The sequence below is a fragment of the Teichococcus wenyumeiae genome (assembly GCF_003696345.1).
GTDB classification, from domain to species: Bacteria; Pseudomonadota; Alphaproteobacteria; order Acetobacterales; family Acetobacteraceae; genus Pseudoroseomonas; species Pseudoroseomonas wenyumeiae.
On record NZ_RFLX01000024.1, the window covers coordinates 1 to 57363 of the forward strand.

The 57363-nt window shown below is 68.0% G+C and carries 45 protein-coding genes; 18 read left to right on the plus strand and 27 right to left on the minus strand.

Annotated elements, in window-relative coordinates; translation table 11 throughout:
- Positions 1 to 119: 119 nt before the first annotated feature.
- Positions 120 to 1094 (minus strand): Bug family tripartite tricarboxylate transporter substrate binding protein, encoded by a 975-nt coding sequence (locus EBE87_RS21595; RefSeq protein WP_120641160.1) that lies wholly within the window; start codon positions 1092 to 1094, stop codon positions 120 to 122.
- 194 nt (positions 1095 to 1288) lie between these two features.
- Here EBE87_RS21595 and EBE87_RS21600 point away from each other — a divergent pair, with 194 nt between their 5' ends.
- Positions 1289 to 2185, plus strand: a complete 897-nt coding sequence (locus EBE87_RS21600; protein WP_120641161.1) for a DMT family transporter — start codon at positions 1289 to 1291, stop codon at positions 2183 to 2185.
- A 15-nt stretch (positions 2186 to 2200) separates the two neighbouring features.
- On the opposite strand, the gene EBE87_RS21605 is transcribed toward EBE87_RS21600, so the two are convergent.
- From EBE87_RS21605 to EBE87_RS21690, 18 genes are all read right to left on the minus strand, one after another.
- Positions 2201 to 3586: an L-serine ammonia-lyase gene (locus EBE87_RS21605; protein WP_122140116.1), complete on the minus strand. Its 1386-nt coding sequence runs from the start codon at positions 3584 to 3586 to the stop codon at positions 2201 to 2203.
- Between the two features lie 98 nt (positions 3587 to 3684).
- Positions 3685 to 5082, minus strand: coding sequence for an FAD-dependent oxidoreductase (locus EBE87_RS21610; RefSeq protein ID WP_120637167.1), 1398 nt, complete (start codon positions 5080 to 5082; stop codon positions 3685 to 3687).
- Positions 5079 to 5693: a cysteine hydrolase gene (locus EBE87_RS21615; protein ID WP_120637166.1), complete on the minus strand. Its 615-nt coding sequence runs from the start codon at positions 5691 to 5693 to the stop codon at positions 5079 to 5081. The genes EBE87_RS21610 and EBE87_RS21615 overlap by 4 nt, the downstream gene beginning before the upstream one ends.
- Positions 5690 to 7747, minus strand: a complete 2058-nt coding sequence (locus EBE87_RS21620; protein ID WP_120637165.1) for a hydantoinase/oxoprolinase family protein — start codon at positions 7745 to 7747, stop codon at positions 5690 to 5692. Before EBE87_RS21620 ends, EBE87_RS21615 begins: the two co-directional genes overlap by 4 nt.
- A complete protein-coding gene (locus EBE87_RS21625) occupies positions 7744 to 9396 on the minus strand; it encodes a hydantoinase B/oxoprolinase family protein (protein ID WP_120637164.1) in 1653 nt (550 codons plus the stop codon). Before EBE87_RS21625 ends, EBE87_RS21620 begins: the two co-directional genes overlap by 4 nt.
- Positions 9393 to 10274, minus strand: a complete 882-nt coding sequence (locus EBE87_RS21630) for an isocitrate lyase/PEP mutase family protein (RefSeq protein ID WP_120637163.1) — start codon at positions 10272 to 10274, stop codon at positions 9393 to 9395. Before EBE87_RS21630 ends, EBE87_RS21625 begins: the two co-directional genes overlap by 4 nt.
- On the minus strand, positions 10271 to 11686 hold the full coding sequence (locus EBE87_RS21635) for an MmgE/PrpD family protein (protein ID WP_120637162.1): 1416 nt from the start codon (positions 11684 to 11686) through the stop codon (positions 10271 to 10273). The genes EBE87_RS21630 and EBE87_RS21635 overlap by 4 nt, the downstream gene beginning before the upstream one ends.
- A gap of 7 nt (positions 11687 to 11693) precedes the next feature.
- Positions 11694 to 12398 carry an ABC transporter ATP-binding protein gene (locus tag EBE87_RS29860; RefSeq protein WP_233553087.1) on the minus strand — a complete coding sequence of 235 codons (705 nt, stop codon included), beginning with the start codon at positions 12396 to 12398 and terminating at the stop codon, positions 11694 to 11696.
- Positions 12388 to 13134, minus strand: a complete 747-nt coding sequence (locus EBE87_RS29865) for an ABC transporter ATP-binding protein (protein WP_120637161.1) — start codon at positions 13132 to 13134, stop codon at positions 12388 to 12390. The genes EBE87_RS29860 and EBE87_RS29865 overlap by 11 nt, the downstream gene beginning before the upstream one ends.
- Positions 13131 to 14081: a branched-chain amino acid ABC transporter permease gene (locus EBE87_RS21650; protein WP_120637160.1), complete on the minus strand. Its 951-nt coding sequence runs from the start codon at positions 14079 to 14081 to the stop codon at positions 13131 to 13133. Before EBE87_RS21650 ends, EBE87_RS29865 begins: the two co-directional genes overlap by 4 nt.
- Entirely contained in the window at positions 14078 to 14950 is an 873-nt protein-coding gene (locus EBE87_RS21655; protein ID WP_120637159.1) for a branched-chain amino acid ABC transporter permease, read from the minus strand. The genes EBE87_RS21650 and EBE87_RS21655 overlap by 4 nt, the downstream gene beginning before the upstream one ends.
- A gap of 33 nt (positions 14951 to 14983) precedes the next feature.
- Positions 14984 to 16192, minus strand: coding sequence for an ABC transporter substrate-binding protein (locus tag EBE87_RS21660; protein ID WP_120637158.1), 1209 nt, complete (start codon positions 16190 to 16192; stop codon positions 14984 to 14986).
- On the minus strand, positions 16189 to 17031 hold the full coding sequence (locus tag EBE87_RS21665; RefSeq protein WP_120637157.1) for a GntR family transcriptional regulator: 843 nt from the start codon (positions 17029 to 17031) through the stop codon (positions 16189 to 16191). Before EBE87_RS21665 ends, EBE87_RS21660 begins: the two co-directional genes overlap by 4 nt.
- A gap of 361 nt (positions 17032 to 17392) precedes the next feature.
- Positions 17393 to 18397 carry a Bug family tripartite tricarboxylate transporter substrate binding protein gene (locus tag EBE87_RS21670; protein WP_120637156.1) on the minus strand — a complete coding sequence of 335 codons (1005 nt, stop codon included), beginning with the start codon at positions 18395 to 18397 and terminating at the stop codon, positions 17393 to 17395.
- 209 nt (positions 18398 to 18606) lie between these two features.
- Positions 18607 to 19569: a Bug family tripartite tricarboxylate transporter substrate binding protein gene (locus tag EBE87_RS21675; protein WP_120637155.1), complete on the minus strand. Its 963-nt coding sequence runs from the start codon at positions 19567 to 19569 to the stop codon at positions 18607 to 18609.
- 29 nt (positions 19570 to 19598) lie between these two features.
- Positions 19599 to 20318: a class II aldolase/adducin family protein gene (locus tag EBE87_RS21680; RefSeq protein ID WP_120637154.1), complete on the minus strand. Its 720-nt coding sequence runs from the start codon at positions 20316 to 20318 to the stop codon at positions 19599 to 19601.
- 184 nt (positions 20319 to 20502) lie between these two features.
- Positions 20503 to 22431 (minus strand): FAD-binding monooxygenase, encoded by a 1929-nt coding sequence (locus EBE87_RS21685; RefSeq protein WP_120637153.1) that lies wholly within the window; start codon positions 22429 to 22431, stop codon positions 20503 to 20505.
- A 137-nt stretch (positions 22432 to 22568) separates the two neighbouring features.
- Positions 22569 to 22982, minus strand: a complete 414-nt coding sequence (locus EBE87_RS21690) for a MarR family winged helix-turn-helix transcriptional regulator (RefSeq protein WP_233553086.1) — start codon at positions 22980 to 22982, stop codon at positions 22569 to 22571.
- A 1310-nt stretch (positions 22983 to 24292) separates the two neighbouring features.
- Between EBE87_RS21690 and EBE87_RS21695 the strand changes: the two genes are divergently transcribed.
- The 6 genes from EBE87_RS21695 (at position 24293) to EBE87_RS21720 (ending at position 31607) form a co-directional block, all read left to right on the plus strand.
- Positions 24293 to 25660, plus strand: a complete 1368-nt coding sequence (locus EBE87_RS21695) for a right-handed parallel beta-helix repeat-containing protein (protein WP_120637151.1) — start codon at positions 24293 to 24295, stop codon at positions 25658 to 25660.
- Between the two features lie 576 nt (positions 25661 to 26236).
- On the plus strand, positions 26237 to 27091 hold the full coding sequence (locus EBE87_RS21700) for a WecB/TagA/CpsF family glycosyltransferase (RefSeq protein ID WP_233553085.1): 855 nt from the start codon (positions 26237 to 26239) through the stop codon (positions 27089 to 27091).
- A gap of 542 nt (positions 27092 to 27633) precedes the next feature.
- Positions 27634 to 28665 (plus strand): response regulator transcription factor, encoded by a 1032-nt coding sequence (locus EBE87_RS21705; protein WP_233560148.1) that lies wholly within the window; start codon positions 27634 to 27636, stop codon positions 28663 to 28665.
- Positions 28666 to 28765: 100 nt separating this feature from the next.
- Entirely contained in the window at positions 28766 to 30004 is a 1239-nt protein-coding gene (locus EBE87_RS21710) for an outer membrane beta-barrel protein (RefSeq protein WP_158600824.1), read from the plus strand.
- A 125-nt stretch (positions 30005 to 30129) separates the two neighbouring features.
- Positions 30130 to 30744: a polysaccharide biosynthesis/export family protein gene (locus EBE87_RS21715; protein WP_120637147.1), complete on the plus strand. Its 615-nt coding sequence runs from the start codon at positions 30130 to 30132 to the stop codon at positions 30742 to 30744.
- Positions 30745 to 30800: 56 nt separating this feature from the next.
- The gene (locus tag EBE87_RS21720; RefSeq protein WP_158600823.1) at positions 30801 to 31607 is read left to right on the plus strand and encodes a lytic transglycosylase domain-containing protein; all 807 of its coding nucleotides are present in this window, start codon (positions 30801 to 30803) and stop codon (positions 31605 to 31607) included.
- Between the two features lie 113 nt (positions 31608 to 31720).
- Here the strand turns inward: EBE87_RS21720 and EBE87_RS21725 are convergent, their stop codons facing one another.
- From EBE87_RS21725 to EBE87_RS29870, 5 genes are all read right to left on the minus strand, one after another.
- The gene (locus EBE87_RS21725; RefSeq protein ID WP_120637145.1) at positions 31721 to 33061 is read right to left on the minus strand and encodes a UDP-glucose dehydrogenase family protein; all 1341 of its coding nucleotides are present in this window, start codon (positions 33059 to 33061) and stop codon (positions 31721 to 31723) included.
- Between the two features lie 206 nt (positions 33062 to 33267).
- Entirely contained in the window at positions 33268 to 34365 is a 1098-nt protein-coding gene (locus EBE87_RS21730; RefSeq protein ID WP_120637144.1) for an NAD-dependent epimerase/dehydratase family protein, read from the minus strand.
- 35 nt (positions 34366 to 34400) lie between these two features.
- Positions 34401 to 35543, minus strand: coding sequence for a UDP-glucuronic acid decarboxylase family protein (locus EBE87_RS21735; protein ID WP_120637143.1), 1143 nt, complete (start codon positions 35541 to 35543; stop codon positions 34401 to 34403).
- Positions 35544 to 35596: 53 nt separating this feature from the next.
- Positions 35597 to 37063, minus strand: coding sequence for an exopolysaccharide biosynthesis polyprenyl glycosylphosphotransferase (locus tag EBE87_RS21740; protein ID WP_120637142.1), 1467 nt, complete (start codon positions 37061 to 37063; stop codon positions 35597 to 35599).
- Positions 37064 to 37425: 362 nt separating this feature from the next.
- On the minus strand, positions 37426 to 37608 hold the full coding sequence (locus tag EBE87_RS29870; protein ID WP_158611662.1) for a hypothetical protein: 183 nt from the start codon (positions 37606 to 37608) through the stop codon (positions 37426 to 37428).
- 258 nt (positions 37609 to 37866) lie between these two features.
- Between EBE87_RS29870 and EBE87_RS21745 the strand changes: the two genes are divergently transcribed.
- The 4 genes from EBE87_RS21745 to EBE87_RS21760 are packed head-to-tail and all read left to right on the plus strand — an operon-like array spanning position 37867 to position 43629.
- Positions 37867 to 40122, plus strand: a complete 2256-nt coding sequence (locus EBE87_RS21745; RefSeq protein ID WP_158600822.1) for a GumC family protein — start codon at positions 37867 to 37869, stop codon at positions 40120 to 40122.
- 3 nt (positions 40123 to 40125) lie between these two features.
- The gene (locus tag EBE87_RS21750) at positions 40126 to 41103 is read left to right on the plus strand and encodes an NAD-dependent epimerase/dehydratase family protein (protein ID WP_120637140.1); all 978 of its coding nucleotides are present in this window, start codon (positions 40126 to 40128) and stop codon (positions 41101 to 41103) included.
- The gene (locus EBE87_RS21755; RefSeq protein WP_120637139.1) at positions 41100 to 42359 is read left to right on the plus strand and encodes a glycosyltransferase family 4 protein; all 1260 of its coding nucleotides are present in this window, start codon (positions 41100 to 41102) and stop codon (positions 42357 to 42359) included. Before EBE87_RS21750 ends, EBE87_RS21755 begins: the two co-directional genes overlap by 4 nt.
- Positions 42349 to 43629, plus strand: coding sequence for a lipopolysaccharide biosynthesis protein (locus EBE87_RS21760; RefSeq protein WP_120637138.1), 1281 nt, complete (start codon positions 42349 to 42351; stop codon positions 43627 to 43629). The genes EBE87_RS21755 and EBE87_RS21760 overlap by 11 nt, the downstream gene beginning before the upstream one ends.
- 143 nt (positions 43630 to 43772) lie before the next feature.
- Here the strand turns inward: EBE87_RS21760 and EBE87_RS21765 are convergent, their stop codons facing one another.
- Both EBE87_RS21765 and EBE87_RS21770 read right to left on the minus strand, forming a co-directional pair.
- Positions 43773 to 45089 (minus strand): right-handed parallel beta-helix repeat-containing protein, encoded by a 1317-nt coding sequence (locus EBE87_RS21765; protein ID WP_158600821.1) that lies wholly within the window; start codon positions 45087 to 45089, stop codon positions 43773 to 43775.
- Positions 45090 to 45278: 189 nt separating this feature from the next.
- The gene (locus EBE87_RS21770) at positions 45279 to 46637 is read right to left on the minus strand and encodes an O-antigen ligase family protein (RefSeq protein WP_147425962.1); all 1359 of its coding nucleotides are present in this window, start codon (positions 46635 to 46637) and stop codon (positions 45279 to 45281) included.
- Between the two features lie 573 nt (positions 46638 to 47210).
- Here EBE87_RS21770 and galE point away from each other — a divergent pair.
- From galE to EBE87_RS21785, 3 genes are all read left to right on the plus strand, one after another.
- The gene (galE, locus tag EBE87_RS21775; RefSeq protein ID WP_120637135.1) at positions 47211 to 48296 is read left to right on the plus strand and encodes a UDP-glucose 4-epimerase GalE; all 1086 of its coding nucleotides are present in this window, start codon (positions 47211 to 47213) and stop codon (positions 48294 to 48296) included.
- A 178-nt stretch (positions 48297 to 48474) separates the two neighbouring features.
- Positions 48475 to 50694: an NAD-dependent epimerase/dehydratase family protein gene (locus EBE87_RS21780; protein ID WP_120637134.1), complete on the plus strand. Its 2220-nt coding sequence runs from the start codon at positions 48475 to 48477 to the stop codon at positions 50692 to 50694.
- Positions 50695 to 50734: 40 nt separating this feature from the next.
- The gene (locus tag EBE87_RS21785; protein WP_120637133.1) at positions 50735 to 51958 is read left to right on the plus strand and encodes a glycosyltransferase family 4 protein; all 1224 of its coding nucleotides are present in this window, start codon (positions 50735 to 50737) and stop codon (positions 51956 to 51958) included.
- 102 nt (positions 51959 to 52060) lie between these two features.
- Here EBE87_RS21785 and EBE87_RS21790 read toward each other — a convergent pair whose 3' ends face one another.
- Positions 52061 to 52858, minus strand: coding sequence for an HAD family hydrolase (locus EBE87_RS21790; RefSeq protein ID WP_120637132.1), 798 nt, complete (start codon positions 52856 to 52858; stop codon positions 52061 to 52063).
- A 212-nt stretch (positions 52859 to 53070) separates the two neighbouring features.
- Between EBE87_RS21790 and EBE87_RS21795 the strand changes: the two genes are divergently transcribed.
- The 4 genes from EBE87_RS21795 to EBE87_RS21810 are packed head-to-tail and all read left to right on the plus strand — an operon-like array spanning position 53071 to position 57067.
- Positions 53071 to 54117: a UbiA family prenyltransferase gene (locus tag EBE87_RS21795; RefSeq protein WP_120637131.1), complete on the plus strand. Its 1047-nt coding sequence runs from the start codon at positions 53071 to 53073 to the stop codon at positions 54115 to 54117.
- On the plus strand, positions 54114 to 54554 hold the full coding sequence (locus EBE87_RS21800) for a GtrA family protein (RefSeq protein WP_120637130.1): 441 nt from the start codon (positions 54114 to 54116) through the stop codon (positions 54552 to 54554). The genes EBE87_RS21795 and EBE87_RS21800 overlap by 4 nt, the downstream gene beginning before the upstream one ends.
- Before the next feature lie 32 nt (positions 54555 to 54586).
- Positions 54587 to 55810, plus strand: a complete 1224-nt coding sequence (locus EBE87_RS21805; RefSeq protein ID WP_147425960.1) for a hypothetical protein — start codon at positions 54587 to 54589, stop codon at positions 55808 to 55810.
- A gap of 42 nt (positions 55811 to 55852) precedes the next feature.
- Positions 55853 to 57067 (plus strand): acyltransferase family protein, encoded by a 1215-nt coding sequence (locus tag EBE87_RS21810; protein ID WP_158600820.1) that lies wholly within the window; start codon positions 55853 to 55855, stop codon positions 57065 to 57067.
- Positions 57068 to 57363: the final 296 nt, after the last annotated feature.

Sequence of the window (57363 nt, forward strand, 5' to 3'; positions counted from 1 at the left end):
GCCGACGACATCCTCGGTGCCATACAGCGCTTCTGCCAGCGCACCCAGCAGATCGGAGGAACTACAGAATCAGGACACTAGGCGGGGGCCAGCCCTGGCCCCCGCCGCGGCACGCGCGCTCAGTCCATGCGGGCGCCGGAGAGTTCCACCATCTCCTTCCACATCGGGCGCTCGCGGTCCATGCGCGCGCGCGCCCCGGCCGGCGTGGTCGCCAGAGCCTGGCCGCCGGCCTGGAGGAAACGCTGCTGGATCGTGGGATCGGCGGCGACGCTCTGCACCGCGGCGGACAGCCGCTCCTGGACAGGCTCCGGCAGGCCGGCCGGGCCGATCAGCGTGGACCAGGCGGTCAACACGAAGTCCGGCACTCCGGCCTCTTCCATGGTGGGCACCTGCGGCATGGTCGGCCAGCGTTCCGCCGTGGTCATGCCCAGCGCCGTCATCTGCCCCTGCTGAATGATCCCGGCATAGGAGGCCAGGTTGTCGATGGCGAAGTCCACGTCGCCCGAGAGCATCGCCGGGATCACCTGCGCCGCGCTGCGGAAGGGCACATGGGTGCAGGCCACGCCCGCGCGCTTGAACAGCAGTTCCGAGCAGAGATGCGCGGATGTGCCGACGCCCGAGGTGCCATAGACCACCCCGCCCTTCTTCGCCTTGGCCCAGGCCATGAAGTCCTTCAGCGTGCGCGCGGGGACGAATTTCTCCGACACCACCGCGACATTCGGCACCTCGAAGGCCAGGGACACCGGCGTCAGGTCGCGCACCGGGTCATAGGGCATGGAGGGATAGAGGAAGGGGTTGATGAGGAAGTTGCCCACCGGCGCCGTGCCCAGCACATAGCCATCGGGGGCGGATTTCGCGACGGCATCCACGCCGATATTGCCGCCGGCGCCGGAGCGGTTCTCCACCACCACCGGCTGGCCCAGCCGCTCCCGCATGCCATCCGCCAGGATTCGCGTCAGCACATCCGTCGCGCCGCCGGCGGGATAGGGGCAGATCAGCCGGATCGGGCGGTCCGGATAGGCCTGCTGGGCCCGGGCCGTGCCAGCGAGAAGGGTGGCACCGGCGGAACCAAGCAGCATGCGGCGTGAGAACATCAGAAATCCTGCATTCATGGACATTGAACTGTGTGGAGCATCGTCGAGGCTCCACGATCCCGCCAGCAGATTCCGTGCCACCGCCGTGATCCGCCACGGGGGCGGGCTTTGCAGCACGGTGTTGTCTGGCTACTGCTACGGCGTGGCTCCCCCCATCCCGGGCGAGAAGAGCCACGAAGGGATAGAGAATCGCTATGTCTGCGTTCCAGCGCCTGGGCACCGTGCCCGCTGGCGCCACCGGCGGCATTGCCATGATGCTGCTGGGCGTGTTGCTGTTTGCCGTCAATGACACGCTCGGCAAATGGCTGGTGGGTGCCTATGCCGTCGGGCAGCTGTTGGTGGTGCGCAGCATCGCCGGGCTCTGCGTCATGGCGCCCTTCATCCGCCGCACCAGTCCCTATGCCTTCCTCCAGCCGCCGCGCCCCGGCCTGCAACTGCTGCGCGTGGTCTTCTCCTCGCTGGAAACCGCGCTCTTCTTCTGGGCACTGACCGAGCTGCCGTTGGCGGAGGTCATGACCTACTACATGGCCGGCCCGATCTACGTCACCGCCATGTCCCCCTTCCTGCTGGGCGAGCGGGTGGGCTGGCGCCGCTGGACGGCCGTGGCGGTGGGCTTCGGCGGCGTGGTGCTGGCGCTGCATCCCTCGCCCGATTCCCTCTCCTTCGGCGCGGTCTGCGCCCTCGCGGGCAGCTTCAGCTATGCCTGCTTCATGGTGGCCACCCGCAAGCTGGCCGGCACGCCGGGAACGGTGCTGATGACGCTGCAACTGCTGGCCGCGCTGGCCTTCGGCGCCGCGCTGACGCTGTTCCAGGGTTGGGCGTCGCCCACGGCCTTCGACTTCCTGCTGATGCTCTTCCTCGGTGTCGGGTCGCTCACCGGGAATCTCTGCGTCAACCAGTCGCTGCGGATCGCGCCGGCCTCGGTGGTAGTGCCCTACCAATACACGCTGATCCTCTGGGGCATGCTTTTCGGCTATGTCTTCTTCGGCGAGGTGATGGGGCCGCTGACCCTGGCCGGGGCCGCCATCATCGTCGCCGCCGGCCTCTTCATCTTCCTGCGCGAGCAGCAGCTGCGCCAGGAAGGCGGCTGACCTGCGGCGGCCGGGTCAGCACTCCACCACATTGACCGCGAGGCCGCCCAGCGAGGTTTCCTTGTACTTGTGCGACATGTCGAGGCCGGTCTGCCGCATGGTGGCGATCACCTGGTCCAGGCTGACCAGGTGGGTGCCGTCGCCATGCAGCGCCAGCCGCGCCGCATTGATCGCCTTGACCGAGGCGATGGCGTTACGCTCGATGCAGGGCACCTGAACCAGCCCGGCCACGGGGTCGCAGGTCAGGCCGAGATTGTGCTCCAGCCCGATCTCGGCGGCATTCTCCACCTGGGCATTGGTGCCGCCAAGCGCCGCCGCCAGCCCCGCCGCCGCCATGGCGCAGGCCGAGCCCACCTCCCCCTGGCAGCCCACTTCCGCGCCGGAGATCGAGGCATTGCGCTTGATGATGGCACCGATCGCCGCCGCAGCGAGCAGAAAGACCCGCACCCCCTGGGCATCGGCGCCCCGTACGAAGCGCTCATAGTAATGCAGCACCGCCGGGATGATGCCGGCGGCGCCATTGGTGGGCGCCGTCACCACCCGGCCGCCGGCGGCATTCTCCTCATTCACCGCCAGCGCCCAGAGGTTCACCCAGTCCATGGCCAGCAGCGGGTCCGCCTCGTTCCGGAGCGCCTGCGCCTCCAGCTTCCGCCGCAGCGCCGGGGCGCGGCGGCGCACGCGCAGGCCGCCGGGCAGCTCGCCCTCGCCGCGCAACCCGCGCTCGGTGCAGGCCCGCATGGCGGCCCAGATGCGCTCGATGCCGGCGTCGACATCGGCGGGGCTGCGCTGGCTAATCTCGTTGGCGTGCATCAGCCCGGCGATCGAGAGCCCGGCCGCCTCGGCGCGCGCCAGCAGGTCGGCGGCATGGGTGAAGGGGTGCGGCACCGGCGTCTCCGCCATGGCGGCCGCGGCGGCGATGGGCGCGCCTTCCTCGTCCAGGACGAAGCCGCCGCCGATGGAATAATAGACGCGCGACAGCGCCTCCCCGCCCTCCGCGATGGCGGTGATGCGCAGCGCGTTCGGGTGCCGCGGCAGCATCTCGCGGGGCAGGAAGACGATGTCGCCCGCCGGGTCGAAGGGCACTTCCCGCCCATCGTGCAGGGGCAGCCTCTGCCGCCGCCGGATCCTTTCGACCAGGGCGATGCCTTCATCGGGGTCGAGCGTCTCGGGCTGGGCGCCGGTCAGGCCGAGGATGATGGCGACATCCGTCGCATGCCCCTTGCCCGTCAGTGCGAGGGAACCGAACAGCTCCACCCGCAGCCGCGCCACGGGGACGTCCTTCAGGGTGGCCGCGAAGCTCGCGGCGGCGATCATCGGCCCCACGGTATGGGAACTGGATGGGCCCACGCCGATGCGGAACAGATCGAACAGGCCGATCCATTGATGAGCGGCTTGACCCATGCGGCTGCGCCTCCAAACCCCAGTCTATCAGATGACGCATGCGTGCCGTGCGACGCAAGCCCCGTGCCGGCGCCCTGCCCGCGTCAAGCCGCAGGCCTTCAGGCCGGCGCCGGGCCTCCGGCGGCCAAGCCAGCGATGCGCCCCAGGGCCACAGCGGTCAGCAGGCCATTGCCCGAGAGATAGCCCTCCGGCCTGCTGCCCGAGACACCGCAGGCGGCGCCGCCGGCGGCGAAGAGGTTCGGCAGCACGGACCCGTCGGGCCGTGCCACGCGTGCCTCGTCGTTGACCACCAGGCCGCCCTGCGTGTGGAACAAGGCACCCGTGACGCGCACGGCCCGGAAGGGCGGCACCAGTTGCGCGGCGCCGGCGAAGTCGCGGCCGAACTCGTCCGGCCGGCCCAGCGCCTTCAGCTCGCCGACATGCTCCAGCGTGGCCTGCAAGGCCGGCAGGGGGAGATGCGTGGCCTCGGCCAGCTCGGCGATGCTGGAGGCGGTCAGCACCACGCCCGCCGCCTCGGCCTGCCGGAAATCCTCGAACTGGCGGGCGATGCCGGCGATGCGTTCGTCGAAGATGCTCCAGGCCACGCCCTCGGGCTGGCGCAGCACGGCGGCGGCCTGTTCCGAATAGCCGTGGCTTTCATCCGAGAAGCGGCGCCCTTCCAGGTTCACCTGGATGCCGCCCTGGGTGATGGTGGCCCAGGTGATGAGAATGCCGACGGGATGCGCCACGGAGCCATGGCCCTGGTGGCCTGAAAGATGGCGCGTCGCGGCCCCCAGTGCCTCGCCCCAGAGCAGGGCGTCGCCCTGGTTGCCGGGATGTCCGAAATACAGCGCGGTAGAGAGCGAGGGCACGTGGCGGGCCACCAGATCGGGGTTGCCGCCATAGCCGTTGCAGGCCAGCACCAGCGCACCGCAGCCGACGCGTTCCTCGCTGCCATCGGGGCGGCGCAGGGCGACGCCGTGGATGCGCCCGCCGCCATCGGCGAAGAGATCCGTCACATGCGCCTCGCAGAGCATGTCGATGCCGGCGCTCTCGGCCGCCTGGCGCAGCCGGTCCACCAGCTCCTCGCCGGAGCGGCTGGGCAGGCCGTGCATGCGGCAGGCGGAATGGCCGGGGTAGCGGAAATCCGTGATGACGGAGAAATCCAGCCCATGCCGGTCCGCCAGCCATTCCAGCGCCGGGCCAATGTGGCGGGTGACGAGGTCCACCAGCGCCGGCTCCGGCTCCTGGCCCGCCTTGGCCATGATGTCGGCGGCGAAGCGGGCGGGGTCGTCGGCTTCCCCGGCGGCCTGCTGCCAGCGGGTGCCGGGCGCCGGGATCAACCCGGCGGAGAGCGCGGTGGAGCCGCGCGGTACCGCATCCCGCTCCAGCACCAGCACCCCGGCGCCGGCTTCCTGCGCGGCCAGGGCGGCGGTCAGCCCGGCCGCCCCGGCGCCGATGATCAGCACCGGCACGGTGAACTCGAAGGCGACGCCCTCCGCCGGCAGGATGCTCATGCCGCCCGCAGCTCCGCCAGGGTCTCGGCCACGGTGGCGACATGGGCGACGGGGCGCAGCGCGTTGATGGCGGTCTCATGCACCTCGGTGCTGAAGGCGGCGCAGCCGTCGGACAGCACCGTCACCTCGAATTCCCGCACATGCGCGTCCCGCACGGTGGAAGAGACGCCGCCATTGGTGACGATGCCGCAGACCAGCAGGCGGCGGATATTCGCCTTGCGCAGTACCCATTCCAGCCGGCTCATGTAGAAGGCGGAATAGGCCACCTTCTCCACGCTGAAATCGGCCGGCTGCAATTCATCCACCAGCGCATGGCCCCAGGCGCCGGGCTGGAAGTCGCCCCGGCGCAGGAAGGGGCGGATGGCCAGCAGGTGCGGCGCGATCATTGGCTCCCCGCCCCGGCCCGGCACCAGGGTGAAATGGGTGGAGACGATCCAGCCGCCGCCCGCCCGCAGCGCATCGGCCAGCGGCTTCACCCGCGCCGGCAGGGCCGCGATCTCGGCATTGCCGTGTCCGCCACGGGCATAGGCGCCATCGGGGTGGATGAAATCATTCTGCAGGTCGGCGATCAGCAGCGCGGTTTCGGTCAGGGGGACGGGATCGTGGCTCATGCGGCGCGCTCCAGGATAACATTGCCCAGCGCGTCCACCCGCGCCACCAGTCCGGGGTCCACCACGGTGGTGGCGTCCGGCTGTTCCAGGATGGCGGGGCCGGGCACCACGGCGCCGACCGGCAGGGCCAGCCGGGCATAGATGGCGGTGTCGTGCCAGCCGCCGCCGAACCAGACCGGGCGGCTGCCCTGGCGGGCGGCCTCCAGGCTGCTGCCGGCCTCAGGCGCCAGGGCCCGCAGGTCGAAGCGCGGGCGGCGGCCGATGGCGGCGGTGCGCAGGCTGACGATGCGCGCCGGCACGCCCGGCAGCAGGCGGGAGAAGCTGGCCTGATAGGCCTGCTCGAAGGCGGCGCGGACCTTGGCCTCGTCGATGCCGGTGCCGCCCTCACGCGGCTCCACCGGCAGCGGCACGGCGACGGTATGCGTCTGGCCGAGGTAATGCATGTCCAGCTCGAAGAGGATATCGACCCGCTCCATGGCGAGGCCGGCATCCTCCACCACCGCGCGGGCGGCGGCGGCCTCGGCCATCATGCGGCGGTCCAGCGCGGCGGCGTCCAGCCCTTCCAGGGCAAGGTTCACCGTCTGCACCTGGTCATGCCGGATGTCGGCGATGACGCAGCCCAGCGCGGAGGTGACGCCGGGGAAGCGCGGCACCAGCGCCGCGCGCAGCCCGACATCGCGGATCAGGGCACCCGCATGCAGCGCGCCGCCGCCGCCGAAGGGCACCGCGGCGAAACGCTCCGGGTCATGCCCGCGCTCGATGGAGACGAGGCGGATGGCGCCGGCCATATGGCCATTGGCGACGCGCAGGATGGCCTCGGCCGCCGCCATGGTATCCAGGCCCAGGGGCCGGCCGACATGCTCGTCGATGGCGGCGCGCGCCGCCTCCACATCCAGCCGCGCCAGCTTGCCGCCGATCGGCCGCTCCGCATTGATGCGGCCCAGCACCACATTGGCATCCGTCAGCGTCGGGCGGGTATTGCCCTGGCCGTAGCAGGCCGGGCCGGGGCGGGAGCCGGCGCTTTCCGGCCCCACCTGCAAAAGCCCGCCGGCATCGACGCGGGCGATGGAACCGCCGCCGGCACCGATGGTGGAGATCTCGATCATCGGCGTGCGGATGACGAGGCCGAAGTCGATGGTGGTCTGCGCCGCGATGGCCGTCTTGCCGCCCACCACCAGCGAGACATCGAAGGAGGTGCCGCCGAGGTCGCCGGTGATCACATCCGGAAAGCCCGCGGCCTCGGCGATAGCGGCGGCGGCGATGACGCCGGCCGCGGGGCCGGAGAGCGCGGTGCGCACCGGCAACCGACGGGCCGCAACAGTCGACATGACGCCGCCATTGGACTGCACGATATGGAAGCGCCCGCCAAAGCCCTCGCTCCGCAACGCATCGTCGAGCTTGCCGAGATAGCTGCCCACCACCGGCTGGAGGTAGGCGTTCAGTGCGGTGGTGGAGGTGCGCTCGAACTCCCGGATCTCGGGCAGGATCTGGGTGGAGCAGGCAATGGATTCATTGGGCCAGATCTCGGCGGCGGCGGCCAGCGCCGCCTGTTCATTGGCCGGATTGGCATAGGCATTGACGAAGACGATGGCCAGCGCCTCGGCGCCCGCCGCCAGCAGGGCGCGGGCGGCGGCGCGCACCGCCTCGGGCTCCACCGCCTCACGGATGGTGCCATTGGCCAGGGTGCGCTCGCCCACCTCCAGCCGCATGTCACGCTCCACCACCGGCACGAAATCGCCCCAGAGGCCCCAGGTGCGCAGGCGGTCGCGGCGGCGCATCTCCAGCACGTCGCGGAAGCCGCGCGTGGTGATCAGGCCGACACGGGCGCCTTTGCGCTCCAGCAGCGCATTGGTGCCGACCGTGGTGCCATGCACCACCGAGCCAAGCTCCGCCACCGGCCCGAAGCCGCGCAGGCCATCCAGGAAGCCAACGGCCTCGTCGCCACGGTTGGAGGGCACCTTGGCGGTGCGGAAGCGTCCCTCGGCCTCGTCGAAGCAGAAGAGATCGGTGAAGGTGCCGCCGACATCGACGCCGACGATGCTGCCGCCGCTCACTGCGCCGCCTCCGGCGCCAGATAGCCCAGGCGGCGGTCACGCGCCGCGGCCTCCGGGTCACGTTGCGCCGGGTCGCCCCAGCCGCCGCCGCCGGGTGTTTCCAGCCGCAAGCGGCCGCCGGCACGGAGCTGAATATCGGTGATCTTGGAAACCATGGGCGGATTATGCTCGCCGTGTTCGTCGGCCCAGGTGAAGCGGTTCAGCGCCGCTGCCTCGCCGCCCGCGACGCCAAAGGGCGCCACCTTGCCGCGCTCACCCAGCAGGGAGACGCTGGCATCGGTCAGCACCTCGATGCCATAGACGGCGCCGAGGCCACCGCGATGCTGCCCGGCGCCGCCGGAGCCGGGGCGCAGCGCCCAGTCGGTGAACATCACGGGATAGGCGGCCTCCAGAATTTCCACCGGCGGAATGGTGGCGGTGGAGATGGGGTTGTTGGCGTGGTTCAGCCCATCCGATTCCGGATTGCCGCCGAGCCCGCCACCAAAGAAGGAAAACATCACCCAGCGCGAGCCATCCGCCCGGTGCCCGGCGATGGAGAGCGCGTTGATGGTGCCGAAGGGCGCCGCCGTGGCGCGGGCTGGATCGGCCTTGGCCAGCGCGCCGAAGATGACGCCGATCAGCCGCAGCACCGTCTCGGTATAGCCCGCGACCGGGCGCGGCGGCAGGGCGCCCAGCAGGCTGCCTTCCGTGATCCTGAAGCGGATCGGCCGCAGGCAGCCGGCATTGGCCGGCACCTCCGTGAAGACATGCTTCAGCGCCACGTAGCAGCCGGCGATGGTGGTGGCGCGGGAGATATTCACCGGCCCCTGCGCCGCGCCGGCGCTGCGGCTGAAATCCAGTTCCATGCTGTCGCCGGCGATGGTCAGGTCCAGCACGATACGCAGCGGCGTGTCGTCGATGCCGTCATTGTCCAGCACATCCTCGAAGGCATAGGTGCCATCGGGCAGGGCTGCGATGGCGGCGCGCATCAATGCCTCCGCCCGGTCGGAGAAGGAGGCGAAGGCAGCGGCGAGCACCGCCTCGCCATATTCGTCCACCAGCGCGTGGAAGCGCCGCTCGCCGAGGTCGAGCGCGTTGATCTGGCCGTTCAGGTCGCCCCAGTTGGAGGTGGGCACGCGGGAATTGGCCGCCAGCAGCGCCACCACGTCCGGATCGATGCGCCCCTCGCGCATCAGCCGCATCGGCGGGATACGGATGCCTTCCTGGAAGCTCTCCGTCGCGCGTGGATTGTAGCCACCGGGCACATTGCCGCCGACATCCAGCCAATGCCCGGCCGAGGCCATCCAGCAGAACAGCACGCCGTCGCGGAAGATCGGCCGCACCAGACGGATGTCGTTGAGATGCGTGCCGCCATCATAGGGATCGTTGAAGAGGAAGGTCTCGCCCGGGCGCACGCCGCCTTCCCGCGCCACCTTGTCGATCACCGCCTTCACCGCGAAGGCCATGGCACCAACAAAGATCGGCAGGCCATTGGTGCCCTGCACCAGCGTCTCGCCGGTCTCCGCATGATAGAGGCCATGGCAGGCGTCGCGCGCCTCGGCGATGATGGGGTTGAAGGCGGAACGGTAGAGCGTCGCGTCCATCTCGTCCGCGATCTGCTCCAGCCGGCCCTTCAGGATGGCGATGGTGACGGGGTCAGGCATGGTCATGCGGCGCCGTTCCGTTCCTCGAATTCGGCATAGGCCTGACCGCGCGCCAGCATCTCCGGTGTGCCGATCAGCGCGTTCAGCGTGTTGAAGTCATGCATGCGCCCGGCGAAAGGCGCGTTGCTGCCGTGTTGCAGCAGGGAGGCATAATAGTCCTGTGCCGTGCGGGCCAGGGCGCGGACGATGCCGCCGGGGAAGATGACGATGCGGAAGCCCAGCTCGCCCAGATCGGCGGCGGAGGAAATCGGCGTGTCGCCGCCTTCCACCATATTGGCCAGCAGCGGCCGCAGCCCACCCAGCGCCGAGACCACCGCCGCGAGCTGCTCGCGCGAGCGCGGCGCCTCGACGAAGAGCACATCGGCACCCGCCTCGGCATAAAGCCGCGCGCGGTCCAGCGCGGCATCGAAGCCTTCCACCGCGACCGCATCGGTGCGGGCGATGATCAGCGTCTCCTCGCTGGCGCGGGCATCCACGGCGGCCTTGATCTTGCCCGCCATCTCGCCCGCCGTGATCAGCGACTTGCCCTGCAGGTGACCGCAGCGCTTGGGCAGCGTCTGGTCCTCGATCTGCAAGGCCGTGGCGCCCGCGCGCTCGAACAGCCGCACCGTGCGCTGGGTGTTCAGCGCGCTGCCATGGCCGTTATCGGCATCGACGATCAGCGGCACCGATACTCGGTCGCGGATATTGGCCACCGTTTCCGCCACCTCGGTCATGGTCACCAGCCCGATATCGGGCCGGCCCAGCCGCGTATAGGCGATGGCGGCGCCGGAGACATAAAGAGCCTCCGCGCCCGCCTCGGTGGCGATGCTCGCTGTCAGGGCATCGTAGATTCCAGGCGTCAGCAGCGGGCGCGGCTCGTTCAGCCTTTGCCGGAGGGTCATGCGTATTCTCCCGCCGGCGCCTGGGCCAGCAACATGTGCAAGGGCGCCGCACTGGCGGCGCCATCCATGGTCGTGACCGCCTCGGCCAGGCGCCGCGCATGGGCGCGGCCCCAGACCGGGTCGGCCAGTTCGTGGAACTTCGCGGTGATCTCCGCCGCGTCGTAAGGATCTTCCGTGTCGCCGCGGTTGGTTTCCACGGCGGCCTCGCGCATCGTCCCGTCGCGCAGCAGCACGCGCAGCCGCGCCGGGCGCAGGCCGGGCAGGCGCGCGGTCAGCGCCGGGTCCTCACGCACCACCACGCGCTCGGCCAGGGCCAGGGTCTCCGCCTCCCGCAGGGCCGGCTCACGGAAGGCAGGCACCGTGGCGGCGCCGTGCACGATGGTCGTAGCCAGCGCGAAGGGCAGCGAGAACTTGGCGGACAGCATGTTGCGCGGGCGCGGCAGGTCGAGCTGCGCCGCCCAGACATAGGTATCCACCTCGATCCGCTCGATATCCCGCGGCGCAAGCGGCCCCTGCGCCATGATGATGGCCAGCGCGTCCAGCGCGCCATGGGTGTAGCGGCAGGCGGCATGGCGCTTGAAGTAGTTGCGGGCGATCTCCCAGCGTGTGCCGAGATCTTCCGTCATGGCTTCGGGCTGGAAGTCCTCGGCGATGATGCCGCCATAGACGGCGCCGATGCCATCCGCCTCCCCCACAAAGCCGGATTGCGCCAGGTCCCAGGCCAGCAGCCCGAGCTGGTTGGAGAGGCCGGCATAGGTGTTCCGCACCGTCGCCCCTTCCAGCATCGTGCGGCGGCTGGTGGAAAGGCCGAAGGAGGAAGCGATGTTGATCACCTCCCGCATCTGCGCCGCATTGGCTCCGTGCAGATACGCCACGGCCAGCGCCGCGCCCACCGTGCCCCAGGTGCCATGCGGGTGCATGGTGACGCGCAGCTTGCTGGCGATGCCGATGCGCGAGCCGATCTCATAGCCCAGCGCCAGCGCCGCCAGCAGCCTGTCGCCACCGAAGTCGCGCCCCTGCGCCGCCGCCAGCACCGCCGGCACCACATGAATGCCAGGATGGCCGCGCGCGTACTGGTTGCCCTCGTCCAGTTCCAGCATGGTGCCGGCGGTGCCATTGGCGAAGGCGGCCGCGCCCGGCGCCAGGGAAAGGCCGCCGCCGATGGCCGGCACGGTGCCGGCCTGGGTCGCCGCCAGGCGCGGCAGCAGCGCGCGCAGCTCCGGCTCCTGCATGCCGGACGCCATGACGCCGATGCTGTCCAGCAGCACCAGCTTGGCGCGGTCGCGTGCCTCCGCCGGCAGGTCAGCGGGCCGCAGCGTGGCGGCGAAGCGGGACCACTGGTCCAGCCAGGCCGGTCCGGCCTGCCGCAGCAGCACGGATGCGGGCAGGACGCCGGGGGTGACGATGGTCATCGGAACCTCACAGGCCGAGATAAACCCGGCGCAATTCGGGATTCTCGCGCATGTCGGCGGCGGCGCCGCGCATGGCGAAGATGCCGTTTTCCAGGATGAAGGCGCGGGAGGCGATCTCCAGCGACTGCACGACATTCTGCTCCACCAGCAGGATCGGCAGCCCTGCCGCGTTCAGGCGGCGGATCAGCGCGAACATCTCCTCCACCATCAGCGGCGACAGGCCGAGCGAAGGTTCGTCCAGGATCAGCAGGCGCGGCTCGGCCATCATGCCGCGACCGATGGCCAGCATCTGCTGCTCGCCGCCCGAAAGCGTGCCGGCGAACTGCCGGCTCCGCTCCCGCAGGCGCGGGAAGGTTTCGAAGATGCGCTCGAGGTTGCTGCGGCGATTGGCCTTGCCCCGGCGATAGCTGCCGAGCTCCAGATTCTCCCGCACGCTCATGTTCGGGAAGATCTTGCGGCCCTCGGGCACATGGATCAGCCCCGCGTCGACAATGGCATCCGGCGCGGCGCGGGCGATTTCCCGGCCATCGAAGCGGATGGAACCGCTGGTGAGCGGCAGCACGCCCGAGAGCACCTTGTTCAGCGTGGTCTTGCCGACGCCGTTGGCGCCCAGAACCGCCACGATCTCGCCGGCGCCCACCGCCATGTCGAGGCCGCGCAGCACCTCCACCGGGCCGTAGCCGGCGCGCAGATCCTTGATCTCAAGCACCATGCGCCTCCTGGATGCGCGCGGCGGCACCATGGCCGAGATAAGCCTCGATCACGCGCGGATCGGCGCAGACGGCGCGCGGCTCGCCTTCGGCGATCATGCGGCCCTGGGACAGGACATAGACCTGGTCGCAGAGGTTCATCACCGCCTGCATGACATGCTCGATCATCAGGATGGTGACGCCGCTGTCGCGGATGCGGCGGATCACCGGCAGGATGTCGCGCACCTCCGAAGGGTTCAGGCCGGCCAGTACCTCGTCCAGCAACAGCAGGCGCGGTTCCGTGGCCAGGGCGCGGGCCAGTTCCAGCCGCTTGCGCCCGGCCACCGTCAGCGCCGCAGCCGGGCCGTCCAGCATGGGCGCGAGGCCGACCTCCCGCGCCACGGCCTCGGAACGCGCCAGGGCCTCGACGCGTGAGGAATGCCGCAGATAGGCGCCGACGGCGATGTTGTCGCGCACGCTGAGCCCGGCGAAGGGCTGCACGATCTGGAAGGTGCGGGCGATGCCGCGCCGGGCGCGCAGATGCGGCGCTTCCCGCGTCACATCCGTGCCGTCAAAGGTGACGCTGCCCGCCGTCGGCTCCAGGAAGCCAGAGATCAGGGCGAAGAGCGTGGTCTTGCCGGCGCCGTTGGGGCCGATCAACCCGGTGATGGCACCCTGTGGCACCGTCAGCGAAGCGGCATCCACCGCCAGCAGCCCGCCGAAGCGCTTGGAAATGCCCTGGACAACCAGAAGGCTCATGGGCGGCCTCCCTTCACCAAGCGGCGCAGCCCCATCAGCCCGCTGGGCACGAAGGCGACGGAGAGGATCAGCACGGCGCCGAAGATCACCAGGTCGATGCCGGTGATCTGGCCACCGGCGATCTTCGCCACCTCCCCCACCCCATGCAGCGCCAGCGCGCCGACCACCGGGCCGAGCACGGTGCCGAGGCCGCCGATGATGGCGGCGATCAGCACCTCCACCGAGATCCAGGTGCCGTAGGCAATGTTGGCGTCCAGATACAGGAAGTTCTGCGCGTAAAGACAGCCCGCCGCCGCCGTGATCGCCGCCGAGAGGGTGATGGCGCGCAGCTTGGTGGCCAGCACATCCACGCCCAGCGCGCGGGCGGCATCCTCATTCTCCCGCACCGCCACGAGATGCGCGCCGAAGCGGCTGCGCTCGATCCAGGCCGTCAGCAGCAGCACCAGCAGGATGCAGGCCAGCACCAGCCAGAGGAAGACGCCGCGGTCAGGGAATTGCATGTTGCCGAAGCCCGGCTGCAGCCGGATCAGCAGGCCCGCCGCGCCGCCAGTGAATTCCGCCGCATTGGCCAGGATGCGCAGCACTTCCGCGAAGGCCAGCGTCACCAGCGCGAAATACGAACCGCGCAGGCGCGCGCGGAAGCTGAGGAAGCCGATGACCCAGCCCACGGCAGCGCCGATTGCAATGCCCGCCGCCATGCCGGCCCAGGCATTGATGCCGAAGCGGATCTGCAGGATCGCGGTGACATAGGCCCCCGTGCCGAAGAAGGCGGCATGACCGAAGGAGAGTTGCCCGCCGAAGCCGGCCAGCAGGTTCCAGCCCTGGGCGCCCAGCGCGATGATCAGCGCCGAGACCAGGAAGTTCAGCAGCGTGCCGGAAGCGAAGAAGGGCAGCACCGCCAGCACGGCCACCAGCAGCACCGGCAGGGCGATTTGGCGCACCGTCATGCGCGCGCTCCGAACAACCCGGTTGGCCGCACCAGCAGCACCAGGATAAAGATCAGGAAGATGCCGAGCTGGCCGAGGCTTTCGCCCAGCAGCAGACCGCCCAGGCTTTCCACCACGCCGACAAAGAGCCCGCCCACCAGCGCGCCGGCGATCGAGCCCATGCCCCCCAGCACCACGATGGTGAAGGCCACCAGCACGAAGGCATTGCCGACGCGCGGATTGACATAGAAGGTCGGCAGCAGCAGGCAGGCCGCGATGGCCAGGCAGGCGCAGCCGATGCCGAAGGTGACCGCGAAGATATGGCGCGGGTCGATGCCCACCAGTTGCGCGCCCAGTTTCTCCTTCGCCACGGCGCGGATGGCGCGGCCGGTATCCGTGGCCGAAAGCAGCAGCCAGAGCAGCGCCGCCGTGGCCAGCGCCACCCCGAAGCCGATCAGCCTGGGCCGGGAGATCAGCATGGGGCCGAGTTCCAGCACATCGAAGGCGGTATCGGCGCCCAGCGAGCGCGTATCGGACTTGAAGGCCGCCAGCATTAGGTTTTCCAACACAATGGAAAGTCCCAGCGTCACCAGCAGCGTGTTCCGGTCCTCCCCATGGCTGGAAGGGCCGATGATGAAGCGCTGCAAGCCATAGCCGAAGGCAAAGAAAATCAGCGCAAGCGGCAGGATGGCCCAGTAGGGGTCGATCCCCAGCCACAGGTTCAGGCCGAGCACGGCGAACATGGCGCAGGTCAGCAGCGCGCCATGGGCGAAATTGACGATGTGCAGCACGCCATAGACCAGGGTGAGGCCCAGCGCGACCAGGGCATAGGTCGCGCCGCTCATCAGCCCGTTCACCACGGCTTCGGCGACAATCTCGGGGGCGTACATGCGCGCTGCCTCAGCGGGGCCTCGTTGCGCCGCTCATCCCTGCACCGGGAAGACGGGCTTCGCATCCGCCACCTCTTCCGGAAAGATCACCTTGATGTCCTCGCCCTGCACCTGGGTATTCACCGGGCGCGCGCCTTGGTTCTGCCCCTGCACGAATTTCGTGAGGCCATAGGGCATGATGTGGCCGGTGAAGTCGCTGGCGGCGAGCGCCTGGGTCAGCTTGGCGCGGTCGGCGCTGCCGGCGCGCTGGATGGCGTCGGCCACCAGCTTCACGCAAGAATAGTTCAGCGGGATGTTGTAGGCCCAGAACTTGCCGGACTCCTCGACCGATTTCTTCAGTGCCAGCGCCTCGGCATTCTTCGGGTCGTGCCAGTGGTTGCAGTCCATGACATTCAGCGCCGCGTCGGGGAATTCCTTGACGAAGCGGAAGTTGGAGGCTGCGCCGTTCAGCACGGCATAGATGCCCTTGGGCCGGATGCGCTGCTGCCGCATGGTGCGCGCCAGCAGCACGAACTCGCCATAATAGCTGGAAGGAATCACAAGGTCTGGCCGCAGGGAGCGGATGCGCAGCGCTACGTTGGACATGTCCCGTGCCGGCGTCGGATGGGCAATGGTCTCCAGGATCTCGAAGCCATGCTTCGGCAGTTCCGTCTGCATCAACTTGGCGAGGCCGGAGCCGAAGAGCCCGTCCTCATGCACCAGCACAACGGTCTTGCAGGGCTTGCCGGCGGCTTCGTTCAGCTTGGCCAGGTTCTGCAGCGCCGTGCCCGTCACCTGCCCGAATCCGGGGGCGAAGCGGAAGGTATTCGTCAGACCGCGCTGTGTGATCTGGTCCGACACGCCGACATCAACGACATAGGGGAGGTCATAGCGCGCGGCGGCCTGGCTGGCGGCGAGGCAGACCGGGCTGGCGAAGCCGCCCACGATGGCGGCGACGCCTTCCGCCTGCAGCTTCTCCACTTCCTGCGCCGCGGCCTCGGGGTTGGAGCGGGCATCGGCCACGACCAGTTCCAGCTTGGCGCCGCCCAGGGCCTGGATACCACCGGCCTTGTTGATGGCCGCCGCCGCGGCCTCGGCGCCGATGCGGCCTAGTTCACCATCCTGTGCCAGCGCCCCGGTCAGGGGCTGCAGGATGCCGAGCTTCACCACGGCCGGCTGCGCCCGCAGGATGCGCGGCATGGCCAGGCCGGCCAGAGCGACGCCGGCGCCCAAGGCGGCACGGCGGGAAATCGGATCGGTCATGGAGAGTTCCTCTTGTCGCGCAATGGCCGCACTGGTTTGGCGTTTTCGCCTGTTGTTGCCGCCTCGGCCGCCGCCGGGGGTGGAAGCGGGCTCCAGCGGCGTTCGCCCTGAGCGCCGGTTCGCTGGAGCTGCATCTCGAAGGTGAAGCGGTCCGGCCGGTACAGCGCGTGCAGATGCTCCACCGCGCCCCCCGCCTCGTCCTCGACCACGCGGGTCAGCGAGAGCAGCGGCGCGCCCATCTCCAGTTGCAGCAGCCCGGCCACGTCGGGCCCGGCGAGCGTCGCGCTGATGCTCTGCCGCGCGCGGCCAATCACCACGCCGGAGCGTTCCAGCAGGGCTAGCAAGGGCTGGCGGGCGAGATCCGCCTCGGAATAGGTCTGGCCGACCCGCTCCGGCACATGCGTCGTCAGATAGGAAAAGGGCGCGTCGCCGATCATGCGCACGCGCACGGCGCGCTGGGCCTTCTCACCGGGCGCGAGGCCCAGCGCGGCGGCCACCGGCGCCGCCGGCACCGCATAGCCGAAGGACAGCAGCCGCACCTCCGTGCAACGCCCCATTTCCTTCAGATGCGAGAAAACGTCGGAAAAGTTCAGAACCGTGGAGCCGAGTGGCGCTGTCGCGCAGACAAAGGTGCCGACGCCTGGCCGGCGCTCCAGCATCTTCTCGGCCACCAGCTGGTCCAGGGCCCGGCGGATGGTGACGCGGGAGACGCCATGGGTCGCCGCCAAGTCCGGCTCGCCCGGCAGGCGCTCCCCCGCCGCCAGCACACCGCTGCTGATGCGGTCGCGCAGCAGCAGGTAGATGCGGCGTGCCTTGAAAGGCTCGACGGCGGCGTCCAAACGCGTCCTCCCCTTCCCCGGCCGGAGCCGTGCTGTCTGGTCTCTAAGGCCACTTCCTGTCTAGCCTAAAGGACAGGAGTATCGCGTCAATGGTTTTCGTCGGCGGTGGAGCAGGCGGATGCCACCGCAGGATGTTCCGGTTGCACCTGTCATTCCGCGGCTTCTGGGCAGGCTGGCATCTTTGGACAGCGGGCTCCAGTGCCAAGACACTGCAAGGCCAGTGCCGCCACGCGGCTGATCTCTGGCATCACCATGAATCCGCGTGCTCTTCCTGGCCTGCTGCATCGGGCAGGCCATGCGCCGCGTAGGCCGATCCGCGCCGGGGCGGTAGCGCAGCCCGGCCCTGGCACAACGGCTCACCTTAGCCGAGTTCTATCTTGGCCTCGCGCACCAGCTTTTCCGCCTCCACCCGGCCCTCTTGCAGGAACCGGGCGAAATCCGCCGGGGTGCTGCCGATCGGCTCGGCGCCTAGCTGCGCCAGCCGGGAAAGCACCTCGGGGTCCCGCAGCACATCGGCCAGGGCGGCCTGTACGCGGTTCACGAGATCGGCCGGCGTGCCGGCGGGGGCGAAAAGCCCGGTCCATTCATCCAGCGCGGTGTTCGGGTAGGTTTCGGACAGCGTCGGGACATCCGGCTGCAGGGCCGTGCGGGTGGGGCTGGCCACGGCCAGCAGCCGGGCACGCCCGGATTGCGCCAGCGGCGCCACCGAGAGCAACGCCACGAAGACCGCGTCCAGCGTGCCGGAAGCAAGGTCCCGCGACGCCTCGGCGCCGCCGCGATAGGGCGTGTCGTTCAACTGGATGCCGGCACGCAGTTGCAGCAGTGCACTGGCCAGATGCGCGGCGGTAGCATTGCCGGCATGGCCACAGCTGACCTGGCCCGGCGCCGCCTTGGCCATGGCCACGAAGCCGGCCAGGTCGCGCGCGGGGGAATCTGCCTTCACCGCCAGCGCCAGGGGAATGCGCGTCACCTGGGAGATGGGCGTGAAGGCGGTGCGGTAGTCCAGCGGCAGGCCGCGCAGCACCAGCGGATTGACCAGATGCACGATGGTGTCGAGCAGCAGCGTATTGCCATCCGGTCGTGCCTGCGCCGCCGCTGCCGCGCCGATGGAGCCGCCGCCGCCCGAGCGGTTCTCCACCACGATGGACCGGCCCAGCACGGCGGAAAGCTTGTCACTCATGGCACGGGCGGAGCTGTCGGTGGCGCCGCCCGGCGCGAAAGGCACGATCAGGCGGATGGAGCCCGAGCCCTGCGCCCGGCTGGCGGGAATCAGGCCGGGCATGGCCAGCGGCAGCAACGCGGCGCCGGTGAGCACAGCGCGACGGCGCAGGGTGGCGGGTGTCGCGGGCGGCGGCTTGTCGGGCATGGCTCGTTTCCTTTTGGCGGTCGCTGTTCCGCGTGTTCTGCCGGCATCATGCTAGCGCCGCCGCGCCGGGCGCTCCTCCATCTTTCCTGCCCGGCCGATCACCTGCCGGCGTGCCGGTTCCGGTCCGGAAGAACCGCCAGAACCGTCTTTGCCCAGGCAACCGGGCGCCAGCCTCCCTCCGGCCGGCGCCCGTGCCTCGGCGAAGCGCTTTACTCCGGCTCGATCCCGGCCATCTGGGCGATGCGGCCATTGCGCTCGTATTCGGCCTGGATGAACCCGGCGAAGGCAGCGCGGCTTTCGGCAACCGGTTCCGCCGATTGATCGGCGAGGCGCGCGCGGATCTCGGTGTCGCGCGAGAGTGCCTGCACCGCGGCGTTCAGCCGCTCCGCCTCCGCTTCCGGCAGCCCCTTCGGCGCCCAGAGCGCATACCACAGGGTGAAGTCCAGCCCAGGCATGCCTTGTTCGGCAATGGTCGGGATCTGCGGCGCGCGGGCAGAACGCTGCGGCCCCATGATGGCATAAGCGCGCAACTGGCCGCCTTCGATCTGCGCGAGCGCCGAGCCCAGTGGCGCCACCATCAGCGTGGCATTGCCGGAAACAACGTCGGTCAACGCCGGCGCTGTGCCGCGATACGACACCACCAGGGCCTCCACCTTGGCCTCGCGCTTGAAGCTCTCCGTCGCCAGGTGCCCCATGGAGCCCAGGGCGGAATTGGCGAAGGTGAACTTGTCCGGCCGCGCCCGCATCGCCGCGACCAGGGCGGCGATGCCACCTTGCGGTGTCTGGCGCGGGTGGCCCACCAGCACCATCGGCGCCACGGCAATGCGTGCGATGGGCGTGAAATCAGCCACCGGGTCATAGGGCACGTTGCGCATCACCCGGCGTGCCATCAGGTGAATATCGGCATTCACCAGCAGCGTCTGCCCGTCCGGCGCCGAGCGGGCGACCTCGGCGGCGCCCAGCGTGTTGTTGGCGCCGGAGCGGTTCTCAACAACCCAGGTCTGTTGCAGCGCCTCGGCCAGCTTGGTGGCATAGATACGACCGAGCACGTCGATCGCGCCGCCCGGCGCGGCCGGCACGACGAGGCGGACAAGGCGGCGCTGCGCGCGCGCCACGCCCGGAAGGCCCAGCAGCAGCATCGCTGTGCCAAGGGCCCGGCGTTGAAGGAACATGGACGTTCATCCCTGGTTCTTTTCTTTGTTCAGATGCCCGAGAAGCCGGCGCGCGCCCGCCAATAGGACCAGGCCCGCTCCAGCGGCCGCTCTCCCATCAGCATCTCGGAGGTCAGGCGCGTCTCGCCTTCCGTGAGGTAACGCGGCGTGCCCATGGCCAAGGCGCGGGATTGCAGTTCGGCATTGTCCTTCATGCGCACGCAGACAAAGACGACGGCCGGCAGGGAATGCGCGGCGCAGGTGGCACCGTGATTGCGCAGCAGCACGGAGGTGCCGTTCCCCAGGGCGCGAGCCAGGCTGTCGGCGCGCGGCACATCGTCGATCAGCATGTTGGTGTCGCCGAACTCGTCGCGGCTGTCCCAGACCGGCACCGGGCCGCCCAGCACGGAAGCCATATGGAAGACAGGCTGCAACGGCACCTCTGTCACCGTATAGGGCAGCACCTCCGGGCAATGATGGTGCACCGTGGCCTGCACATCGGGCCTCGCGGCGAAGATGCGGGCGTGCAGCACGCTTTCCAGATAGGGCCGCAGGCCCTTGGGGTCGACCGGCACGCCATCAAGCGTGAATTCCAGCAGATCGTCCCGGCTGACCAATTCGGGCGAGCGGGAGCGTGAGACAAAGAAACGGTCCGGCCGCTCCGGATGCCGCACGGCGACATGCCCGAAATCGTCCAGCACGCCTTCATGGGCCAGGATACGGTTGGCGATCACCAGGTCGCCAAGCAGCGCGTGCAGATCCCGCGTCATGCCGCCTGGCCCAGCATCAACCGGCGCGAGCCGTGCAAGAGCCTGTCCGATGCTTCCTTCATGAGCACTTCCTCCTTTTGATGTTGCAAGGATCGTATGCAGTCATCCGGCATACGGTCAATGATCCGGCCTTCGCGCCGTTTAGCGGCGCCGGCGGCGGAAACCTTCAGGCTCTGGCGGCTTCTTAGGACGCCAGCATGAACCTGCCGAAGAACGCCGCGATCCCCGCATGGTCATCCAGCGGCAGCACATGCGCCACATGCTGGTCCGGCCGCACGATCACCACGCATCCACCGGCACGGTCGATGCCGCGAAGCTCGAAGATATCCGGGCCGTTCTTCAGATCGGGGCAGAAGATCTTTTCGTAATCCGTCAGGCCATGGCGGCCCTTTGCGGGGCGCAGCAGGGTGGGCATGGAGCCGAAGGCGAGGTCGCGATGCGGCTGCTGCAGCACCGCGCGCAGGTCGATCACCGCGTCGGTATCGGCACCGGCCGGCGTGTGGCGTCGCAACGGCGAGGCAGGGTCATGCTCCAGGAAGCGGCACAGCGCCTGGAGGCGCGAGGCCGGGTCGGCCGGGTCTTCCGCCGCGGCAAAGGCAAAAAGGCGCCAGCGCCCGTCTGCCTTGACCACATGGCCAAGCTGCACCGGCTTCGCATCCGCCAGCCGGACCACCGGTGCGGAATGAAAGCGCATGCCGATGGTGAAGCCTTCCGCGAGATGCTGATGCGTCGCCTCACCGGTGATCAGCGATGGCGTGTAGCGCATCGCCGTGCCGGCGGTGAAGCGCCCCTGCTGGATGAAATACTTCTGGAACTCCGCGGGATCGACGCCCACGCTGTCAGGGTCGTTCGGATCTTTCGGCGGCGCGGAGAACATCTCCGCCAGTTTGCGGTCGAAGGCGATGAGTTCCCCGGCGATGGCACGCCGTTCCACAGAGTAAGTGGAGAGCAAGGCGGGGTCGGACTGCCCCCACAGCACCGAAGCCAGTTTCCAGCCCAGGTTGAACGCATCCTGCATCGAGACATTCATGCCCTGGCCGGCCTTCGGGCTATGCGTGTGGCAGGCATCACCGGCAATGAAGACCCGTGGCGAACGTGCTTCCGCCTGGTCCTCGGGCACATCGTCGAAGCGGTCGCACATGCGCTGGCCGATCTCATAGACCGACCACCAGGCCACTTCCTTCACCTCCAGCGTGTAGGGATGCAGGATGCGCTGCGCGGCGGCGATCAGATAATTCACATTGATGTTGCGGCTGGCGACGCGCTCATTCTCGTTCAGCTTGTCCAGCTCGATATAGAACCGCACAAGGTAGCCGCCCTCCCGCGGGATGATCAGCATATTGCCTTCATGGGCGGAATGGATCACCGACTTCAGCCGCAGGTCAGGGAAGTCGCTGACAGCGAGCACATCCATCACGCCCCAGGCCTGATTGGCGGAATCGCCCTTCAATGTCACGCCAAGCGCATGACGGACCGCGCTGCGCGCGCCATCGCAGCCGACCACGTAGCGGGCCCGGATGGTCTCTACCTCGCCCTCATGCCCGGTATCCAGGCGCTCGAAGCGCAGGGCGACGGGGTGCGAAGCCGCCTCAGGCGCGACCTCCAGCCCGACGAGACGGCGTTGATAATCCGGCAGAACCGGCGCCGCGCCGCGCCGCATGACATCCAGATAGAAGTCATGGACCCTTGCCTGATTGAGGATCACATGCGGAAATTCCGAGAGCCCGTCTTCCGTGTCCTGAATGCGGCCGCTGCGGCGGATGGCGGCACGGGCGGTATCGTCCGGCTTCCAGAATACCGTCTCATTCACCCAATAGGCTTCGCGCACCACGCGCTCGACAAAGCCGAAGGCGTTGAACATCTCCATGGTCCGGCAGGCGATGCCGTCGGCCTGGCCGAGCATCAGCGGCCCCGGCTTCTGCTCGACGATGCGTGTCGCAATCTCCGGGAAAGCCGCCAACTGGGCCGCGAGCGTGAGGCCGGCCGGGCCGCAGCCGACGATCAGGACATCCGTGATATCCGGCAGCGGCGCGAGCGTGGCGCCCGGCGCCGGCACCTCCCCCCGGAGCATCTCCGGGTCGCCCGCGCGGAAGCCGTTGAGGTGGAACTGCATGCTCTTCTCTCCTGGACGGCCGTCACTGCGGAGGATGAGCGGTGCCGGATACGGCACGGCGCCGGCGGGTGGCACGTCATCCCCTTGTCGCGCTCATATCCGGCGCATCAGGATGAATGCATAAAGTATGTATACGGTCAATCTTCCGGAGATACTCGGCCGACGAATTTCTTCAGCAGTGTAATGAACTGGGCCTGCTCCGCTTCGGAGAGCGGCCGCATCATCTCGACCTGCGCCGCCACGACCCGCGGGCCGACGCTGTCCAGCAACGCCTTTCCTGCACCTGTCAGGGCCACACTCTTCACGCGACGGTCCTGGGACGAAGGTTGGCGCGCGATAAGCCCCTTGGCCTCCAGCCGGTCCAGCACGCCACCCAGTGTGGCTTTATCGAAGGCGATCAGGTCCGACAGGCGCGTGGCGTCGATCCCAGGCTGGGCGGCAATGGCCTCCATCGCAGCATATTGCACCGAGGTCAGATCGAAGCCGGCAAGATGCGCGGCGAAGATGGCGCCCGAGATCTGATGAGCCCGGCGGATCAGGTGGCCAGGCATCTCATGCATAGCAGCGACGGACATGAAGTGTTCCACGGCGGTAAGCGCACAGCCTCTAGAACATATTGCACCATGAAGGAAACTGCGTCGGGGGCGGCACCTCATGTAAGCATCCGGCGGCTGATCCGCCTCACACGCCAGCCCTTCAGCGACACGCCGCTCCAGGTTCCACGCCCAGGCTGCGGACCGCAGTGATCATTCTCCTCGGCAATTCTGCGGATCATGAAGGAAGTGGGACGAGTGGATCTCCCTTTCCCAGGCCTCTTCTTGACTGTAACTGGCGCGAACCTCAGCCCGATGCCGCACCATGCTGTGAATCAACCAGCGCGCGGGTCTGTGGGCATAGCCACCGCGTCGTAGAGACGTCGAGCAACTGAGACGGTTACAACCCGCCATGGGACGGAATCTCAGGAAATTCTACTGGTCTCACGAAAAGAGCGGATTTCTCGCTCTCCTGAGCTCCTTTTTCGCGGTGGCTATGTGAAAACCTGTAATGCAAGGTGATGAACTGAATATCAGAATTTTATACCGCCTAATCCGGAAATAATTTCGGTTTTGACCATGAACAACTCTGGTTTCTCGCAAGAATCTGAGAAAAATGACCCGTTCATGCTTGAACTGTAGTTTATATCACGGGAATATCATTGACGGACAGCAGAGCGGTTTTCCCAAGCGTGCGGAAGATATTTCCTGTTTCGAGCTGTACGCGAAAGCAGGTGAGGCAACGGAACTCGTGCCTCACCGACAAGGATGAGGCGGTGCGCGATGCCCATGCTGGCGACGAGAATGATCTCGCTGCCCCTGACGGGCGGCGAGGGTCGATACCGGCTGGGTACTGGAGCCGGGGCCGTCGTTGTGTCGGGCAAGTCGCTTGGCAGGCGGTCCGGTGCACCGGCCTCATCGGCCAGAAGCGTGGAAGCGTGGGAAAGATCTGAAGCACACCTGCTCGCCCGGACCCTACAGGCGTTCGGAGACGCTGTCCCAGGGCATGATTGGTGCCGGCCGGATGGTGCTGTGAAACTCTGACAGCTCCGACCTCTCCGGAGCTTCTCGTCGCAATGGCCTGTGTCCATTCGTAGGGGTCCCGCAACACATCACGGACGTCACGCAATCCTGCCCTGCCTTCCTCATCAGCAGGGGCCGGTCTTGCGCCGAAGGGCCGCCAGAAGGCTCTGGCAAGTCCGGTTTGGGTCGGGTTTTCCAGGACAGATCCAAGCCACCTAAGCCGATGAGGGGAAACCGGCTTTGCTTCCGCGTGCGTAAAGCACCTGAAGTCTCTGGCGGTCTTGAGTAAAAATCGGAGTATATTTATGCCTAATCTTGCTTCCCCCGATTATCCCGAGAATGCCATCGTCCTGCATGCTGGCGACAACATCCAGGAGGCAGTGCAGGCTGGCGGCGAGGGCGCCGTGTTCTGGCTGGAAGCTGGCGTCTACCGTATGCAGCAGATCACGCCGCTCGAAGGGCAGTCGTTCCTCGGTGCCAGCGGCGCCACCCTCAATGGCGCCCGGCTCCTGACCGAGTTCACAAGGATCGATGGGCATTGGGCCGCCGAGGGCCAGACCCAGCAGGGTGAGCGCCGCGAAACGGATGAAAGCGCCGAAGGCGCCCAGCGTCCCGGCTACCCCGATGCGGTCTATGTCAATGACCAGCCGCTGACGCCCGTGGATTCCATCGATCAGCTGAAGCCCGGCACCTACTTCTTCGACTATGATGCCGACCGCATCTTCTTCGGCGACGACCCCACCGGTGAAAAGGTGGAAGCCGCTGTCAGCCCCTATGCCATCGCCAGCACCGCCAATGATGTCACCGTCAGCGGCCTGACGGTCGAGAAGTATGCCACGCCGACCCAGGAAGCTGCGATCAGCGGCAATGGCGAGAACTGGGTTGTCAGCAACAATGAGGTGCGGCTCAACTACGGCGTCGGCATCAACGTCGGCGATGGCGGCAAGATCATGGACAACTTCGTCCATGACAATGGCCAGATGGGCCTGAATGCCGGCGGCAAGGATGTCCTGGTATCGGGCAACGAGATCGCCTCCAACGGCTTCTGGTCCGGCATCGATGTCCTGTGGGAAGGCGGCGGCGCCAAGTTCACCGAGACCGAAGGGTTGATGGTGCGGAACAACTATTCGCACGACAACAATGGCTATGGTCTCTGGACCGATATCGACAACGTCAATACGACTTATGAAGGCAACCGGATCGAGTACAACTCGGCCGGCGGCATCAATCATGAGATCAGCTACGCTGCCAGCATTCACGACAACAGCTTTGTCGGCAATGGCGGCAATGGCCTGACCTGGCTCTGGGGCAGCGCGATTCAGGTCCAGAACAGCCAGGGTGTCGAGATCTACAATAACTTCGTCGATGCCAGCAGCGGCGGCAACGGCATCGGCCTGATCCAGCAGGAACGTGGCGAAGGCGCCTTCGGCGACTATGTTACCGTGAACAACAGCGTCCACGACAACACGCTGATCCTGTCCTCGGAGAGTGGCGTCGGGGCCGTGGCCGATTACGACGAGGAACTCATGCTGGCCGGGGGCAATACCTTCAACAACAACGAGTATCAGGTGCAGGCCGACGAGGATCAGTTCGCCTTCGGTGACTACTACACCTTCGGCGACTTCGTGAACGTCAGCGGCCAGGACGCCGGCAGCGCGCTGTTGATCGGGTAACCGGCCTGACCTGAAACCGAATCTGGCCTGCCGGCGAACGACATCTCCCGAAGCTCCCCCCCATTGCTGACGGGGATTGCGCGGGGCGCGGATCACCGCGCCCCGGCGGCAGGACAGATGACGGTCTGGCGCTTTCAGACGGCCTTGCGGGGAGGGCCGCCCCCGCCCGCCCCGGCCAGACCGTCGGCACGGCCGCCAGCTTCCGCCGCTCCCCAGGCGGAAGCTGGCGGAGCCCCGCCGCCGCTCTCCGGGCCTGCGATATCCCATGGAAGACGCCTTGCCGGGCGCGGCAAGCGGCCCCGCGCGCCAGGGGAACGGGGGTACTCCCATTGCGCCTGATCATGGCGCGCCGCCCTCATGCTAAAGCCGGAAAGGATCGAGCGAAGAAAGGCTTCGAGGTCGGGCGGAACATCGCCTGGACCCCGAGGGCAGGATGCGGATGGCTTGCCTGTCTCCGGACGGCGGCTGTCGCGTTTCACGCTCTGACAGCGGCAGGCGGCCCCTGCCTGGCGCCAGGGGCAGGCCCGCGCAGTGGGAAGCTCCCCGGCACGACCGAGGAAGGACGAGGAGCGACCAATGCAGGGAATGTCCGTGCCGCTTCACGGCGAGAGGAAGGGAAGCGCACCCGCCGCGGCGCCGCTTCGCCACGAGGTGCTCGGCGTGCGCATCGCCGCGACGGACTACGAACGTGCCTGCGCGGCCGTGCGGCAGGCAGCGCTCGCGGGCCAGCCGCTGACGGTGACGGCGCTGGCGGTGCATGGCGTCATGACCGGCGCGCTGGATGCCGAACACCGGCACAGGCTCAACGCGCTCGATCTGGTCGTGCCGGATGGGCAGCCCGTCCGCTGGGCCTTGAACCTGCTGTTCCGTGCCGGCCTTTCCGAGCGGGTCTATGGGCCGGAACTGACCCTACGGGTCTGCCGGATGGCCGCCGCCCAGGGCCTGCCTGTCGCCTTCTACGGCAGCCGGCAGGAAGTGCTGGACGACCTTCGCGCGAAGCTTCTGCAGCGCATCCCGGGGCTGAAGATCGTGGCTATGGTCCCTTCCCGCTTCCGTTGCGTGGACAGGGCCGAGCAGGCCGAGATCGCCGCCTCGCTCTCCGCGAGCGGCGCGCGCATCCTGTTCGTCGGCCTCGGTTGCCCGCGCCAGGAGACTTGGCTCTATGAGCACCGCGACCTGATTCCGATGCCTATGCTCGCCGTTGGGGCCGCTTTCGACTTTCATGCCGGGCGGTTGCCGCAGGCGCCGCCGGCCATGCAGCGGCGCGGGCTCGAATGGCTGTTCCGACTGGCCAGCGAGCCTCGGCGGCTGTGGCGGCGCTACCTCTTCCTCAATCCCCTCTATATTACCTTGCTACTGCTGCAGGCCGCCGGATTGCGCCGGGCGCCGCCGCCGAACGCGCCTGCCCCGAAGCACCTGGGCTACGCCTGACGATACGGCGGCCTGGAACGGGCGCTGCGCGGCAGGCCGCGCGGCGCCCCGCCAGGCCGTGACGGCCACCTGCCCGTACCACTGGCGGGAAGGCTGCCGATCTCTCGTGATGCTGCCTGCGGCTATCATGGGCCATTACAGAACATACAGATTTCGCCCAGGCCTTTCCCGGCGAAAGCGCCTCCGCCGCCGCCGCCATAGCCGGCGCGGCTGACGGACGGCGCGCCGCGTAAGGCAAGCCCACCGCTCGGCGCCACCAGGCTCAGGCGCTGCCCCCACTTCAAATCGGCCTACAACAAGCCACCCGACCGCGGGTTGATCCCATGGCCGTTCAACTTCCCGTGCGGGATCTGAGCGCCAGTTTGTTTTGTCTATGCATCATTCAGTAATGGTGATGGAATTCATAGAACCTTCGAGTGGACACGAGGTCCATGATTTACCAAACGCAGAGTTACACAACCATGACGGGAATTTTTACTCGAATTTTCATTACAGGAGAATGCAGCTCTGGCAGGCATTCTTGGGCGCTCCTCTGATTTTTCTTGCCAGGCTTGCCCGTCTCAACGCCTCGGAGGGAGATCATCGTGTACATAGCCGAGAGCAGCGCCGCAGCCGTGAGACCTCAAGCGCAGGTCGCGGTCGTCAGTCCCCAGCAGCTTTATCTGGACGCCCTGCAGCGTCTGCTTACCTCGACCACCTATAAGATCGTCGGGGCCGGCAGGACGCTGGAGGAAGCACTCCAGGACAAGATGCTGGATGGCCCCTTGTCGCTGGTCGTCTACAACTTGGAGGCGGATGACGATGTCGAGGAGGAACTCGACAAGATCAAAGCCATCCACAGGAGGTTTCCGTTCGCCAAGTCGGTGCTGCTGGCCAATTGCCGCCGCACCTCGACGAAGCTGAAGATCATGCAGGCGGGCATCGAGGCCATCCTTTCCCGGGACATCTCGATCGATGTGCTGCGGAGTTCGCTGGAACTCGTGCTGCTCGGCAAATGCATCATGCCAGCCGAGCTGACGCGGCCATTGTTCCTGCAGGATCAGAATGGTGCCGAGGCGGCTGCCCCGCCCGTTCTTCCGCCCCTGCCGCCGCCTTCGCCGGTCGAAGTCATGCCGAGGCAGGCGACGCGTGAGAGTGCCCTGCTTTCGTGCCGGGAGCACCAGATCCTGCAATGCCTGATCAATGGCCTCACCAACAAGGCCATTGCCCGCGACCTCGATATTTCCGAGGCGACAGTCAAGGTTCATGTGAAGGCGCTGCTGCGCAAGACCCGGCTGGCCAACCGCACCCAGGCGGCCATCTGGGCGCTGAACAACGCACCTGAGAGCAAGCTGCTGACCACCGCCCGGGCCGCCGAGGACGGGGCCGCGCCGTCCTGGCTGGCAGACGAGCAGGATGCCGCCAGCTCGCAGGCCCTGTCCCTGTCGTCCGAGGTGAATGTCGAGCGCATCGCCGCCCCGCGCTGGCGCGACCGCGAGCCCGGGCCAGAGAACCGCGCCGCCGGAACCAGCCCGCAGGGTGCGGGCGCGCCGGTCCGAGGGAATGGATACATGATTGCCGATGATATCCCGTAATCTCAGGAAGATACGACGAATGCGGCGCCTCGCCGCGCCGGACGCGGACCCTATGCCGGCACCCAGGCCGGTCAGTTCAGGCTGGAGCAGCGCAGGGGCCGTGGCCGCCGCTGCTTTCATCGCGACATGGTCCCTGCCGGCCGTGGCGCAGACCAGCCTGCCGGATGTCGTCGTGCGTTCACCCACCGTCACCGGCCGGCTGCGCCCGGACTATGCGCCTGCTGGCGTGCGGCTGGGCGGCTTCAGGCTCGACGGCAACGTCGATGCAGGGGTTGGCTACAGCGACAATCTCGCCCCCACGGCACCGGAGCGGCTGACCGGCATTTTCCTGGACGAAGCCCTCCGGCTCTCCCTTTCCAGCGACTGGACGCGGCATGCCGTGTCGGTGACGGCGTCCCAGGCCACGCGGCGTCACCCCGATGCCGGCAGCCTCGACTGGACCGACTATCAGGTCGGGCTGGGTGGCCGTTATGACATCGGACGCGCATCCTCCGTTAGCCTTGGCTACTCCCATATCCGCGGCCATCTGGAAGTGACGGATTTCGACGTGCAGCAGAGCACGCTGAACCGGCCTCTCCCTTTCGATTCCGACGTGTTCCAGGCCTCCGGCATCGCCGCCTTCAACCGGATCACACTCGGTGGGTCGGCGGAATACAGGACCGTCCGCTACAACGGGGACGAAGCTTTCCTCCCCCGCCGCACCTTCGGCGACGGGCGCGACTATGACCGGGTGACCGGGGAAGCCACGGCCGCCTACAGCTTCCTGCCCGGGCGCGACGTGATGATGATCACCCGCGTCACCGATATTTCCTACCTCCATAAAGGCCTGGAGAACCGCGACTCCCTGACCTGGGAAGTTCTGGCCGGCCTCCGCTATGACCTGACCGGGCTCTGGGGCTTCCGCGTCGCGGTCGGCTACCGCCAGCGGGATTACGAGGACCCTGTGCTGCGCGACCGCTCCAGCCCCGCCTTCGAGGGACAGCTCCTTTACCTGCCCTCGCCACTCACCACCGTGACGCTGACAGCGCAGCGCAGCATCGAGGAATCCACGCGCGCCACCAATGTCAGCTACACGCGCACGCTGGTCCGGCTGAACGTGGACCATGAGCTGCTGCGGAATGTCATTGTCAGCGCGGAGCTGCGGGGCGAACGCCGGAACTACGACCGTCCGGACGAGAGTGTGACCGATGCCGTCGGCATCCTCTCCGCCCAGGTCTTCTTCAACCGCCGCGTGTCCATGCTGGCCAGCTACCAGCGCTATGAGCGGCTGCAGGCGTCGGCCGGCATCCAGGAATTCGACCAGAACCTGTTCCTGCTGCGGCTGAGGTTCACGCTGTGAGCCCGCCGCGCATTCCCGTCTGGCACAACCGCCTCCGGAGCCATTTCGGTTCCGGCGGCACGCATTCCGGAGCTTCGCCGCAGGGCGGGACAACCGCATGCCCTGATCAGGCAAATGGAGGAAATATGCACGTCCGACCACGCCAACGTGGCATCCCGCCGCTTTCCTCGATGAGCCGCCGGGCGGCGCTCTGCGCGGCGCTCTCCATCACCGTCGTGCTGGGGGGATGCACCTCGATGGGCGCGAACCTGCCGCCCCTGCCTTCCGAGCCGGCCGGCCCCTATCGGCTGGGCGCGGGGGACCAGGTGCGTGTCACCGTCTTCAATGATCCACGCCTCACGGGCGACTTCCGTGTCTCCGATACCGGCTCCGTGGCCCTGCCCCTCGTCGGCCTGGTGCCGGTGCAGGGGCGCACCACCGAGCAGGCCGCGAGGCAGATCGAGGAAACCCTCAGCTCCCGCGGTCTCTTCAACGACCCTTCGGTGGCGCTGGAGGTCCTGACCTACCGGCCGGTCTTCGTGCTGGGCATGGTGGAGCGCGGCGGCCAGACACCCTATCAGCCAGGAATGACGGTGCTTTCGGCGGTCGCGGTCGTCGGCGGCTTCAACTACCGCGCCGTCACGGACTATGTCGGGCTGACCCGGATCGGGGAGGATGGCCAGGCGCATGAATACCGCGCCGAGCGCTCCGCCCTGTTGCAGCCCGGCGATGTCGTGAACGTCTTCGAGCGGCGTTTCTGACCATGGCGCGGGCATGTCCGGGAACCCCGGCCCCTCATTGGCGCCGCGGCCTCGCCATGCTCGCCGTGATGCTTGTGCCGGAGGCGGCCTTCGCCTCACCCTCGGCCAGGAAGATGGAGGAGCTGTGCCGGCCCGCGGCCATGGCGGCGGAGATCGACGCCGAGCTTCCGCAGGGCGTGCTGCTCGCCATAGCGCATGTTGAATCCGGGCGGCGCGACCCGGCATCCGGCGCCACCATCCCCTGGCCCTGGACCATCAATGCCGAGGGCGTGCCGATGGTGTTCAACACGCGCGAGGAAGCCGTCGCGGCGGTGCAGGAGCTGCAAGGGCGGAACATCCGGTCGATCGACGTGGGATGCATGCAGGTCAACCTCCAGCATCATCCCGACGCCTTCCCCTCGCTCCGCGATGCCTTCGACCCGTCAATCAACGCACGCTATGCCGCACGCTTCCTGGCCCGCCTGCGCGACAGCAGCGGGAGCTGGGAAGCCGCGATCGGGCGGTACCATTCCGCGACGCCAGGGCGTTCCGAGGCCTATCGCGACCGTGTGCTGGCCGCCTGGTCCAGGACCAGCCCGCGGTCGCCGGTCGATATCCAGCGTGAACGGGTAGCCATGGCCTGGACCCAGGCGCAAGGCGACGGCGGCCGCCCAGGCCAGATCGCCGCCACGCCCCAGGAAAGGCCGCGCGGCTCCCGCGACCCTGTCGAGCAGATCGCGGCCTTCTGGCAGCGCAGGCAGCCGGGCGGCGAAGCGAGCCGCCGAACGCCCTCCTCCGAGCTGCCCCGTACTCAGTTGGCACGGGGGCCGTCCCGCCCGGGCAGGCCGCAAGCGCCCCTGGACCTGCGGTTCAGCATCCGTTGAACCTCCTGGCCTGAAGCCACCGGCTCAGATCGCAGCCCGTCTGTCCAGCCGCATATCATGGCGCGGCAAGGGAACGTGTGGTTACCCACCACGTCCCTGCCCGCAGAAGCCGTTCAGCTCGTGGCGATCAAGGGCAGCAAGGGCCGTGAGCGGCCATTGCCGATGCAGGTGTAGAGAAAACCTGCGGCTTCCACCTCGGTGCTCGAATAGATGTTCCGCAGGTCCACCATGATGGGCCAGCGCATGCCATCGCGCAGTCGCTTCAGATCAAGCCTGCGGAACACGTCCCAATCCGTGACGAGGACCAGCGCATCGGTGCCCAGCGCGGCCTCGTAGGGATCGCCGGCATATTCGACCTCGTTCAGGATCAGGGCAGCCTGCTCCATCCCCTCCGGATCATAGGCGCGGACCCAGGCGCCCGCGTCTTCCAGCGCCTGGACGAGGGCGATCGCGGGGGAGTCGCGCATATCGTCCGTGTTGGGCTTGAAGGTCAGGCCCAGCAGGCAGATGGTCTTGCCGCGCACGCTGCCGCCGCAGGCCGCGATGACCCTGCGGCTCATGGCCCGCTTCCGCCGCTCGTTGACCTCCGCCACCGTCTCCGCGATGCGGAGCGATGTGCCATGATCATGGGCCGTCTTGATCAGCGCCGAGACATCCTTCGGGAAGCAGGAACCGCCGAAGCCAGGCCCGGCATCAAGGAACTTCTGGCCGATCCGGGTATCCAGCCCAATGCCCTTGGACACGTCGCGGACATCCGCGCCTACCATCTCGCAGAGATCGGCGATCTCGTTGATGAAGGTGATCTTCGTGGCCAGGAAAGCATTCGCCGCGTATTTCGTGAGCTCGGCGGTGCGGCGCGTGGTGAAGATCAGCGGGGCATGCCCGGCGCAGAGCGGGCGGTAGATATCCGCCATCACCGCGCGGGCACTGTCATCCTCCACGCCGATGATGATGCGGTCCGGCCGCTTGAAATCCTCAATGGCCGCGCCCTCGCGCAGGAACTCCGGATTGGAGGCGACCGAGAAGTGCAGATCCGGCCGCGCCTCGCGGATCATGCGCTCCACCTCATCGCCGGTGCCCACCGGCACGGTGGATTTCGTCACCACCACGGCATAGCCCTTCAGGGCCTGCGCGATGCCACGCGCCGCCTGATACACATAGGTCAGGTCCGCATGCCCGTCGCCGCGCCGCGACGGCGTGCCGACGGCGATGAACACCGCGTCCGCGCCCTCCACGGCCCAACACAGGTCGCTGCCGAAGGAAAGGCGCCCTTCCGCCATGTTCCGCGCCACCAGGTCGTCAAGGCCCGGCTCGTAGATGGGAATCCGGCCGCGCTGCAAGGCGTCGATCTTGGCGGGGTCCTTGTCAGCGCAACGAACGGCGTGGCCGAAATCGGCCAGGCAGGCACCTGTGACCAGGCCGACATAGCCGGCTCCGATAATGGCGATCCTCATGTCAGCCTTCCTCCTGAGGGATGTTTGGGCAGCAGGCACTGCGGGATTGGGCAGCAAGCTGTCCCCGCGATGATGCCGGGGTCCGATAGCCGTATCCGTTGATCTTCAAGACGCTCTTTCTGTCCATGACATCTCGCCGGTGCTGCGCGGATGCGCCTGCGCCTGCCGGCATACCTTCGCCGTATGTGGCCACGCCTCGCCCTGCCTCAGCCCGCCGGCGCCACTTCCCTGGGCCTCGCCTCGCCCAGGCGCTCCATCAGACCCGCATGGATGTCTTCCATGACCTCGCGGATGCCGTAGCGGTAGTTCCATTCGGGATACATGTTGCGGAACTTCCGCACGTCGCTGATCCACCAGATGTGGTCTCCGGTTCGTGCCTCGCCGCTGTAGCTGTAGCTCATCGGGCGGCCAGCGATTTCCTCAGCCATGGCGATGGCCTCCTGCATCGAGCAGTTGGCATGGCGGCCGCCGCCGATATTGAAGACCTCGCCACTGGCCGGGCGGCGGAAGAAGCACCAGAAGGCCTCCGCCAGATCCCTGGAATGGATGTTGTCGCGAACCTGCTTCCCCTGATGGCCGAAGACGGTATAGGGCGAGCCCGTCACGGCGCATTTCATCAGATAGGCCAGGAAGCCATGCAGCTGCGCGCCGGAATGGCCCGGCCCGGTCAGGCAGCCGCCGCGGAAGCAGGCGGTGCGCATGCCGAAGTAGCGGCCGTATTCCTGCACCACGACATCCGCGGCGACCTTGGAGGCGCCGAAGACGCTGTGCAGCGTGGCGTCAATGGACATCTGCTCCGGGATGCCGAACTCCGCCCATTCATGGCTGGGGTCCAGTTCCATCCTGGTCGGCAGTTCGACCAGCGGCAGGAAGTTGGGCCGGTCACCATAGACCTTGTTGGTGCTCACGAAGATGAACACGGCGTCGGGGGCATGGCGGCGCGTCGCCTCCAGCAGGTTCAGCGTGCCATTGGCATTGACGGTGAAGTCCGTGATCGGCTCCCGCGCCGCCCAGTCATGCGAGGGCTGCGCAGCGCAATGGATCACGACACCGATGTCGCGCCCGTAACGCGCGAAAGCGGCGTCGATCGCCTCGAAGTCGCGGATATCGGCATGCAGGTGGGTATAGTTCGGCTGCGCCGCGCGCAGGAGATCCACCTGCCAGTTCGTGCTCGCGGCTTCCCCAAAGAAGTACTTCCGCATGTCATTGTCGATGCCGACGACATCGAGGCCGCGTTCGGAGAACAGCCGGGCGCATTCCGCGCCAACGAGGCCGCCTGATCCGGTAACGATTGCAACGGTCATATCATGGTCCCCAATAAGATCCGCTGACGCGGCCTTCACATGCCGATCTTGCCGGCGCCGTTTCCGTTCTTCAGCGGCACACCAGCCGGCGCGGCCTCCGCACCGTTGGTGAAGATCACGCCGGCCCCGGGCTGGAGGCCCACGACAGGCGCGGCGATGATCGGATGGGCGCCAGGCGCCAGGGCGGCCTCGTAGATCCGCCTCGCCTTCTCGCCCTGCACGCCGCTCTTTTCCGCCAGCTCTTCCTGGAAGTAGGCGATGGTCCTGCGCAGGCCATCATCGAGGCTGACCTTCGGAGACCAGTTGAGCAGGCCCCGGGCCAGCGTGATGTCCGGGCAGCGCTGCACAGGATCATCCTGCGGCAGCGGCCGGCGCACGATGCCGGAGCTTGAGCGGGTCAGCGCCACCACGCGTTCCGCCAGGGTAAGAACCGGAATCTCGTGCGGATTGCCCAGGTTGACCGGCCCGGTCACCGAATCATCCGCCTCCATCATGGCGACGAAGCCGTCGATCAGGTCATCCACGTAGCAGAATGCCCGGGTCTGGCTGCCATCGCCGTAGATCGTCAGGTCTTCCCCGCGCAGTGCCTGCGCGATGAAGTTGGAGACGACGCGGCCATCACTCGGATGCAGCCGCGGCCCATAGGTGTTGAAGATCCGGACAACGCGGATCTTGACGTGGTGCTGCCGCGCGTAATCGAAGAACAGCGTCTCGGCGCAGCGCTTGCCTTCATCGTAGCAGGCACGCGGGCCCAGGGGATTGACGTTGCCGCGGTAGTCCTCCCGCTGCGGATGCACGGTCGGGTCGCCATAGATCTCGCTGGTGGAAGCCTGGAGGATGCGGGCGCCAACCCGCTTGGCCAGGCCCAGCATGTTGATGGCGCCGATGACGCTCACCTTGGTCGTCTGCACCGGGTCGAACTGATAGTGCACGGGCGAGGCGGGGCAAGCGAGGTTGTAGATCTCGTCCACCTCCACATAAAGCGGGAAGGTAATGTCGTGGCGCATCACCTCGAACCGGGGCTGCCCCATGAGATGAGCGATATTGGTCTTGCGCCCGGTGAAGAAGTTGTCGACGCAAAGCACGTCATGGCCGTCCCGCAAGAGGCGCTCACAGAGGTGCGATCCGAGGAACCCGGCCCCGCCTGTGACCAGTACGCGCTTTCTGAGTGACGTCATCTGCTGTCTCCTTCGATTGAATCCAGAAATCCGCCCGCGCTCCGGGCAACTCCCTAGCGGGCCCCGCGCGCCTTCAGCATGGCGGGAAGCGTGTTGATGACGATGTAGAGGTCGAGCCACAGCGACCAGTTGCGGATGTAGAAGGTGTCGATCGCCTGCTGCTGCTGCAGATCGGCGTCGCTGCGTTCAGAGATCTGCCACAGCCCGGTCAGGCCGGGCTTTACGCTGGCACGCAGCGCCTGGAACTCAGGATCGAACCGGTCGATGTGGTAGGCGGGAAAAGGCCGCGGCCCCACAAGGCTGAGGTCACCGCGCACGACGTTCCAGAGCTGTGGCAACTCGTCGAGGCTGGTGCGGCGCAGGATGGGGCCTATCACGGGCAATACGCGCGGGTCGCGTGAGAGCTTGACGCAGCGCTCCCATTCACGCCTGGCCTCGGGGTCGCGGTCCAGAAGGTCCTGCAAACGTTGTTCGGCATCCACATGCATTGTCCGGAGCTTGAGCACCGGAACGAAGCCGTCCTGCATCCCAACGCGGCGCTGCACATAGAAAGCGGGCCCAGGGCTGGTTGCCTTGATCGCGACGGCCAGCATCGCGATGACCGGCAGGCTGACGAGCAGCGCCGGCACAGCGATGCAGAGATCGAAGACACGCTTGGCGAGCGATGCCAGGTCCCGTTGGGCGGGGTTGGAGAATTCCATACCGGATGCGTCGCCCAGCCCGCGCGGATAGAGCCAGAGGGCTGGTACGCCGCTAAGATCCGGCAGGACAATGACGCGGCGGAAGGGCAGGCGCGTGGGGTCGGGGGGCGAAAGGCCAGGCGACAGCACAATGATCGCCACTTCCGCCGAGCCCGCCAGATGCTCGGCGGCGGCGGGCGAGCTGAGGCGGGTCAGCGGATGCGGCTCCCCGTTCGGCTCCGGCTCGGCGATATAGCCTACAGGGCGCAGGCCGAACTCCGGTCGTGCCGCCAACTGGGAGGCGAGCCGCGCGGTGGCGCTGCGTGAGCCGATGAGCACGGCGGTGCGGCCCCAGGCCGACCTCCGGATGAGGTACTGCCGGAGCAGCGTCTCGCACAGCAGCATCAAGGGAAGCGCCAGAATCCCCGCCGGCACAAACACCAGGAAGGAAGGCAGGGCTTCCCGCCCCGTCAGGCTGGCGAGGGCCAGCGCCAGCCAGGGCAGCAAGGCGGCACCGATCACGCGCAGGCGGAAACGTTCGATCGGCCCGCTTCCGGCGGTGTCGTAAAGGCCGAGCGACGAATTCACCACGATCGCGGCCAGCGCGGCCGAGGCGCCGAGAAGCGGATGCCACGGCCCCAGCAACCCGGCGGCCGGGTCAAGGAAGGCGACGAGCACCGACGCCGCCAGGACTGCGGCCTCGACCACCACGACATCGCCCAGGGCGAGCACAAGGACGCTGATGCCGGGGATGCGGGCCCGGCGCCATGCCGAGGCCGCGGGCTTCACCAGCGGGGCGGCGGCAGGCGCCTCCAGAACCTTCGTGGAGGTGTCAGCCATGATCGGGTCTCCGCGGAAGGTCCGCTACGGAAGGCAAGGGTATCCATTCGGCCGCCGGCCGGCAGGTGAACGCGATAGTCTGTTCGCGTGACGGAGCTGCCCATCCGCTGATGGGGCTCCCCGCAACCCTGTCGAACGCTGATCCGTTGTGCGCCGGTACCATGGGGCTTCCCAGCTGCCTCCGCTTTCATGACCCGTTCGCAACCGGTACAAGCCATAAGGCCAAGGACAGTAGGGCGCAGACGGATATCCTCCACTTTCGCCAGTGCCGCAGCAGTCTTCCCCGAATGGGCAAGGTCAGTCCGAAGGCCTGGTGACGAGATATTCTGTTCGCTTCCTGGATTAGGATTGATCGGGCCGCGTCATGCTACGGTGCGGCCTTCCGCTGCTTCGAAGCAGGCTGCCAGCAGGCGTTCCGCCAGCTGCGTGCGAATAACGGCAACGCTTTGCAACCTAGTCACTGTTTTGATGTAAACGTGCAAATCGTGCCGGCTTCGCAGCGAAAAAGCGCCTTGCCCAAGAGATTCGCAAGGCAGCAGTTTCATGCCGACTTTACTGAAAACTTCCTGTTCTCATCAGCAAAATTTAGTTCTGAGTAAACTCGCGGCTCACATCACTTGCGGAACACCGGCATCGCGCGACTCCTCTGCCCTTGCAGGGCTGCGCAGAAGAGGTAGGCGGCCCGTGCTCCAAAGGCCAAGCAAATACCTCCAAATTCCATTCGAGGAGATCACGCCCTCGTCCGCACAATGCGGCCTCAGGGGTTGGGTGACCGCCCGCCAGCCAAGGTCTGCAGCAGGGGCATGAGCCACGTGGATCGGTTCACCTTCGACACATCACTCGGAAAAAGTCTGCCGGCGCTGCCGGCCCGCGAATATCGGGAGAATGTCGCTGCCGCGACAATCCTCTCGCTGTGGCGGCGGCGCTATCTCATCGTCTCGGCAGCCGCGCTCTCGGTGCTGGTAGCCGCCGGCGTGCTGACGCAGCTCGAGAAGCGATACGCCGCCGAGGCGGTCGTGAAGCTCGACCTGCAGCGGCCGGAACCCGCTTCCGGCCCCGACCAGGCCCTGGCCGTGGCAGTGGACCTGAACGCGGTGGCGCAGAGCGAGGCGCGAATCGCCCGCTCCCGCGCCGTGGTGCGCGCCGTGGTCGATCGCCTCGGCCTGGCATCCGACCCCCGCTACGCCAGCAAGGAGTCCCGCCTGACGGTGGTGCGGAACGCCATGCTGCACGAGCTGGACTGGGTCCGGCGGCAGCTGCTGGGCCATCGCCCGGAGCCCGCCATCCAGGCGGAGGACGCCGACGCGCCCACTGGGCCCACGCAGGATGATGCGCGGGAACGAGCTGTCCGCGACCTGATGCAGCGGCTGAATGTCGCGCCGGACAGCCGCTCCTACCTCATCACCATCTCCTACCAATCCTATGACCCCGCAGTAGCCGCCCGGGTCGCGAATGCCGTCGCGGAGGAGTACCTCTCGCGGCAGAGCGTCTCCGTGCACGACCCCGCCCGGCGGCGCGCAGAATGGCTGGCCGGTCGTGTCGAGGAGATGACAACGGCGCTGCGCGCGGCCGAGGCACAGGTCGCCGCATTCCGCGAGCGTACCGGCATGCTCGGCTCCGCGTCCGACAGCGGCGCGCCGGCGACCGTGTCCCAGCAGCAGCTACAGGAAGTGACGGCGCAGCTTGGCGCCGCCAACCTCGCCCGCATCAACGAGGAACGCCGGCTGGCCCGCGTGCAGGATATGATGCGCTCCGGCCAGCTTCCCTCGGCGGCGGATCTGCAAAGTTCCCCGCTAATCTCGACGCTTCTGGAGCGTGAGGCCACCGCGCGGCGGGAGCTGGGCGAGAAGCAGCTACGCTTCGGCGCCCGCCATCCCAGCGTGCTGGAGCTTCAGGCGGGCATCGCGGATCTGCGCGGGCGCATCGACGCTGAGCTGCGGCGCACCGTGCGGGTCATCTCCGGCGATCTCGCCGCGGCGCGCGACACCGAAGTGGATCTCAGCCGCCGCCTTGAGGCGCTGAAGCGCACGCTCCTCGACAGCAAGTCGCATGAAGGCGAGTTGCGTGTCCTGGTGCGGGAAGTGCAGACGACGCGGGACCGGCTGGCGACGCTGGAGCAGAGCTACGACCAAGCCCTGGCATCGCGTGACCTGCGGCCTGTGGCGGCCTCCCTGATCCTGCCGGCCGAGCCGGACCAGGTTCCGGTCTTTCCGCGGCCCTTCCTGGTGCTCGCCCTCGGGCTGCTGGGCGGGCTCGGCGTCGGCACCTCCAGCGCATTGCTGCTGGAGCGCCGCGACCAGGGGCTGCGCACCAGCAGCGATATCTCCCCCAGCACCGGCACACGCTGCCTGGCGATGGTGCCGGAGGTGTCGATGCCCTCCCTCTCCAGGGCGGCGCGGATCACCAAGGGTCATGCGGCCTTCGAGGAGGCTGTGTTCTCCGTCGGCGCCGGCGCCGGGCTCTTTAACAGCGCGCATGGCTGCCGGACGGTGCTGGTGACCTCCTCCATCGCCGGAGAAGGCAAGTCCACCCTGTGCCGGGCGCTTGCCCGCTCCCTGACCGCCGCCGGCAAGCGCGTCCTACTTGTGGAGGGTGCGCCACTGCGGGAGCAAGGCCAGGAGGCATCCTCGCGCCCGAGCGCGAAAGCCGACAGCGACACGGCCGGGCGCGGCCTTGCGCCCATCACCAGCAACTTCGCCATCTCGACCCTGGAGGCGAAGCTCGAGGAAGCCCGGAAGTCCTTCGATCTCATTATCCTCGAAGGCGCTCCCGTCATGCTGGTGGCCGACAGCCTCGTGCTGGGCCGCCAGGCGGATGTGGTGATCCATGTCGCCCGCTGGGCCCATACGCGGCGCCGGGTCGTGGAGGCGGCGCTCCGCCGCATGAGCGAGAATTCACTGGTGGTCGATGGTGTCGTGCTGACGCGGGTGGACCTGCGCCGGCACCGCCGCCTCAACCTCTTCGACGACTGCTCCTTCTACGTGAGGGAGCGCCGTCTGTACGAGCGCATGGCCAGGCATACCGGGCTGCGCTCGCCTTCCCTGCGTGAGAGGACATAGCAAATGACGCATGCACGCATGCTGGTCACGGGTGGCAACGGCTATGTGGGGCGTCAGCTTACGCGCCGGCTACGGCGGAGCGGCGAGGTCGGTGTCGCCGACAGCCTCCGCTACGGCCCGTGGAGGTTCACGCCCGAAGAAAGGGCGGAGCTGCAGCTCTACCGTTGCGACATTAGGAAGGGCGAGGAAGTCGCCGGGCTGATGGAGGATTTCGCGCCCGATGTCACCGTCCATCTGGCCGCGCTGCATTACATCCCCGAATGCGAGGACCAGCCGGCGCTGGCGGTGGACACGAATGTCCTCGGCACGCTCAACCTCCTGCTCTCCTGCCCGCCGGGCTCGCGCTTCGTGCTGGCCAGCACCGGCGCGGTCTATCGCCCGGACGAGATGCCGCACCACGAGGATCACTCCGCCCTCGGGCCCAGCGACATCTATGGCTTCAGCAAGCTGCATGCCGAGCATTACGTGCGCATGATCGCGGCCAAGCGCGGGCTGCGGGCGGTGATCGTCCGGCTGTTCAATGTTGTTGGCCCGGGCGAGACGAATCCGCATCTGCTGCCCGAGATCATGGCCCAGCTGAAATCCGGCCGCCGCGTTGTCGACCTCGGCAATCTTTCGCCGCAACGGGACTATATCGCGGTGGATGATGCCGCGCGCGGCTTCGAGGCCGTGGCGCTGGGCGAGGCGGTCGAGCCGGGCGAGACGGCGGTCGTCAATCTCGGCACCTCCCGCGCCTACTCGGTGGCGGAAGTGGTGGAGAAGCTGCGTCGGGTTTCCGGCATCGACTTCGAGATCCGGCAGGACGAAGGCCGCGTCCGCAAGGTGGACCGCCCCGTGCTGCGCGCCGACAACCGCCGGATCGGGGAGCTCTTCGGCTGGCAGCCGCAGCAGACGCTCGATGATGTGCTGGCGCAGATGTGGGAGAATGCGGATCTCGCCGGCTGGCTGCTGGAGCGGTACCAGAGCAAGGTGGTCTCGTGATCCGCGTCCTTGCCGCGGTGGTGGTGCCGCCGCATTTGTCGGTAAGCGGCGGCGCCCGTGCCGCCGAGCAGCTGAGCGCGGCCCTGGCGCCCCATTGCGACATCTCCGTCGCCAGCATGATGAACGGCGCGGGGGCCGGCACCGCCTCCTTCGCGCCCGGCGGGGTGCGGCGGGTGCCGGTGCGGAGCTGGCGGCCGGGGGGCATCCCCTGGTCGCGGCTGGCGGACCGCTACAGCACGCTGTTCTACCGCTCGGACCTCAGCGAGATCGTCGCGCGCGGCAACTATGACCTCGTGCACCTGCACAATCCGCTGCCGGCGCTGGAGATGGCGCGGGTGGCGCAGGCCTGCATCGCCCGCCGCATCCCCTATGTGGTCTCCACCCACGGCATCAACGAAGTGGCGAACGGCTCCCGCATCTACGGCTTCGACCGGCTGCGGCGCCTCGCCTGGGAGAACCTGGTGGTGCGGCCGGTGAGCCGGGTGGTGCGGCAGGCCGACGCGGTCTTCGCGCTCTCGCCGGCGGATGTACCCATCGTCCGCGACATGGGCTTCCGCGGGGACCCGGACATCGTCTGCAACGGCGTGCCCCTGCCCGCCCCGGCCGCGCCGGGTGCGGATGCGGCGGCGCTGCGCCGCCTTGGCATCCCGGTGGAGCGGCGGCCGGGCCAGATCACCTGCATGTTCCTGGCGAACCACACGCCCAACAAGGGCCTGCCGCAGCTGCTCGAGGCAATCACCCGCCTGCCACGCCCCTGCCTGCTGATCGTCGGCGGCGAGCGGCGGGACACGATCGACTACGAGCGCTACCTGCGCGCCTGCGGGCCGGGGCAGGAGATCATCGTCACCGGCCGCGTGGGCGACGACGATGTCGCCGCGATGTTCCGGCGCTCGGACCTCTTCGTCTTTCCGACGCTGGCGGACACCTTCCCGCTGGTGGTGCTGGAGGCGATGTCGCATGGCCGGCCCGTGCTGGCCACGCGCGTCGGCGGCATCCCGCATCAGGTGGACGAGAGTTGTGGCGCCCTGGTGGAGCCCAACAACCCCGCGCAGCTCGCGGTCGCCATCGACCGGCTGGGAGCCGATCCCAGCCATTTGCGGCGGCTGGGGGAGAATGCGCGCGCGCGTGTCGCCTCCGAATTCACCTGGGACTATGCGGCGGAGCGGGCGATGGATGGCTATTGCCGCGTGCTGGGGTTGAAGTCCGGGCAGCAAGCCGTCCGGCACAGGGCGGCGGAGCGGGTCAATGCGGATTAGCCAGATCCTGCACCGCGGCTCCTGGACCATGGCTGACCAGATGGTGGTCAGCGGCGGCACCTTCCTCGTCAATCTCCTGCTGGCGCGCCAGCTTCCGGCCGCGGAGTACGGTGTCTTCGCCGTGCTGCTGGGCGGCATGCTGACGCTGCAGCTTCCTGGCAGCGCGCTGCTGCTCTACCCGCTTTCCGTCCGGCTGCAGGCCATGGACAGCAAGGCGGAGCGTGCGGTGCTGATGCGCTCCACCCTGGCGCTGACCCTGCTGCTGGCAGTGGTCCTCGGCCTGGTGCTGGTCCCGGCGTTGATCGCCTTCGGCCGTGCGGAGCTGGCACTGCCCGCGCTGCTGTGCTTCGTGTTCTGGCATCTGCAGGAGGCGACGCGGCGCAGCCTCTTCTCCACCTTCCGGCATCAGGCAGCGATCTTTGGTGATAGCATCAGCTATGTCGGCCAGGGCTTGATCGTCATCGGGCTCGGCATCCATGGCGCGCTGACCCTTCCCAATGTCTATCTCGGCATGGCGGCGACCTCGCTCCTCGCGGTGGGCGTCCAGTGGGTGCAGCTCAGGCTGCCGCTGCGCGGCCTGCTGCCGCTGCGCCGGGTGGCGGCGGAGGCATGGGCCTTCGGCGCGGGCTGGTCGCTGGTGAACGGCATCCTGTCGCAACTGCGCGGCCAGATCCTGGCCTGGGCGGTGGCCTTCGAGGGAGGGATCGCCGCCGCCGCCGCGCTGCAGGCCGCCTCCAACGTCGTCAACATGGCGAACCCGCTGCTGATCAGCTTGGGGAACATCATCCCGCAGGCCGTGGCGCGGGCGCACCGGCAGGGCCCGGCCGAGGCCTGGCATGCGGCGCGCTCCTATGCCTATCTCGCCCTGCCCTTCTTCCTGGGCTATGCGGCGCTCGTCCTCGCCGTGCCGGAGCCGATCCTGCGGCTGTTCTACGGCGCCGGTTCCAGCTACGCCGATCTCGCCACGGTCCTGCGGCTGCTCGTTGTTGGCGCCCTGCTGGGCTATGTGGCGGATATCTTCCTCAGCTTCCTGCACGGCGTGGTGGCGCTGCGCCTCGCAGCCTTCATCAACTCGGTCGGCCTGCTGGCGGCGGTTGTTCTCGCCTGGCTGCTGGTCGGGCAATTCGGCCTCGTCGGCGGCTGCCTCATGGCCATCGGCGCCAATATGGCGCGCTTGGTGGCCTGCCGGGGTGCGCTGGTGAAGATCGTGGGAAGCCCTGCCTCACCCCTGGGGACGCCGGGCCTCGCTGCCGCTCAGCACCGCAAGTAAGCCTGCCGGCCCCGGCCGGCACATCCACCCGTCCGCGCAGCCTGGGCCGCGCGGACGGGTGCGGTAATCTCCAGATATGGTGGCCAGCGCCACGCCAGCCACGCCGGCCTCTACGGCCAGCCGAGGGCCTCATCCAGGCCTTGTCACCGCAGCACCTCCACCCGGCTTCCGGCGTCCTGCCCCGAGCGCCGCCGGTGCTCGGCCCAGTCACGGAAGCCGTCCACCCAGGCCCAGTGCTCGTCTCCGGGGTTCCGGACACGGTAGAGATTGCCATCGAAGCGGTTGTTGCCGGCCCGCAGCCCTTCCGGGTTGTGATCCGCCAGCGCGCCTGAGGCTCCATGGTCCGGCGTGGCGCTGAGCAGCGTGTTGCCATGGACATGGTTGTTGACCGTCACGTAGGCGCCGCGGTCCTGCTGCACCAGGCTGATGCCGTTTCCCCGTCCCGTCATGTCCACGCTGTTGCCGTAGACTTCCACATCCCGCGAGTTCTGGACCAGGATGGCCGCGCCCCAGAGCCATACGGGCTTCACGGGGCCGTTCCGCCGCAGGGTGTTGCGCCGGATCACGGCCGAGAAGCTGATCTCATGGGTGAGCCCGCCTGCGAGATTGTCCTCCACCAGATTGTCCTCATAGAGCGAGCCGCTATTGTCGATATCGGTCCAGAAGCCGTAGCCGTTGTTGTGGTGCAGGTGGTTGCCCCGCACGACGAGCCGCTGCGTCAGGGCGCATTTGCCGCCGCCGCCTTCCCAGTTGGGGTCCACGCCGGAGAAATAGCCGTTGAAGGCGATCTCGTTCCGTTCGAACAGGATGTCGCGGCCGACGCAGCCGGCACCCATCTCGCCATTGCCGTGGATATGGTTCTCAAGCACCTGGGTGTTGGAGCCGACGCTCACGCCAAGGCCGTAGTTCAACCGGATCTCGTTGTTGCGGACGATCCAGCCGGGCGACGGGCGATTGTAGCCGACCGCCCCGTATTGCACCGGCGGCGCGTATTTCTCGATGGTGAGGTTCTCGACCAGCACGTCGCGCGCCCCGCCCCGGAAGGCATAGGGCGCGACGGCTGCCTCGACTTTCCGGCCCCGGGGGTCGTCGCGGAAATAGACACGGTTGTTGCGATAATCGAAAAAGAAGCGGCCCGGCGCCACATCCTGCAGGCGCGAGACATGCACCAGCGCGACGTCGTCGAGGAAGAAGGCCTCAGGATAGGAGCATCTCTCCCGCCCCGGCAGGCAGATCACCTCGGGCCGCTGTTCGCCCCGCTGCACCTGCCCCTCCGCCACCCAGTACCGCCCCTCACGCGAGAATTCGGTGACGAGGCGGGAGCCGTTGAGCAGCGCGCCGGGCTCGCCATGGAAGCGCTGGCCATCCTTGGGGATGGCGGCCTGCAGGCGGTGCTCCCCAGCCCCGATGCAGAAGCTTGCCCCGGCCGGCGCGGCATTGATCGCGGATTGCAGCGACATGCCGGGCCGGACCGGGATCGCGCCCGCCGGGCAAGTCGCGCCCGGACCGGGGCCGGCCGCCGAGGCCGGTGCGCTGGCGGGGCCGGCCAGCAGCATGGCTGCCGCGGCAGCACATGGCCACTGGGCCCAGCGGCCTTTCCGATGCAGGTGTTCCGGCATGCTCCGCTACCAGCTCCTTGTTGCGGGCCTTCAGCGACGTGCGGCCGTCTCGCTGCCAGCGGCGCGATAGACCAGCGACGCGCCGACGCCGAGGCCGAAGAGGCACCAGAACCAGATGCCCAGCATCGGCCCTTCCAGCGCGACATCGAACGAGGAATCGACCAGGATGCCGAGGAGGTAGCAGCCGATATAGAGGAAGGCATTCGCCCATTCCTCCTCGCCCCGCCGCCGCGCCTCCAGCATGCTCCGCAGCATCATCGCGAACCACGACAGCATCAGGAAGATCCAGAGCGTCAGCCCCGGCACGCCCGCGCGAGCCAGCATGGTGATATTGGCATTGTGCGGGCTTCGCACGGTGGTCTGGCCCTCGCCTTCCCAGACCACGAAGCCGTCATCCTCGGCGAGGCCGATCCCAAATCCCTTGCCGGTCCAGAAATACGGTCCGTGCAGCGTGTAGTCCTGGATCTTTCCCCACCACATCAGCCGCCATTGCTTCGGCCCCGAGAGTTCCGCCGGGCCCTGGTCGTCGAGGATGCTCAGGGCATTGGTGAGGAACTGCTCCGCGCTCACCACCCGCGCTTCTGCCCCGCCGGTGCGCTCGTCAACACGGCCGAATTCGAACTCGAGCTGCAGTGCGAGGCTGGTGCTGAAGAGGAGGCCGAGGACAACCACGATCCGCGTCAGGCGCGCGAGGCGGCCCGAGATCACGGCGGCGATCGCCACGGGCACGATGATCGCCAGCATGCCGCCACGGCTCTGAGCGGAAACCGCCCCGATGCCGAGCAGCAGCAGCACGGTCCAGGCGACCCCGGCGCGCCGGCGCAGCAGCAGCCCATAGAGCGCCGCGCCCGCCAGGTGGGATGCCACCTCGCCGGAGCGGATGGACATGATGGGGAGCGCGCCATCCGGCCAGGTGATGACCGAGAAGAGCGATGTCGTGCTCAGGACGTAAAGCAGCCCGCCGCTGGCGCCGAAGGCCAGGGAGAAGGTGCCGAGGAACCGCAGCGCATCGGCCAGCCGGCCGGGTTTCTCGATCACCAGGGAGCAGACCACGAAGGCGAAGGCGCCATAAAGAACAACGACGCTGTCGCGGATGGCGTCGACGCCATGGATGCCGAGAAAGGGCACCGTGCGCGTCACCACCCAGCCGGCCAGGATGAGCAGCACAAGGTTGGGGAACGCGGTGCAGGTGGCGAGGAGGCAGCCGCTGCGGAGCAGCATGACCAGGCCGCCGAGGAACAGCATCTCACCGACAAAGAGCGGCGGGATTCCGAAATAGGCGAAGCCCTTGCCGAGGAAGGCATAGCCGACCAGCAGGCCGGCCAGGGCGCGCAGGTAGATGTCGCCCAGGTCGCGCTCCTGCGCCCGGGCCGTGGCGATGGCTGTCATGTCCGGCGCCGCCGGCGCGGCATGGCAAGGGCATGCCGCGCCGCGCATGCCGCGCGCAGGCCAGGCCCCGCCGGGGCCGCGATGACCCGCCCAGGGCCTGCCCCGGGCGGCTTATCCAAGGTCAGCCGGCTCACGCGTCCTGAGTCCCTCTGGCAGCGCCGGCTGGCGCCTCTCGCTCCGCCGGCAGGCCTGCATTCTGCGGGCCCGGCCCCGCTGCCCCGAGTGGAATTCCGGGGTAGCCCAGCGCCGGCGGCGCGGCATCGCCCTAACCCTTCTGCGCTTTCCGGGCCAAGGGAACAGGGTCCGGCCCGAGGTGGCGCAGAGGGAGAGTATCCCTTTGTGTCCTACTGACTTCCGCCCGCGGCCTGTATCGCTGTGGTGGATGGCCAGGGCGGTTCCGCGACCGCCCGGGCCGCGCCGCCGCAGCGGGCGGGCCAGCGATGGAGGCCGGCGGGGCCTGGGATCACCGGATCGTCGCCGGGACCAGCCAGCCGCACCGGCACCACCCGCCTGCCCGCGCCGGCTGGCGCTTCATGATGCGATGGATGCTCCGCGAAGCAGCGAGGGTGCAGTATGGAACGCTTTCTTGTCACCGGCGGCGCCGGCTACGTGGGCAGCCACGTCGTCCTCGCCCTTCTGGAGCGGGGCGACGAGGTCGTTGTCCTCGATGACCTGCGCCAGGGCCACCGCCTGGCCGTCCCGCCCGGCGCGGAGCTGGTGGTCGGGGACGCGGCGGACCGCCACCTGCTGCGGGAGCTGATGGCCAGCCGGCGCTTCGACGGCATCCTGCACTTCGCCGCCATCTCCCTGGTCGATGAAAGCATGCGCGAGCCGATGCGCTACATCCGGGAGAACCTGGGCAATACCCTTGCCCTGGCGGAGGAGGCGGTGAAGGCCGGCGTGATGCGCCTCGTCCTTTCCTCCACCGCCGCGCTCTTCGGCAGCCCCGAGAACATCCCGATCGGCGAGGACGAGCGCAAGAACCCTGTCTCCCCCTATGGCGAATCCAAGCTGATGGCGGAGCGCGCGCTGGAATGGGCGGACCGCATCCACGGGCTCCGGTCCGCCTCGCTCCGCTACTTCAACGCGGCGGGCGCCGATCCCGGCGGGCGGCTGGGCGAGGACCACAGCCCCGAGACCCATCTCATCCCCTGTGCGGTGAATGCCGTCCTGGGCCTGGGGCGGCCGCTGGCGATCCACGGCACCGACTACGACACGCCGGATGGCACCGCGATTCGCGACTATGTCCATGTCGCCGACCTGGCGGATGCGCATCTGCGCGTGCTGGACCGGCTGAAGAATTGCCCTTCCTGCCGCTACAATGTCGGCAGCGGCACCGGCGCATCGGTGCTGGAGGTGATCGCGGCGGTGGAGCGCGCGGCGGGGCGCCCGGTGCCGCATGTGCTGGGCCCCCGGCGGGCCGGCGATCCCGCCATCCTCATCGCCTCCAACGAGCGCCTGCGGCGCGAGACAGGCTGGGCGCCACGGCTCGGCGCGCTGGATGACATCGTGCGCAGCGCCTATGCCTGGCGCGCCCGCAACCCACGTGGCTACAGCGGCATGGCGGCCCTGAGTTCCGGCGCGGGCCCCGGCCCGGCGGCCTGGCCGGACCAGGCAGCCGCCCTCCCCGATACAGAACGCGCTATGGCCAGCCCCTGACGGAGCCGAAGCATGCGGCGGGCAAGAGCAGGCCGCCGCGGCGCCGGACTGGTTACCACCAAATATCCCTCAGCACCGAAGCGTTCCGGACCCAAAATGCCGGCCACCGACATCCTCTGGAAGGAGCTCCAGGCATGGCCGGGGAGCGATATGGCGGCTGATCTGAAAAGGATTGACGATGTCTGAGACCAAGCCAGCACGGCTCGCCATCATCGGCTGCGGTGCGGTCGTACAGCACCATCTCCTGCCCGCCCTGCGCCGCATCGGCTGGCGGCCGGAGGTGCTCGTTGACCCCTCCGAGCGGAACCTCGCCGCCACGGCGGCCATCGCCGGGCGCAGCAAGACGCTCATCAGGACAGCGGACTGGACCAAGGCCGCCGCCTCCTTCGATGCCGCCATCGTCGCGGCGCCGCACGCGCTGCACGGGCCTATCGGCAAGGCGCTCATCGCCGCCGGCAAGCATGTCTTCATGGAGAAGCCACTCGCGACCGCGTCGTCGGATGCGCGGGAGATGCTGCGGGCCTCGGCCGAGCGCGGCACCATCCTCTCGGTTGGGCTGCTGCGCCGCTACCTGCACATCACCCGCTGGACCAAGGCGCTGATCGCCTCCGGCATCCTCGGCACCATCCGTCAGGTGGAGGTGCGGGAAGGCTTCGTCTTCAACTGGGCCACCAGCACCGACGGCCTGCTGAAGCCGGGTCTCGCCGGCGGCGGCGTGCTGATGGACACCGGCGCGCATACGCTGGACGAGGTGCTGTGGTGGCTGGGCGATGCCCGCGTCTCCCGCTACCGCGACGATGCCCGGACCGGCGTGGAGGCGGATTGCCTGATCGACCTCGACCTGCCCTCCGGCGGGCATGGGCTGATCGAGCTGAGCCGCAGCCGGGAACTGCCGAACACCTGCCGCATCGAGGGCAGCAAGGGCTATGTGGAGCTGCATCTCTACCGGAACGAGGTGCTCTCCTGCTCGGACAATGTGCGCGCCTTCAAATCAGATGGCATGGGCGTGGGCGCCTTCCCGGAACAGCGCTTCCCCGATCTCTTCGGCGGCGAGCTGGCCGATTTCCGCAAGAGCATCCTGAGCGGCCGCCAGCAGGGCGTGGACGGGGCGGAGGGGCTGCGCTCGATCGAGATGATCGAGGCCTGCTATGCCCGGCGCGAGCCCCTGAAGATGCCCTGGGAAGAGGCCACGCTGCAGGATGCCTCGGTGATGGTGCCGCCCGGCACCAAGGTGGCGATCACCGGCGCCACCGGCTTCATCGGCGGCAGGCTGGCCGAGCGCCTGCTGGAGCAGGGCGCGGAGGTGCGCTGCCTGGTACGGAGCATGGGCGCCGCCGTGCGGCTGGCGCGGCTTCCGGTGGAGATCCACAAGGTCGACCTGACCGATGCGGCGGGGGTGTCGGAGGCGCTGAAGGATGTTCAGCTCGTCTTCCACTGCGCCTATGACCCGCGTTCCAGCAGCCACAACCTGGTGGGAACGCGCAACCTGATCTCCGCCTGCGCGGCGCTGAAGGTCCAGCGCTTCGTCTATACCAGCACCTTCTCGGTCTATGAGCCCCTGCCGGACGGGCCTCTGACCGAGGAGACCCGGGATGGCGACAAGTCCTGGCTCTATACGCGTACCAAGCTGGAGCTGGAGAAGGCGGTCATGGACGCGGTGCGGGAGAAGGGCCTGAAAGGGACCATCATCCAGCCGACCATCGTCTATGGCCCCTTCTCCCGCCCCTGGACCATCGCGCCAGCGGAGATGCTGCTCTACGGCACGGTGGTCCTGCCGGACCGGGGCGAAGGGCTCTGCAATGCGGTTCATGTGGATGACGTGGTCGATGCCATGATCCTGATGACGCAGCGGCCCGAAGCCGTGGGCGAGCGCTTCGTCATCTCCGGCCCGGAGACGGTGACCTGGGGCCGGTTCTTCGAGGCCTTCGCCAGGGCCCTTCGCATCAAGGGGCCGGAGTATCGCCCGGCCGCCGAGATCGCGCGGGAGAACAGCGGCCTGATGCATGACATCAAGCTCGTTGCCCGCAACCCGAAGAAGATCGTGCAGATCGCGGTGCGCGTGCCGGCGGTGCGGAGCCTGCTGCAATCCGGGCTCGATGCCCTGCCGAAGCCAGTCTACGACCTGGTGAGCCGGGCCTATTTCGGCGATGGCAGCCGCCCGACCGGCATGGTCCATCTGCCGGACCCGCAGTTGCTGCGCCTCTATACCGCGAAGGCCCTGGTCGACTCGGAGAAGGCGCGGCGGCTGATCGGCTACGCGCCGCGCTTCGACTTCGACCGTGGCATGGCGGCGACGGCGCTCTACCTCGAATGGGCCTTCGGCGCGCAGCGGCGGAGTTCCAAGGCAGTCCTGGACGCCCCCGCCATGCCGGAAGCAACCGCCATGGCCGCCGAATAGTACCGGCATCCATGCAGCCCTCTCCACCGAAAGGCCGCCCATGAACGCGCCCGTCCGCTCGCCTGCCGGGCCGTCATTCGCAAGCCAGTTCAAGGGCGCCGGCAGGCTGGATATCCGGCATGTGGCGGTGCTGGACGGCAATGGCCACCCGAGCGAGGCCAACGGGGTGCACAACGTCGCGCGGGCCCTGGCGCGGGAGCAGCAGGCTGCCGGCGAGCGGGCCAGGCTGGTGCTCCTCGCCCATGGCAGGCCGGTGCAGGTCACGGATCAATCCTGCCCGACGCAGGTCATCCGCCTCGATGGCCCGGTAATGCGCGGACATGCGCTGCATCTGTCGCGGAGGAGCATCGAGGCGCTGCTCGCCGGCGCCGGTGCCGGCACCTTCTGCCACATCCATGGCGGGCGGGAGCCGATGCTGCCCGGGCTGGGGCGGGTGCTGCGCCGCCGTGGCATCCCCTATGCCGTCACGGTGCATGGCCGCTTCTCCCATGTCTATGATCCGGCGGGCCAGGTGGTGAAGCGGAACACCGCGCTTTACCTGCGTTTCTTCGAAAGATCCTTTCTGGAGGGCGCCCGCTTCGTGCAGGCGCTGTCGGATGAGGAGGCCGCGATTCTGCGGCGGATCGCGCCGGGCGCCCGCATCCGCATCATCGGGAACGGCGCCTATTCCTCGACCCTGGGCGAGGCGCCGCCCAGCCCGGCACCGCGAGGGGTATCCGCCGATTATCCCCATTTCGGCTATTGCGGCCGCTACGCGATTGCCCACAAGGGGCTGGACCTGCTGCTGGAAGGCTTCGCCAGCTACCACAAGGCCGGAGGAACCGGCCGGCTGACCATGATGGGCACCGGCGAGGCGCGCGGAGAACTCATGCAGATGGCGGAGCGCCTCGGCATCGCCGGCAGGGTCCAGGTCATGGGCCCCAGCTTCGGTGCCGCGCGGGATGCAGTGCTGCGGGAATGCGACTACTTCGTCGTGTCGTCGCGCTACGAAGGCGTGCCCCTCGCCGCTCTGGAAGCTGCCTTGCTCGGCCTGCCGTTGATCGTCACGGCGGGCAGCGGGCTCCGCACGCTGGTCATGGCGGAACAGGCCGGGTTGCCCATTGACGACCACTCGGCGCAAGCCGTGGCCGCCGCCTTGCACAAAGCCGAGAACCTTGCGCCAGCCGAGTGGAAGGCGCGCGCCGCCGCCGCTCATGCCGCTGCCATGCTCCGCTGCGACTGGACCAGGATCGCCTCACAACTGCGGACCGCCTATCTGACATGAACGGCGGCTCCGCATGGCGCGGGGCCGCTCCCAACCGCCCATCAGCCACGGCCGTGGATAGCCCGGTCCCTGTTCAAGAGTAGCGCCAGTTCCTGCCAGCTTTCAGGCCTGCCGGCCGACGGGCCCCGGCGGCATGATCCATCGTCCGCCGTCCGGCCAGCCGGTGCCGCTCCAGTCCACGACCGGCCATCCCCGCCTGCGGGCTTCCTCGCGCATCTTGCGGGTCGGGTCCACCACGACCGCGGTTCCCGCCGCCGCCAGCAGCGAAACATCGCTCTCATGATCCGAATAGGCGACGAGATCCTCTGCATTCGGGAACTTACGGGACAGCAGCTCCCGCACCGCGACCAGCTTTGCTGGCCCGCGGAGATTGCCGCCATCCAGGGCGCCGGCGATTCTTCCATCTGGGGTCCAGGCGACGCGGGTCGAGACCGTCGCGTCGAAGCCGAGCAGCCGCCCGATGGGCTCCACATAAAGGTCTAGGCTGGCGGAAGCCAGCACCAGCGCGTCGCCCGCCTGCCGATGCAGTTCCATCACCCGCAGGGCATCCGGCTTGATCTCGCGGAAGAGGCAGCGCGCCGCGAATTCCCTCGCGACCCTTTGCAGCATCTTCTGCTCTCGGTTCCCGAGAACAGCATCAAGATAAGCAATCTTCAGCGTGGTATTGCTGATGCGCCGCAAGCTGTAGTTCAGCGTATGCAACGGCAGCAACGCCGTGCGCATCGGCCGGGCAGGACCCAGCCGCCGCGCGGCTTCCATCAGGAAGACCAGGAAGAGATCCCGGCGCGAGATGGTTCCGTCCAGGTCGAATACCGCGACGCGCGTCGCCGCATCGTCACGGCATGGCGGCTGGCATAGCCGTGCGGCGGTGCGGATTGTCCCGTCGTCGTGCATCGGCATTCGACCCCGTGTCGGTCCCGCGCCCGTTCATGCATCCGGCGGGGTGAAGGCTGGTTTCAGCAGGCCTTGGACACAATGATGCGCGCAAGCGTATGTGAAGAAAAGTCCCATAATGGGACTAGCCCTTTTGATACGGCGTCTATCCGAAAGAGAAGATGACGATGGGGGTCCCGCACCGCATTGTCTGGGCGATCATCTAGCAGGGCATCGTCATGAACCCCTCGGATAGCGATACGTCTGCGCAGGGCGCCGATGTGCACATCGCCGGTGCGGCCCTGGCTGGCAAACGGTCGCCTGTCCGGCCTGCCGGAAGCCGGCTGACGAAGCACGCGCCCGGCGCTGCCGGGAGCCACGCGGGGGCATGGGCGCAGGTTCCTGCCCTGCTGGAGAGCGCCAGGCCGCACCAGTGGGCGAAGAACCTTCTTGTCTTTGTGCCGGCGATCCTGAGCGGCACGATCCTTCAGCCCGGCCCGCTGGCCGCTGTGGCGCTGTCCTTCATCTCCCTCAGCCTGATCGCCTCCGGCACCTATCTCCTCAACGACCTCTGGGATATCGAGGCCGACCGCAAGCACTGGTCGAAATGCAAGCGCCCGCTGCCGTCGGGCCGGCTGTCGGTTGGCCTGGCCCTGGTGGCGGCGCCGGCGAGCATCGCGATCGGGCTGCTGCTGGCAGCGGCGATCGGGCCCATGGTTGCCCTGGCGGCGATCTGCTACCTGACGCTCACCGTCTGCTATTCGCTGGCCTTCAAGCGGGTGCCGATCCTGGACGTCACTGTCCTGGCCGGCTTGTTCACCCTGCGGCTCGTGCTCGGCATCACCAGTGCCGGCGTCTTCGCCTCGCCATGGCTCCTGGTCTTCTCGATGTTCCTGTTCTCGTCACTCTGCTTCGCGAAGCGGTATGTCGAGCTGGTGCGGGCTGCCCAGCGCGGAACGGCGGGGCTGGCGCACCGGGGCTACCAGGACGCGGACAGCCCCCTGCTGCTGGTCCTCGGCCCCTCCACCGGCATGGGCGCGGTTGTCACCCTCGTCCTCTATGTCATCTTCGACGCCTTCCGGCAGACCTTCTACGGCAACACCGCCTGGCTCTGGGCCTTTCCGCTGATCCTGTTCCTGTGGATCTCCCGCATCTGGCTGATGGCGGCACGCGGGGAACTGGATGACGACCCAGTCGCATTCGCCGTGCGGGACAAGCCGAGCATCCTGCTGGGCGCGGTCATGTTCGGCTCCTTCATCCTGGCCTGGTCCGGCCTCTTCGGATGAGCCCGAAGGCGCTGGTGTTTCTCATCAGCCTGCCCAAGCCTGCCCGCTTCCTGCTGGCAGGCGGTGGTGCGGCGGCCATCAACTGGCTGGCGCGCTTCCCGCTCTCCTGGGTGCTGCCCTTCTTTGCCGCTGTGCTGACGGCTGCGGCCATCGGCATGCTGGCGGGCTTCGTGCTGTACCGGGGCTTCGTGTTCCCAGGCTCCGAACGGCCGATCCTGCTGCAGGCGCGGGACTTCTTCGCCGTGAACGTCATCTCCTCCGCCGTGGTGGCCTTGTTGGCGGTCGTCCTTCTCCACCTGGCGGTGCAGCTCGGCGCCGATGTGCAGATCGCCGAGGCCGCGGCCCATGCGGCGGCAATCGGCCTCGGCGCTGCACTCAATTACTTCGGGCACAACCTGTTCACCTTCGGGCCGCGGGACCGGGCGGCGCGGGTCTGATGGGATTCATGAAGCATGCAGGAGAATGTCACATGACAAGTCCAGCACGATCCGCGATGCAGCCGAGCCTGCCGCTGCCAACGCGCGCGGTGCTGCTCATCGGCATAATCCTGTTGGTCTGGCTGGCCTATTCCGGGCTGATCGGCTGGCGGACCACGGATGTGGAATGGTGGTTCGTGCCCTGGCTGGAGCACATCATCCAGCATGGCGCGAGGGCTTCCCTGCAAGCGCCGCTCCAGGTCCAGATCGAAGGCGTCAACGGCTTCGCCAATTACTCGCCGCCCTATCTCTATCTTCTGGTTCTGGCCAGCGCGGCATCGGACTGGGTGTCGCCCTTCCTCCTGGTGAAGCTCGTCTCGGTCGCGGGTGCCTTCTTCTGCGCGGGCTGCATCTACTACCTGCTGCGCGCGCTGGCCTCCCCCGGGGCGGCCCTGTTGGGCGCGGCTGCCTCGCTGCTGATTCCAAGCGTCGTGCTGAACGGCCCGGCCTGGGGCCAGACCGACATGGTCTGGTCGGCGCTGGCGGCGCTGTCGGTCGCCTTCGCGCTGCGCGAGCGCTGGGCGGCGATGATGCTGGCCTTCGGCATGGCCGTGGCCTTCAAGCTGCAGGCGGTCTTCATCGCCCCCTTCCTGCTCTACATGGTGCTCGCCTACCGGGTCAGCCCGCGCTACTTCCCGCTGCCGGTGCTGGCCTATGCGGCGATGATGCTGCCGGCATGGCTCGCCGGCCGCCCGGCCTGGAGCCTTGCGACCATATATCTGGAGCAGGCAGGGGCCTATCGCTGGCTCTCCATGAACGCGCCGAACCCCTGGTCCTTTGTGCAATACACCCGCCTCATCTCCTATGAGACAGGTGTGCTCATCGGCTCCGTGGCCGCCGTGCTCATCGCTCTGGGCTTCGGCGCATTGTCGATCCGCTGGCGCCGGCTCCAGGGCGCTGACCTGCTGCTGCTCTCGGTCACGGTCGCGGCCGCCATGCCTTACGTGCTGCCGAAGATGCATGAGCGCTACTTCTTCCTGGCCGATATCCTGGCCTATGCCCTGGCGGTGGCCCGGCCGCGGCCGTGGACGATCAGCGCCGCCATCGCGATCCAGCTCGGCTCGGTCGCCGCCTATGCGTCCCACATGCTGAGCTTCGCCATGGGCAAGTATCTCGGCGCCCTGCTCATCGGGGCGGCTCTGGTGATCCTTCTCCATCATCTTCGGCTGGCATTGCGCCCCGCGCGCAGGCCCGCGTCATCCTCCGCCATCGCCTGATGAGCGGAAACCTTCCGTGCAGCCCCCAAGAAAGGGATGACGATGTCAGCGACCGTGGCGCAGCGGGTCAGGAACCGGACCCAGTCCCTGGATGTCGGCCGTGGCATCTCCGCCATGCTGGTCGTCCTGTTCCACGGCCTGCTCGTCTTCAGGGTCAATGGGGCGGATAACCCTCATCTTCTTCCGCTGGACCTCGGCAACCCCTGGCTGGTGCTGCAGCACCTGCTGCTGGCGGTGGCCAACGGGCCAGCCTATGTGACATTCTTCTTCGTGCTGAGCGGCACGGTTCTGGCTCTTTCCCTGGACCGTGACCCGCCCGCCCATCCCGGCGCGGTGCTGGGCTATCTGGTCAAGCGCGGCTTCCGCCTTTACCCGATGCTGCTCTTCACCGCCGCCGCCGCCGCGCTGCTGCAGCTCTATTACTTTGAGCCCCATGTCTATTCGCAGGCCACCGGCTGGTTCAACGATGGCTACAAGATCGACCTGCCGAGCCTGCCGGCGGAATTCCTGGCGAATGCCCAGGGCCGCAGCGCCACCCTCAACGGGCCGGCATGGTCGATCAAGGTGGAGATCCTGGCTTCCGCTGTCTTCCCGCTTCTGTACTGGCTCTCGCTGACCCCGGCACGCGCCATGGTGACGGCGCCGCTGCTCGTCGCAGCCATGTTCCTGGCGCCCGGCGGGGCAATGCAGTGGCACTACATGAACGTCTTCCTGTTCTGCTTCTTCGTCGGCGCACTGGTGCCGCGCTGGGGCTGGAAGGTGGCGGCGCTGCTGCGGCAGATGGGCGGCTGGCCCCGTGTCGCACTGCTGGCCGCGCTGGTGCTGGTCTTCATGTTCTCGCGGCGGCTGCTGGCGCCCACCGCCTTCGCACCGCCCCTGGTGGTGGTGCTGGAATCCCTGGCGGCCGGTGTCGGCGTGGTGCTGCTGCTGCACGGGCGGGAACGCGCCTTCTTCCACGCGGCACCCATGGAACTTCTGGCCAGGCTGTCCTTCGGAATCTACCTGCTGCATGTCGTGGTGCTCAGCGTCCTCGGCCATGCGGTGTTTCCCTTCCTGCCGGAGCACCTGGGGCCGGCGCAAGCCCTCGGCTTCGGCCTGCTGCTCACCCTGGCAACGCTGGGCGTCACGGTGCTGGTCGCCTGGGTGCTGCATGGCGTTCTGGAGCATCCGATGCAGCAGCTCGGCCGTGCCATTGCCTCCCGCATGGCCAGAATGCCGGGCGACCTGCTCGTGAGGCCTTTGCGATCCCGGCGCTGACATGAAGGAGCAGCACGCCGCATGGCTGGACTAATACGGCACCTGCGAGGCGGTTCATGCAGTAGAGATCTGGAGCTTCCATCATGGCACTGGCCTCCGCCGTCCCGGAGGCCAGCACCCGTTGCAATTCATCATGGCGCCACTTGGCTTCTGCCAAAAAGCGTCGGCCGCTGCGGCGCGCAGCGGCCGACCGGGAGATGAGACATGGATAATCCACCGGTAGCGGTTTCCGACGCGGCGTCGGTGACCAAGGGCAAGGTGCTGGTGGCGACCGGCGACGTGCTGCTGAACGACAG

What these genes read in the sequence shown, in the direction of transcription:
- EBE87_RS21595 (WP_120641160.1), bottom strand. Translation starts at nt 1,094, where the DNA reads ATGTTCTCACGCCGCATGCTGCTTGGTTCCGCCGGTGCCACCCTTCTC.
- EBE87_RS21600 (WP_120641161.1), top strand. Translation starts at nt 1,289, where the DNA reads ATGTCTGCGTTCCAGCGCCTGGGCACCGTGCCCGCTGGCGCCACCGGC.
- EBE87_RS21605 (WP_122140116.1), bottom strand. Translation starts at nt 3,586, where the DNA reads ATGGGTCAAGCCGCTCATCAATGGATCGGCCTGTTCGATCTGTTCCGC.
- EBE87_RS21610 (WP_120637167.1), bottom strand. Translation starts at nt 5,082, where the DNA reads ATGAGCATCCTGCCGGCGGAGGGCGTCGCCTTCGAGTTCACCGTGCCG.
- EBE87_RS21615 (WP_120637166.1), bottom strand. Translation starts at nt 5,693, where the DNA reads ATGAGCCACGATCCCGTCCCCCTGACCGAAACCGCGCTGCTGATCGCC.
- EBE87_RS21625 (WP_120637164.1), bottom strand. Translation starts at nt 9,396, where the DNA reads ATGACCATGCCTGACCCCGTCACCATCGCCATCCTGAAGGGCCGGCTG.
- EBE87_RS21630 (WP_120637163.1), bottom strand. Translation starts at nt 10,274, where the DNA reads ATGACCCTCCGGCAAAGGCTGAACGAGCCGCGCCCGCTGCTGACGCCT.
- EBE87_RS21635 (WP_120637162.1), bottom strand. Translation starts at nt 11,686, where the DNA reads ATGACCATCGTCACCCCCGGCGTCCTGCCCGCATCCGTGCTGCTGCGG.
- EBE87_RS29860 (WP_233553087.1), bottom strand. Translation starts at nt 12,398, where the DNA reads ATGGTGCTTGAGATCAAGGATCTGCGCGCCGGCTACGGCCCGGTGGAG.
- EBE87_RS29865 (WP_120637161.1), bottom strand. Translation starts at nt 13,134, where the DNA reads ATGAGCCTTCTGGTTGTCCAGGGCATTTCCAAGCGCTTCGGCGGGCTG.
- EBE87_RS21650 (WP_120637160.1), bottom strand. Translation starts at nt 14,081, where the DNA reads ATGACGGTGCGCCAAATCGCCCTGCCGGTGCTGCTGGTGGCCGTGCTG.
- EBE87_RS21655 (WP_120637159.1), bottom strand. Translation starts at nt 14,950, where the DNA reads ATGTACGCCCCCGAGATTGTCGCCGAAGCCGTGGTGAACGGGCTGATG.
- EBE87_RS21660 (WP_120637158.1), bottom strand. Translation starts at nt 16,192, where the DNA reads ATGACCGATCCGATTTCCCGCCGTGCCGCCTTGGGCGCCGGCGTCGCT.
- EBE87_RS21670 (WP_120637156.1), bottom strand. Translation starts at nt 18,397, where the DNA reads ATGCCCGACAAGCCGCCGCCCGCGACACCCGCCACCCTGCGCCGTCGC.
- EBE87_RS21675 (WP_120637155.1), bottom strand. Translation starts at nt 19,569, where the DNA reads ATGTTCCTTCAACGCCGGGCCCTTGGCACAGCGATGCTGCTGCTGGGC.
- EBE87_RS21680 (WP_120637154.1), bottom strand. Translation starts at nt 20,318, where the DNA reads ATGACGCGGGATCTGCACGCGCTGCTTGGCGACCTGGTGATCGCCAAC.
- EBE87_RS21685 (WP_120637153.1), bottom strand. Translation starts at nt 22,431, where the DNA reads ATGCAGTTCCACCTCAACGGCTTCCGCGCGGGCGACCCGGAGATGCTC.
- EBE87_RS21690 (WP_233553086.1), bottom strand. Translation starts at nt 22,982, where the DNA reads ATGCCTGGCCACCTGATCCGCCGGGCTCATCAGATCTCGGGCGCCATC.
- EBE87_RS21695 (WP_120637151.1), top strand. Translation starts at nt 24,293, where the DNA reads ATGCCTAATCTTGCTTCCCCCGATTATCCCGAGAATGCCATCGTCCTG.
- EBE87_RS21700 (WP_233553085.1), top strand. Translation starts at nt 26,237, where the DNA reads ATGCAGGGAATGTCCGTGCCGCTTCACGGCGAGAGGAAGGGAAGCGCA.
- EBE87_RS21715 (WP_120637147.1), top strand. Translation starts at nt 30,130, where the DNA reads ATGCACGTCCGACCACGCCAACGTGGCATCCCGCCGCTTTCCTCGATG.
- EBE87_RS21720 (WP_158600823.1), top strand. Translation starts at nt 30,801, where the DNA reads ATGCTCGCCGTGATGCTTGTGCCGGAGGCGGCCTTCGCCTCACCCTCG.
- EBE87_RS21725 (WP_120637145.1), bottom strand. Translation starts at nt 33,061, where the DNA reads ATGAGGATCGCCATTATCGGAGCCGGCTATGTCGGCCTGGTCACAGGT.
- EBE87_RS21730 (WP_120637144.1), bottom strand. Translation starts at nt 34,365, where the DNA reads ATGACCGTTGCAATCGTTACCGGATCAGGCGGCCTCGTTGGCGCGGAA.
- EBE87_RS21735 (WP_120637143.1), bottom strand. Translation starts at nt 35,543, where the DNA reads ATGACGTCACTCAGAAAGCGCGTACTGGTCACAGGCGGGGCCGGGTTC.
- EBE87_RS21740 (WP_120637142.1), bottom strand. Translation starts at nt 37,063, where the DNA reads ATGGCTGACACCTCCACGAAGGTTCTGGAGGCGCCTGCCGCCGCCCCG.
- EBE87_RS29870 (WP_158611662.1), bottom strand. Translation starts at nt 37,608, where the DNA reads ATGAAACTGCTGCCTTGCGAATCTCTTGGGCAAGGCGCTTTTTCGCTG.
- EBE87_RS21745 (WP_158600822.1), top strand. Translation starts at nt 37,867, where the DNA reads ATGAGCCACGTGGATCGGTTCACCTTCGACACATCACTCGGAAAAAGT.
- EBE87_RS21750 (WP_120637140.1), top strand. Translation starts at nt 40,126, where the DNA reads ATGACGCATGCACGCATGCTGGTCACGGGTGGCAACGGCTATGTGGGG.
- EBE87_RS21760 (WP_120637138.1), top strand. Translation starts at nt 42,349, where the DNA reads ATGCGGATTAGCCAGATCCTGCACCGCGGCTCCTGGACCATGGCTGAC.
- EBE87_RS21765 (WP_158600821.1), bottom strand. Translation starts at nt 45,089, where the DNA reads ATGTCGCTGCAATCCGCGATCAATGCCGCGCCGGCCGGGGCAAGCTTC.
- EBE87_RS21770 (WP_147425962.1), bottom strand. Translation starts at nt 46,637, where the DNA reads ATGACAGCCATCGCCACGGCCCGGGCGCAGGAGCGCGACCTGGGCGAC.
- galE (WP_120637135.1), top strand. Translation starts at nt 47,211, where the DNA reads ATGGAACGCTTTCTTGTCACCGGCGGCGCCGGCTACGTGGGCAGCCAC.
- EBE87_RS21780 (WP_120637134.1), top strand. Translation starts at nt 48,475, where the DNA reads ATGTCTGAGACCAAGCCAGCACGGCTCGCCATCATCGGCTGCGGTGCG.
- EBE87_RS21785 (WP_120637133.1), top strand. Translation starts at nt 50,735, where the DNA reads ATGAACGCGCCCGTCCGCTCGCCTGCCGGGCCGTCATTCGCAAGCCAG.
- EBE87_RS21790 (WP_120637132.1), bottom strand. Translation starts at nt 52,858, where the DNA reads ATGCCGATGCACGACGACGGGACAATCCGCACCGCCGCACGGCTATGC.
- EBE87_RS21795 (WP_120637131.1), top strand. Translation starts at nt 53,071, where the DNA reads ATGAACCCCTCGGATAGCGATACGTCTGCGCAGGGCGCCGATGTGCAC.
- EBE87_RS21800 (WP_120637130.1), top strand. Translation starts at nt 54,114, where the DNA reads ATGAGCCCGAAGGCGCTGGTGTTTCTCATCAGCCTGCCCAAGCCTGCC.
- EBE87_RS21805 (WP_147425960.1), top strand. Translation starts at nt 54,587, where the DNA reads ATGACAAGTCCAGCACGATCCGCGATGCAGCCGAGCCTGCCGCTGCCA.
- EBE87_RS21810 (WP_158600820.1), top strand. Translation starts at nt 55,853, where the DNA reads ATGTCAGCGACCGTGGCGCAGCGGGTCAGGAACCGGACCCAGTCCCTG.